Raw genomic sequence first — 57,319 nt, 5'->3', positions numbered from 1 at the left:
ACCACCCCAGCGCACCACCCGCGAGCAGGGTGGCGAGCAGCGCGATCCAGAGCGGCGCGGTCACGGTGAACACCCAGAACTGGATCTTCACCTTGTCGAGGTTGGCGAACAGGAACCACACCGCGAGCACGACGATGACGCCGATCCCGATGTACCGGGTGGGGACGCCACCGATCTCGCTGCGCCGGGTGCTGGAGGAGCCGTCTGAAATCTTGGTCACACGCGCAGTCTGCGGGCCGATCGACCGACTTGTCCGGTTACGCGCCCGGGAGTAACCCGCACGGGGCAACCCTGCCCCGTGCGGGTTTGCGCTGTGTCACCGGGAGCGGCCGGCCACCGGTGGCCGGTCGGGGCCGGTCGGGGCAGCAGAGCGCCCGGGGGGCCGCTGCCGCCCCCGGTTACCGCTCGTCCCGCCAGGACCGCCAGAGCGCCGCGTACGGACCGCCCGCGGCGACCAGCTCCGGATGGCTGCCGTACTCGCTGATCCGCCCGCCCTCGACCACGGCGATCACGTCGGCGTCGTGGGCGGTGTGCAGCCGGTGCGCGATGGCGATCACCGTCCGGCCCTCCAGCACCCGCGAGAGCGAGCGCTCCAGGTGCCGGGCGGCCCTCGGGTCCAGCAGCGAGGTGGCCTCGTCCAGGACCAGGGTGTGCGGGTCGGCCAGCACCAGTCGGGCCAGCGCGAGTTGCTGCGCCTGCGGAGCGGTCAGCGCGGTGCCGCCCGAGCCGACCTCGGTGTCCAGCCCCTGCGCCAGCGCGTCAACCCACTCCCCGGCGTCCACCGCGTCCAGCGCGGCGCGCAGCTCGGTGTCGGCGGCGTCCGGCGCCGCGAGGCGCAGGTTGTCCCGCAGGGTGCCGACGAAGACGTGGTGCTCCTGGTTGACCAGGGCCACCTCGGCCCGGACCCGCTCGGCCGGCATCCGCGAGAGCGGCGCCCCGCCCAGCGTCACGCTGCCCCGGCCGGGCGCGTAGATCCCGGCCAGCAGCCGCCCCAGGGTGGACTTGCCCGCACCGGAGGGACCGACCAGGGCGACCCGGCTGCCCGGGGCGACGTCCAGGCTGATCCCGTGCAGCACGTCGGCGCCCTCGCGGTAGCCGAACCGGACCTCGTCGGCCCGCACGTGCCGGCCGTCCGGGTGGGCGGACTCGTCGCTCTCGTGCTCGGGCACCTCGCGGACCCCGACCAGTCGCGCCAGCGAGGCCTGCCCGATCTGCAGCTCGTCGTACCAGCGCAGGATCAGGTCGACCGGGCCGGTGAGCGCCTGGGCGTAGAGCACCCCGGTGGTCAGCTGGCCGACGGTGATCCAGCCCTCCAGCGTGAACAGGCCGCCGAGCACCAGCGTCCCGAGCACGGCCAGGGTGTAGACCGCGTCGATGGTCGGGAACCAGACCGAGCGCAGCCAGAGGGTGTACCGCTCCCAGGCGAGCCACTCGCCGAGCTTGCGGTCGGTGAGCCGGACCCGGTCGTCGCCCAGGCGCAGCGTCTCGACCGTCCGCCCGGCGTCGACCGTCTCGGCCAGCACGGTGTTGACCGCGGCGTAGCCGGCCGACTCGTTGCGGTAGGACTGCGGGGCCCGCCGGAAGTACCAGCGCGAGCTGGCCAGCAGCAGCGGCAGGCCGATCAGCGAGGTGAGCGCGAGCAGTGGTGAGGTCACCACCAGGGCGCCGAGCACCAGCAGCAGCGAGACCACGGCGACGGCCAGCTCGGGCACCGCCTCGCGGACCGACTTGTCCAGCCGGTCGATGTCGGTGGTGCCCCGGGAGACGAGGTCCCCGGTGCCGGCCCGCTCCAGCACACCGGTCGGCAGCGTCACCGACCGGACCAGGAAGTCCTCCCGGAGGTCGGCCAGCACCCGCTCGCCGAGGACGCTGCCGCGCAGCCGGGACCACCAGGTGAAGGCCGACTGCACCACCAGGGCCAGCAGGTACCAGGCGACGGCCACCGCGATGGTGGACCCGGCGGTGCCGGTGGCCAGCGACTCGACCAGCGTGCCGAGCACCCAGGGCCCGACCAGGCCGGCCACGGTGGCCACCGAGTGCAGGCCCACCACGGCGCCGAAGCCGGCGCGGTGCCGCCGGGCGAGCAGCCGCAGGTAGGCGCGGACGGTGGCCGGCGAGCCGACCGGCAGGGTGGTGGCCGGTCCCTGCTCCTGATGGGCGGGGGGCTTCATGCGGTGCTCCTCGGCTGGGCGGGGCGGCGGACGGGTGCGGGGCTCATACGCCCTCCCCGACGGCGACCGGTTCCTCGTCGCGGGTGACCACGGCGCGGTAGGCGGGCTCGGTGCGCATCAGCTCGCGGTGGCGGCCGGCCGCGACGGCCCGGCCGCCCTGGAGCAGCACCACCCGGTCCGCCTGGTCGAGCAGCAGCGGGCTGGTGGCGAACACCACCGTGGTGCGCCCCTCGCGGCTCGCACGCAGCCCGGTGGCGATCCGGGACTCGGTGTGGGCGTCGACCGCGCTGGTGGGCTCGTCCAGGACGAGCACCGGCGGGTCGGCCAGCAGGGCGCGGGCCAGCGCCAGCCGCTGGCGCTGGCCGCCGGAGAGCGAGCGGCCGCGCTCGGTGATCCCGGCCCGCATGGCGTCCCCCGCGCACTCGGGCGAGCCGTCCACCAGCGCGTCCAGGACGTCCTCGGCGCGGGCGGCGGCCAGCGCCTCGGCGGGGGTGACCCGGCCCGAGGCGGGGATGTCGAAGAGCTCGGCCAGCGTGCCGGAGAGCAGCACCGGCTCCTTGTCGTGGACCAGCACCGCCGCCCGGGCCTCGGCCAGCGGCACGGCGTCCAGCTCGGTGCCGCCGAGCCGGACGGAGGGCTGCGCCCGCTCCCCCTCGCCCAGCGGGACGTGCCCGCCGAGCCGGCCGGCCAGCGCCCCGGCGAAGTCCGGGTCGCCGCAGACGACGGCGGTCAGCTCACCGGCCCGCAGCGTCAGCCCGGTCACCGGGTCGAACAGGTCGGCCCGGCCCGGCCCGGTGAGCACGGCCTCGGCGGTGCCGGTCGTCCGGCTGAGCGAGAGCACCCGGACGGCCCGCCCCGCGGAGACCCGGGCGACGCTCCAGGCGTGCGCGGCCTCGCCGAGGATGCGCAGCGGCGCGGCCAGGTAGGCGGTGGCGCCGTACACCGCGACGAGGGTGCCGATGCCGATCTCCCCGTCCGCGGCCAGCCGGGCCCCGTACCAGGTGACGCCGACCACGAAGAGGCCCGGCAGCAGGACCTGCTGGGCCTGCATCAGCGACCAGACCCGGGCCGAGCGGACGGCGGCCGCGCGGACCTTCTGGGAGGCCGCCCGGTAGCGGTCGAGGAACAGCTCCTCGCCGCCGATGCCGCGGAGCACCCGGAGCCCGGCCACGGTGTCGGCGGCCAGCTCCGTCGCCTTGCCGCCGAGCGCGCGCTGTTCGGAGTAGCGCCGCTCGAAGGGGCCGAGCAGCGGCCAGACGGAGGCGGCCAGCACCGGAACGCCGAGCAGCACGGCGAGGCCGAGCACGGGCTCGGCGACCAGCACCGCGGCGCTGACCGCCAGCCAGACCAGCACCGCGCCGCGGAGCCGGGCGACCAGCTCGACGTACCAGCCGATCTTCTCGACGTCCCCGCTGCCGACGGCGACGATCTCACCGGTGGCGATCCGCCGGGACAGCCCGGCGCCCAGGTGGGAGGCCTGACGGGAGACCAGTTGGCGGACCTGGGTGGCGGCGTGGATCCAGTTCCACACCGCCTGGCGGTGCAGCATGACGGCACCGAAGGCGGCGACGACGGCCAGGGCCAGCACGGCGGCACCGGCCCACCGGAGGCCGGCGGCGTCGCCGTCCACGGCGGCCTGGACACCGAGGCCCACCGGGAGCGGCAGGGCCGCCCGGCTGCCCATCTCCAGCAGCGACCAGCAGGTGGCGAGCACCTGCCCGCGCCGCTGGCTGCGCTGCAGCCAGCGCAGGAAGGCGAGGGGGGAGGAGAGATCCGGGTCGCCGGGATCGGCCAGCGGCAGGGTCTTGAGCGGCATGACGCTCCGTCGGGGGTGGTGCGGGCGAATGGCGACGACGTGCTCGTCGCGCGGTGGCGCCGGGAGCACGTGGTGGGGGAAGGGGAGGATGGGGCCGGTGCTGTCACGGCCGGGGGGCTGCTCAGGAGGTCATGGCAGCGAGCCTGCCAAGGCGACTGTGAGCTGCGCAACAGGTTTTCCGCGTCGCGCGCCCCCTCCCGGACCTCCTGCGCACGCCGGTACAACGCGTCAGAAAATTCTTTGCCCGGCCGGGAACAATCCGGACAACGGGCAGGTTGGTCCACACGAACCTATGGACAACCAGGAGGGCACCCCTTCCCGTGAGCACCATTCCCAGCGTCACCCTCAACAACGGCTCGCAGATCCCGCAGCTGGGCTTCGGCGTGTGGCAGGTCCCGGACGCCGAGGCCACGGCCGCCGTCCGCACCGCCGTCGAGTCGGGCTACCGCTCGATCGACACCGCGGCGATCTACGAGAACGAGGCCGGCACCGGCCGGGCGATCGGCGAGGCGATCGCGGGCGGCGGCGTCGCCCGTGCGGACCTCTACGTCACCACCAAGCTCTGGAACTCGGGCACCCGCGACTGGTCCGGCCCGCAGGGCCGGGACGCGGTGCTGCGCGAGTTCGACGCCTCGCTGGCCAAGCTCGGCCTGGAGTACCTCGACCTCTACCTGATCCACTGGCCGCGCCCGATGCACGGCACCTTCCCGAACGTCTGGAAGGCCTTCGAGCAGCTCCTGGCCGACGGCCGGGTCAAGTCGATCGGCGTCTCGAACTTCGGGGCCGAGCAGCTCACCCGCCTGCTCGACGAGGCCTCGGTCGTGCCGGCCCTGAACCAGGTCGAGCTGCACCCGTACTTCCCGCAGGACGAGCTGCGCGCCTTCCACGCCCGGCACGGCATCGCCACCGAGGCCTGGAGCCCGCTGGGCCAGGGCAAGGAGCTGCTCGCCGAGCCGGTGCTGGCGCAGATCGCCGAGAAGCACGGCCGCACGGTCGCCCAGGTGGTGCTCCGCTGGCACCTGCAGAGCGGCGTCGTCGCGATCCCGAAGTCGGTCACCCCCTCCCGGATCAAGGAGAACCTGGACGTGGCCGGCTTCGAGCTGGACGCGGCCGACCTCGCCGCGATCGCCGGCCTCGCCACCGGCGTGCGGATCGGTCCGGACCCGCAGGAGTTCGACTGGAGCTGACACCCTCGGTGAGCACGGCGCCGTCGCCGTGCTCCTGAAGGGCCGTCAACACCGAAGGCCGCCTTCCCGCATTCGGGTCGGCGGCCTTCGGTACGTTGGCGAATCGTTTTGGCTGGATTTCGAAGGCGAAGGCTAGAGCCTGGCCGCCTTGGCGATCAGCGCCATCGCCGGTTCGTGCTCGTCCTCGTCCAGCGGACCGAGCAGCAGCCGCTGGACCTCGGCGACGCCCGCGGCCGAACGGTGCAGCAGGTCCTGACCCGCCGGCGAGAGCGACAGCAGGTTGCGCCGCCCGTCCGAAGGGTCGCGCCGGCGCTGCACCAGGCCGCGCCGGACGAGCCGGCTGACCATCTCGGCCATCGTGGCCTTGTCCAGCGAGGCCAGCTCACCGACCGTGCGCTGGTCCGCGCCCGGTTCCAGTTCGAGGGCGTCGAGCACCGCGTACTGCGGCGCCGTCAGCTCCGAACCGACGTGCTCCGACCAGAGCTTGGTGTGCACCTGCTGGCTCACCCTGATCAGATAGCCGATCGCCCGCTGGGCGTCCAGCATCGGCCGCGCGTCGGTGAGGACGGCGACCGCAGCGGGTTCAAGCCTGGCTATCTTGGCCATCACCCGGACAATCTCCAGCTGCTCCTCGGCCGCGAGCGGCTCGAAGAGCGTGCGCTGCACACGGACCACTCCGCCGGTGGCCTCGCGCACCGCCTGTGCGCCGCTCTGCGAGAGAGCGAGCAGTTTGCGCCGGCCGTCGGCCGGATCGCGGCGTCGCAACACCAGGCCGCGCCGGACGAGCCGGGCGACCATCTCGGCCATCGTGGCCTTGTCCAGCGAGGCGCGCTCGCCGACCGTCCGCTGGTCAGCACCCGGTTCGAGGGCGAGGACCAGCAGAACGGCGAACTGCGGAGCCGTGAGATCGGCTCCGACGTGTTCGGACCACAGACGGGTGTGTACCTGCTGTGCAACGCGGATCAGGTGCCCGGGCGACTGCTGCAGTCGCGCGGACACGCGGGTCGTCGGGATCTCCCCCAGCACCATGTATCCGTCCCGATGTCACACCCGGTGTGTGTGGGACACCCGGGTGGGGCAGTAACGGCGAGTGGGCGTCCCGCTGTGAGGGAGGGCGCTCCAGCCGTGCAGCCGGTGGCTGCTGGCGGACACTATACAAACGGCTGGCCCTTGCTGGCAGGCGGGGGCGGATAGTAGACGCAGGTTCGGCAACATTGGCATATTTACGCGCCGTGCCGACCCGTGGGTAACCCGTTCGCAGGAGAAAGCCGACCGGCCGGTCCTTACCCTCGGTCACCTGCGCCTTCCGCCCTGGCCGCGCACCCTACTCGCCGGTAGGGTGTGGCCCACTCAGCGGTCCACCCTCCGCCGGGCGACTCCTAGGGAGCCTCCCGGCGAGATCCCAGAGAGACGAGAGCGAGCATGACCGAGCAGAGCACCGCCCCCAGGGTCGCCGTCGTCACCGGCGCCGCACGCGGCCTGGGCGCCGCCACCGCCGAGCGGCTGGCGGCCGACGGCTACGCCGTCGCCGTGCTGGACCTGGAGGAGGCGGCCGGCCAGGACGCCGTCGACCGGATCACCGCCGCCGGCGGCCGGGCGATCGCCGTCGGAGCGGACGTCGCGGACGCCGGACAGGTGCAGGCCGCCGTGGACCGGATCGCCGCCGAACTCGGCCCGCCGGTCGTCCTCGTGAACAACGCGGGCGTGCTGCGCGACAACCTGATCTTCAAGATGTCCGAGTCCGACTGGGACACGGTCATGAACGTTCACCTCCGCGGCGCCTTCCTGATGACCCGCGCGGTGCAGAAGCACATGGTGGACGCGGGCTTCGGCCGCGTGATCAACCTGTCCTCCTCCTCGGCCCAGGGCAACCGCGGCCAGGCCAACTACTCCGCCGCGAAGGCCGGTCTGCAGGGCTTCACCAAGACCCTCGCCATCGAACTCGGCCGCTTCGGCGTCACCGCCAACGCGGTCGCCCCCGGATTCATCGCCACCGACATGACGGCGGCCACCGCCGCCCGGGTCGGGATGGAGTTCGAGGAGTTCAAGAAGGCCGCCGCTTCGCAGATCCCGGTCCAGCGGGTCGGTGTGCCCGAGGACGTCGCGCACACCATCTCGTTCCTGGCGAGCGAGGGCGCCGGATTCGTCTCCGGCCAGGTCATCTACGTGGCCGGCGGTCCCCTCGACTGAGCCATCGAACCTACACAGGGTTACCACGGAGTGGGAACCGGCGTGGCCGGTCTCCCACTCCGTGTGTTTTGCCCGCCCTTGGGAATGGGCGATCGGTGTTCGCTTGAACATTCGATAGGGGAATATCGGGAAATCGGACCGGAGCGAGGGCGATCCGGTCATTCAAACGCCGCTCCGAAGAATTCCGAATTCCACCGGGAGTCACGCCGGTCCACTGGGTAGGGTCACCCGCGTGCGAGCGCCGAGTGAATTGCAGGAGAACCCGACCAGCCGCGGCAAGCGCTCCCGCCGCACCTCCGGAGAACCCGGCTGGCCCCCGCTCGGCCGACGCCGCGCGGGGCTGCTGGCCCTCACCTCGCTCGGCTACCTGATGGTGGTGGCGGGCGTCCTCCTCGACACCCCGCTGGTCGACCTCGACTGGGCGGTGCGCCTCGCCCGCCCCTACGAACGGTGGCCCGGGCCGCAGCCGCTGCTCGACAACTGGGTGGTGGCCGGGCAGCGCGGCCCGTCCGCCGTCGCGGCCTTCGCCTGGCTCGGCTGGCGCGCCCTCCGGCTGCGGCGCCTGCGCCCGCTGCTGGTGATGGGGGCGGCCCTGCTGCTGCTCAACGTCACGGTGGGCGCGGTGAAGATCGTCACCGGCCGGCTGGGCCCGCACTACGCGCACTACGTCGGCTCGCCCGAACTCTTCTCCGGCGGCACCATATTCCCCTCCGGACACACCGCCAACGCGGTGGTCACCTGGGGCGTCCTGGCCTACCTGGCGGTCCGGTGGCGGCGCGGCGGCGCGGTGCTCGCCGGCGCCACCGCCACTTCGGTCGGGCTCACCACGATCTACCTGGGCACCCACTGGGTCACCGACGTCCTGGCCGGCTGGGCCGCGGGCCTGCTGGTGCTGCTCTCGCTGCCCCTGCTGGAGCCCCTGGTGACCGCCCTCGAACAGCGGACCGCCCGGCGCCGGGGGCCGGCGCTCACCCCTCCCAGCTGCGTTCCACGACCCCGTCGCGCACCGCGAGGTTGAGCCGCCCCTCGCGGTGGTCCATGGTCATCATCGCCCCCGGCTGGAGGACCCGCACCGAGGTCCAGCCGTCCCGGTGGGCCAGCTCCCGCGCCCGCTCGACCCGCAGGCCCGCGTAGCCCTCCGCGTCCGCTTCCGGCATCGCCACTCCCCCACTCGTACCCGGACGTACGCTGGAATCGTAGACCGGATCCCGCCCGACGGGAGGTGCGCGGGTATGCGAGCCACGACGCCGCGGCGCTGGCGCAGCGGCACCGAACCCAGGACCGCCCGGAGCGACCTCAAACTGCGCTATCTGCTCTCCCTGACCTTCACCCCGCTGTTCGCCGTCGCGACGGTGGCTTTCGCGATATGGGCCGCCAACGCCCCGGCGTACGGCGCGCCCGGCCGGGGCACGCTCACCGGATTCGCGGTGGCCTGCGGGCTCCTCACCCTGTTCGCCGTGGTCGATCTCGTCATCGTCATCCGGCGCCGCCGGACCGAGCTCTGACGCGGTGTCTCCCACGGAGTGGGAAGTCGGCCCGGCCGACTTCCCACTCCGCCGCGGCCCGGCCCGCTCAGCGGTTGCCGACCGCCTGCTTCACCAGCGTCCGCCCGAAGTCCCACATCAGGCCGCTCCCGCGGTGCGCGTCGTCCATCACGTCGGTGAAGGCGTCGATGAACCGGTCCACGTCCCGGTCGGTGATGATCAGCGGCGGGATCAGCTTGATCACCTCCAGGTGGTCGCCGGAGACCTGGGTGAGGATCCGGTGCCGCTGCAGCAGCGGGACGACCACCATCTGGGCGAACAGGCCCTTGCGGGCCGCCTGCAGCGCCGTCCACCCGGTCCGCAGCTTCAGCGACTTCGGCCGGCCGAACTCGATGCCGACCATCAGGCCCCGGCCGCGGACCTCGGCCAGCAGCTCGTACCGGTCGACCAGCGCCGCCAGCCGCTCCCGGAACCTGTCCCCGACGGCGCGGGCGTTCTCCACCACCTTCTCGTCCCGCATCACCTCCAGGGTCGCCAGGCCCGCCGCCATCGCCTGCGCGTTGGAGCCGAAGCTGGCCGAGTGCACCAGCACCCGGTCCATCGAGGAGTAGACCTTCTCGAAGATCCAGCCCTTGCCGAGCGTCGCCCCGACCGGGACGTAGCCGCCGGAGAGCGCCTTGGCCGCGCAGACCAGGTCGGGCAGCACGCCCTCCTCGTGCTGGTAGGCGAAGAACTCCCCGGTCCGGCCGATGCCGGTCTGCACCTCGTCGCAGATCAGCAGCGCCTTGTGCTCGTGCAGGAGTTCCTGTGCCGCCCGCAGCCAGCCGGGTGGCGGGGCCAGCACGCCCTTGCCCTGGATCGGCTCCACGATCAGGGCCGCGACGTCGCCCTTCTTCAGCTCCTTGGCCAGTGCCCCGAGGTCGCCGAGCGGGATCGCGGTGTCCGGCAGCAGCGGATCGAAGCCCTTGCGGAACCCGCTCTCGCCGTTGACCGAGAGCGAACCGGTGGTCAGCCCGTGGAAGGCGTGGTCGGCGTAGAGCACGCGCCGGCGCCCGGTGGCGTAGCGGGCGAACTTCAGCGCCGTCTCGACCGCCTCGGTGCCGCTGTTGCCGAAGAAGACCCGATCCAGCCCCGGCGTGTACGAGAGCAGCCGCTCCGCGAGCAGGCCGGGCAGCGGCGAGCAGTCGAACCGGACCAGGTCCGGCAGGTCGAGGTCCATCACCTGCTGGACGGCGCCGCGCACCACCGGGTGGTGCCGGCCGAGCGCGAAGATGCCGAACCCGGCGAGCATGTCGAGGTACTCGTTGCCCTCGGCGTCGTAGAAGTACGGGCCCTCGGCGCGCTCGTAGTACTTGTCGAAGCCGATGGTGTGCAGCATCCGCGGCAGCTGCGGATTCAGGTGGCGGCTGTGCAGCTCGTACCGTTCGCCCCCGCGCTCGGCGAGCAGGGCGGCGAGGTCGAAGCGGGCTTCGTTGCCGGGGTCAGCCTGCATGGCGCTGGTTCGCTCCTCGGGTCGGTAGCAGGTTCTTGGCGAAGGCCGCGGTCTGCGCGGCGACCCCGGTGCCGGTCAGCCCGGTCTCCTCCAGGATCTCGCCCCGGGCGGCGTGGCCGAGGAACTCCTGCGGCAGGCCGAGCACCCGCACCGGGACGTCCACGTCGGCGTCCCGCAGCGCCTGGGCGACCGCCGCGCCGACGCCGCCGGTCCGGCCGTTGTCCTCGACCGTGACGACCAGCCGGTGCGCGGCGGCCAGCGCGGGCAGGGCCGGGTCGACCGGCTTGACCCAGCGCGGGTCGACCACCGTCGCGGTGAACCCCTCGGCCAGCAGCAGGCGCGCCGCGTCCAGCCCGGCGCCCGCCATGGTGCCCACCGCGACCAGCAGGATCTCCGGCAGCTCTCCGGTCCGCAGCAGCACGTCGACGCCGCCGATCCGCTCCACGGCCGGGACGGCCGGCCCGATGTTCCCCTTGGGGAAGCGGACCACCGTCGGCGCGTCCGTCACCTCCACCGCCTCGCGCAGCTGGGCCCGCAGCTGGTCGGCGTCGCGCGGGGCCGCCAGCCGCAGGCCGGGGACGACCTGGAGGATCGACATGTCCCACATGCCGTTGTGCGAGGCGCCGTCCGGCCCGGTCACCCCGGAGCGGTCGAGGACGAAGGTCACGCCCAGCCGGTGCAGGGCGACGTCCATCAGGACCTGGTCGAAGGCCCGGTTGAGGAAGGTCGCGTAGACCGCGACCACCGGGTGCAGCCCGCCGGTGGCCAGCCCCGCCGCACTGGTCACGGCGTGCTGCTCGGCGATCCCCACGTCGAAGGTCCGCTCCGGGTGGGCCTTGGCGAACTTGGCCAGCCCGACCGGCTGGAGCATCGCGGCGGTGATCGCGACCACGTCCGGCCGCTCGGCGCCCAGCGCGAGCATCTCCTCGCCGAACACCGACGTCCAGGAGACCCCCGCACTGGGCGCGATGGGCAGGCAGGTGTACGGGTCGATCGGGTTGACGGCGTGGAAGCGGTCCGCCTCGTCCTGCTCGGCCGGACCGTAGCCGCGGCCCTTCACGGTCAGGCAGTGGACGATGACCGGGCCGCCGAAGCCGCGAGCCTGGCGCAGCGCCTGCTCGACGGCGCCCAGGTCGTGGCCGTCGATCGGGCCGAGGTACTTGAGCCCGAGGTCCTCGAACATGCCCTGCGGGGCGAAGGCGTCCTTGAACCCCTTCTTGGCGCCGTGCAGCGCGTCGAAGATCGGCTGCCCGACCAGCGGGGTGCGCTGCAGCGCTTCCTTGCCGAGGGCGAGGAAGCGCTCGTACCCCTGGGTGGTGCGCAGCGTGGCGAGGTGGTGGGCGAGGCCGCCGATGGTCCTGGCGTAGGAGCGCTCGTTGTCGTTGACGACGATCACCAGCGGGCGGTCCCGCGCCTCGGCGATGTTGTTGAGCGCCTCCCAGGCGAGCCCGCCGGTGAGCGCGCCGTCACCGATCACCGCGACGGTCTGCCGGTCGTGCTGGCCGAGCAACTGGGCGGCCTTGGCGAGGCCGTCGGCGTAGGAGAGGGCGGTGGAGGCGTGCGAGTTCTCGACCAGGTCGTGCTCGGACTCCGCGCGCGAGGGATAGCCGGACAGGCCGCCCCTGGAACGCAGTTTCGAGAAGTCCTGCCGCCCGGTGAGCAGTTTGTGGACGTAGCTCTGATGGCCGGTGTCCCAGACGATCCGGTCGTAGGGCGAGTCGAACACCCGGTGCAGCGCGATGGTCAGCTCCACGACCCCGAGGTTCGGGCCGAGGTGGCCTCCGGTCCGGGTGACGGCATCGATCAGGAAGGCGCGGATCTCGTCGGCGAGGAGTGGGAGGTCGGCGGCCGGGATCTTTCTGAGGTCGGCCGGGGACGTGACGCCGGAGAGCAGTGGCATGTGTTCACCTCACGACTCGGAGCAGTGCTGTGGTGCCCCCCTGTGGCAGGACCGCCCGGCACGGGGGCGACCCCGTGCCGGGCGGGGCGCGGTCAGTGACCGCGGTTGGCGCCGACGGTCTCCGTGAGCGCGCGCAGCGACTCCTTGAGCGAGCCCATGGTGGCGAGGACGGCGGTCGGCTCGTAGCCGCAGTGCGCCATGCAGTTGGCGCAGCGGGCGTCCTTGCCGCGGCCGTACTTCGACCAGTCGGTCTTCTCGATCAGTTCGCGGTAGGTGGGCACGTACCCGTCGGCCATCAGGTAGCAGGGGCGTTGCCAGCCGAAGAGCGAGTAGTTGGGGATGCCCCAGGCGGTGCACTCGAAATCGACCTTGCCCTCCAGGAAGTCCAGGAAGAGCGGGCTGTGGTTGAGCCGCCAGCGGCGCCGGTTGCCGCCGGAGAAGGTCTTGCGGAAGAGCTCCCTGGTCTGCTCCACGCCGAGGAAGTGCTCCTGGTCGGGCGCCTTCTCGTAGGCGAACGCCGGGGAGATCATCATCTCGTCGACCTTGAGGTCGTCGTTGAGGTAGTCCAGTACGTCGATGATGGTCTGCGGGGTGTCGGTGTTGAAGAAGGTGCTGTTGGTGGTGACCCGGAAGCCGCGCCGCTTGGCCTCCTTGATCGCCTCCACCGCCTCGTCGAAGGTCCCCTCCTTGGCCACCGAGGCGTCGTGCCGCTCGCGCAGCCCGTCGATGTGCACGGTGAAGGTGAAGTACGGCGAGGGGGTGAACTTGTCCAGCTTCTTGCGCAGCAGCAGCGCGTTGGTGCAGAGGAAGACGTACTTGCGGCGCGCCACCAGCTGGCGGACGATCTCGTCGATCTGCGGGTGCATCAGCGGCTCGCCGCCGGCGATCGAGACCATCGGGGCGCCCGACTCCAGCACCGCGCCGACCGCCTGGGCGACCGGCATCCGCTGCTTCAGCACACCCGCCGGGTGCTGGATCTTGCCGCACCCCTCACAGGCGAGGTTGCAGGCGAAGAGCGGCTCCAGCTCGACGATCAGTGGGAACTTGTCCCGCCGCTTGAGCTTCTGCTGCATGAGGTAGGTGCCGACCCGCACGGTTTGGCGCAACGGCATGGCCATGGCTAGCTCGCCTCCTGAGGGAGCGTCGAGGGTGTGGGGTGGTTGAGGCTTGCGGACCGCGGGCCTGCCTGCCGCGGCCGGTTCTGCTGGTGCCAGTCGACCAGCGCGGGCACGGTGGCGCGCAGCGTCCGCCAGGCGCGGACGCCGGCCGGCAGGGTGCCCGGGCGCAGCAGCTCGCGCTCGGGGGTGTCGACCACCACCCGCAGGACGGCGGCGGGCAGGGCCGGGCGGATCTCCTGGAGGGCGGCGAGGACCGCCGCGGCCTCCATGTCGACGGCGAGTGCGCCCTGCAGGTGCAGGGCGCGCCGCTCCAGACCGCGCACCACGTGGTCGGCGGTGTGGTGCACGCCGGTGTGGACCGTCAGCCCACGCGTCTTCAGCGCCCGGCTGAGCTCGGGCCCGGAGTCGACCGCGAAGAGGTTCCCCTCGGCATCGCGCACGCCGTCCGCAACGATCACGTCACCGGGTGTTATTCCCGGCGCGACGGCCGCGCCGAATCCGGCCACCACGACGGCGCCGTAGCCGCCGGGCGCCGAGGTGAGCAGCCGTCTGACCGTGTGGGCGGCCCGGCGGCGACCGACACCGGTGCGGACCAGTACCGGCGGCCCGCCGGCGGCGCCGCGCCAGTCCCCTCCACGCAGGGCCCAGACCTCGGGGCCGAGTGCGCAGAGCACCAGCAGCGGAGCGGGCTTCACCGGGCCGCCCCGATCACCGGGCTGCCGCCGGCCGGGGCGCCCTTGGCGCCGGGGACGCTGTCCCGGCCGGTGGCGGGAGTGCCGTGCAGGTACCGGCCGAGCGCGGTGACCGGGAAGACCAGCCGGTAGAGGTGGTAGTTGATGGAGAAGTCCCACGGGAAGCCCGTCCCGGTGAACTGCGGCTCGTCCCAGGTGCCCTCGGGCAGCTGGGTGCGGGCCAGCCAGTCGACCCCGCGCACGACCGCCGGGTTGGCCCGGCCGTCCGGGCCCTCGCCGGCCGCGAGCAGCGCCATCAGCGCCCACGCGGTCTGCGAGGCGGTGGAGTCGCCGCGCCCGGCCCAGCGGGCCGGGTCCTCGTAGGAGCGCATGTCCTCGCCCCAGCCGCCGTCGGTGTTCTGCCGGTCCTCCAGCCAGCGGACGGCGCGGCGGATCGCCGGGTGCTCGTCCGGGACGCCGGCCGCGACCAGGGCGGGCAGCACCGAGCCGGTGCCGTAGATGTAGTTGGTGCCCCAGCGGCCGAACCAGGAGCCGTCGGCCTCCTGGTTGCGCAGCAGCCACTCCACGCCCCGGCGGGTGCGGGGGTCCTTGCCCTTGCCGACCTCGGCGAGCATCTCCACCACGTGGGCGGTGACGTCGGCGGACGGCGGGTCGACCACCTCGCCGAAGTCGCAGAACGGCAGCTTGTTGGGCAGGGTGCTGGTGTTGTCGACGTCGAAGGCGCCCCAGGCGCCGTTCTTGGACTGCATGCCGAGGTTCCAGCCGACCCCGCGGTCGACCGCGCCGGTCACCTTGGCGGGATCGGGGTGGGCCACCCGACGCAGGGCGAGCACCACCTCGGCGGTGTCGTCGATGTCGGGGTAGGTGTCGTTCTCGAATTCGAACGCCCAGCCGCCGGGGGCGAGCGAGGGCCGCTGGACGGACCAGTCGCCGCGCCGGGTGATCTCCTCGGCGAGCATCCAGTCGACGGCCGAGACCAGCGCGGGGTGATCGGCCGGCAGCCCGGCGTCGGCCAGCGCGATGGTGGCCAGGCAGGTGTCCCAGACCGGGGACTGGCAGGCCTCCAGCCAGCGCCGGCCGTCCGCGGTGTGCACGGTGAAGCGGTCGAAGGAGGAGAGCCCGGCCTGCATCACCGGATGGTCGAGTTCGTAGCCCTCCAGGTGCAGGGCGATCAGCGAGTAGACGGCGGGCGGCTGGATCCCGCCCCAGCAGCCGTCCGCCTCCTGCCGCTCGACGATCCAGCGGCAGGCCTGCGAGAGGGCGAGCCGGCGCAGTGGGCGCAGCGCCCGGCGGTGGTAGGCGTGCAGCACCTTGTCCAGGCGTTCGAAGACGCCGTCCCAGGTGGTGGCGGGGGCGAGCGGGCGCTCGGGGAAGGGGTGCTCCGGGTCGGTGTGCAACTCGGTCAGCGGGAACGGCGCGGGGCGCACCGGGCGGTGCGCCGAGACGATGGTGAGCGGCACGATGGTCTGCCGGGCCCAGCATCCGAAGGCGTAGATGTTCAGCGGGAGCCACTTGGGCAGGAAGATGATCTCCGGTGGCATCTCGGGCAGCCGCGCCCAGGGCCACCAGCCGAAGAGGGCCAGCCAGATCCGGGTGAAGACCCGGGCGGCCGCGATGCCGCCGGCGGACCGGACGTAGCGGGCGGCGGCGAGCATGTGCGGGGCGTCGGGATCGTCACCGGCGAGCTTGAGCGCGACGTAGGCCTCGACCGTGGTGGAGAGCTCCGCCGGTCCGCCGTGGAAGGTGGACCAGGTGCCGTCCTCCCGTTGCTGGGAGCGGATCCACTCGGCGGTGGCCTTGGTCTGCTCCTCCGTCCGGATCCCGAGGAACTGCCGGAGCAGTAAATCCTCGGCGTCCATGGTGACGTTGGTCTCCAGGTCGCCCTTCCACCAGCCCTCGGAGCTCTGCAGCGAGAGCAGGTGGGTGGTGGCGCGCGCCAGTGCCTCCTCGGCCGAGAGCGGACCGTCCTGCTCCTGGTCGGGCCGGTCGGCCGACCGCCCGGCGCTCAGCAGCGCCGGGGGGCGGTCGCCCACCGCGACCGGCTCGGAATCGTACTCAGGGTCGAGCCGGCCGTCCGCGGTTGCTGTCAACGTAACGTCACCTCTCTCGTACCACCACGAATTCGGCGAGTGCGACGAAGTGCTCGCGCACCACATCGGGCATGGGCACCTCGTCCAGAGCGGCGAGGGCAGTCGTGTGCTGGCGGCGGGCCTCCTCCTGGGTCCAGGCGCGGCCGCCGGCCTCCTCGATCAGCGCGGCGCGGGCGGCGAGCTCGGGCTCGCTCTCCTCGCCGCGCCCCGAGGGGTCGGCCAGCTGTTCGGCGAGCCGGCGCGAGGCCGAGCCGCCCTCGGCGAGGGCCGCGGCCACCGGCAGGGACTTCTTGCGCTGGCGGAGGTCCCCCCAGTGCGGCTTTCCGGTGACCTCGGTGGCGCCCCAGATGCCGAGCAGGTCGTCCACCGCCTGGAAGGCCAGTCCGAGGTGGTGGCCGTAGCGCTGGAGGGCGTCCGAGACCCGGTCGTCGGCGCCGGCCAGGACGGCGCCGATCGCGGAGGCGGCGGCGAGCAGGGCGGCGGTCTTGCCACCCTCCATCTCCAGGCACTCGGCGACGGTGACGCTGTCCCGCTGTTCGAAGGCGACGTCCATGGCCTGGCCGTCGATGAGCCGACGGGTGGCGGTGGTGAGGAGCCGGACGGCGCGCGCGGCGTCGGTGGGGCTCGTGCCACCGGCGGTGGCCGCGTCGAGCAGCACCTCGGTACCGAGCGTCGCCAGGGCGTCGCCCACCAGGATCGCCTGGGCCGGTCCGAAGACCGTCCAGGCGGTGGCCCGGTGCCGTCTGGTCTCGTCACCGTCCATCAGATCATCATGGAGCAGGGAGAAGTTGTGCACCAGTTCAACGGCCACCCCACCGGGCACACCGGCCTCCGCCGGGGCGCCGACGGCCTGGGCCGAGAGCAGCGCCAGGGCGGGGCGCACGGCCTTGCCGCCGTCCCCCGCGGCCGGCGTGCCGTCCCGGTCGATCCAGCCGAAGTGGTAGGCCCCGACGGTGTCCATCGGTGCGGCCAAACGGGCGACGGCGGCCCGCAACGGCGGGGTGCAGAGCGTGCGGCTGCGGGCGAGCAGCTCCGGCACCGAGACCGGTTCGGCGTGCGCCGTGCCTCCGACGGCAGTGCCGGTGCGTGACTCCACGTGCGTTCCCTCTCCCTGGTGGTGCCGGGCCGCGCGGGACGGCCGGGCGCTTGCGATGTCGATGAGACCGGTGCGGCCGGCGGTGCGGCGGCCGGATCTCGCGGGGTCGCCGGGACCGGCGGCGGGGCCCTGGGTCACCGGGGCCACCTCCCGTCGCCGCGGTCCACCGGGAGCCGGGTACCGGCGCCGGCGAGCGCCGCGTCGGCCGCGGCGTGGCCGCTGCGGACGGCGCCCTCCATGGTCGCGGGCCACCCGGTGGCCGTCCACGCGCCGGCCAGCAGCAGGCCGGGGACGTGCGTGCGGGCCGTCGGGCGGACGGCGGCCGTGCCCGGGGCCGGGTCGAAGGTGGCGGTGCGCTCGCGGGTGACGAAGAAGTCCAGCACCTCGGCCCCGCCGGCGGCGGGGAGCAGCCGGGCCAGCTCGGGCAGGTAGCGGCGGCGCAGCTCGGCCACCGGCAGGTCGATCTCGTCCTGGACGGCGGACTGGGAGAGCGCCAGGTACTGGGCCCCGGGGTGGGCCCGGCCCAGCTCGGTGGCGGCCAGCCCGGAGTGCGCGGTGCGGTCGAAGACCCACTGCACCGGCGAGCCGAGCGCGGCGAAGAACGGGCGCCGCAGCACCTTGCGGTCGTAGACCACGTGCACGTTGAGGATCGGCGCGGTGCCGAAGCCGGCCAGCCGCTGCTGGGCGTCGACGGCGTCGGGCGGCAGCAGGGCGGCAGCGGTGTCCTGGGCGCCGGCCAGCACCACCGTGTCGGCCATGAGCAGCTCGCCGCTCTCCAGCCGGACGGCGTGCTGCGGGGCGGACGGCTTGAGCTCGGTCGCCCGGGCTCGCAGCAGTACCTTCACACCGGCGCGCTCCAGCTCGGCGAGCGCCCGGTCGTGGTGGATCACGCCGAGCGGGACGGCTGCCATGCCGATGTCGGAGGCGCCCGGATCGGAGAGCAGGCCGGTCTTGAAGACCATCGCGGCCAGCGCCAGCGACACCTGGTCGGCCCGGGCGTTCAGGGTGGCCACGCCGACCAGGTCCCAGAGCGCGGCGATGGTGCGCTCGTTCTGCCCGTTGCGGCGCAGCCAGTCACCGAACGAGACCGCGTCCAGCGCCGGATCGGCGAGGTCGAGGCCCTGGAGCGCGATCGCGCCGCGGACCACCCGGGCCCGGTCGGCGGGCGCCAGGTGCGGGTAGGTGGCCAGGCTGGCGGCCAGGTGCAGCGGGACGGGCAGGCCCGCCCGGCGGAGCCGGCCGAGCGTGCGCACCGGCGCGGCCGCGGGCCCGGACACGCCGAGCACCGGGACGTCCAGCCGGTCCTGGAGGTGGACCAGCCGGCTCGCGCCGAGCCGGTCCAGCAGGCCCCGGTAGGCGGTGCAGCAGCGCAGGTAGACGTGCTGGCCGTTGTCGACGGTCAGCTCGCCGCGCTGGAACGAGAAGGCCAGGCCGCCCAGTCGGGGACGGCCCTCGACGAGGGTGACCCGGTGGTCGGCCTCGGCCAGCCGGAGCGCGGTGGTGATGCCCGCCAGGCCGCCGCCGACCACGACGGCGGCCGGGCGCGCGGCATCGGCTCGCCCGGTCATCGGCCCTCCCCCTCGCATCCGGCGCCCGACCCGGTCCGGTCCGGGGCGCTCGTGGTCAACACGGTCGTGCCCAACACGGTGGTCAACACGGCTCTACCCATAAGTGATTCCCCGCTGACACAGCGTGACAGAAGTGCGGCGAGAATCAAGAACGCCCCCCGGCGAGCCCGGAAAGCGCCACGTACGCCTTCTCCCAGCCCGGCAGCGAGACCCGGCCGCGCAGCACCGACTCCGGGTCGGCCGCGATCCGGCCGAGCAGCCGGTGGTAGATCCCGGCCATCGCCGCGGTGCAGGCGCGGCTGCGGCGGTCGAGCATCGGCAGCAGCCGCAGGCCCTCCTCGAAGGCGGCCTGGGCCCGGGCGGCCTCGAAGGCGACCAGACCGGTGAAGTCGGCGCCGGCCGGCGGCCTGGGCAGCGCGAAGCCCCGCTCGCAGCCGAACCGGACGAGGTCCTCGGCGGGCAGGTAGGTGCGGCCGTTGAGGGCGTCCTCGCGCAGGTCGCGCAGGATGTTGGTGAGCTGGAGCGCCAGGCCCAGCGTGTCGGCGTACCGGGCCCCGCGCTCGGGGTCGTCGCAGCCGTACACGCCGAGCGAGATCCGGCCGATCGCGCCGGCGACGCAGCGGCAGTAGACCTTGAGCTCCTCGTACGTCTGGTACTCGGCGCCCTTGAGGTCCATCTCGACGCCGTCGATCAGCTCGTCGAAGCCGCCGAGCGGGATCGGGAAGCGCCGGGCGGTGTCCGCCAGGGCGACCTTGATCGGGTCGGTGTCGTCCTCCGACACCGACCCCGCGCGGATCTCGTCCAGCAGCTCGCGCGTGCGCAGCAGTGCCTCGGCCTTGCGGTCCGCGGGGAGCTCGCCGTCGCCGATGTCGTCGACCCGCCGCGCCAGGGCGTACAGGGCCGACATGGCCAGCCGCTTCGGCTCCGGCAGCAGGCGGATGCCGTAGCTGAAGTTGCGGGCCTGCAGTCCGGTGACTGCCTCGCAGTACCGGTACGCCGCCATGACCTGCGCCGACGCCAGTGGTGATGCCGCCACTCGGGCGTTCACCTTCCCTTCGCGAAGATGGCCGCCGCCTTCGCTGCGAGGCGGCGCTTGTCGGGCTTCGTCTGCTGCGCGAGCACGTCGTACCCGGCGCCCTCGATGGCGGCCAGGGCCGCGTACCCGCCGGCGGTGAATCCCGCCAGGAGCAGTCGAAGCCTCCCCCGAACCGTACCTACCAACGGCGCGCCGCGGTCCAGCAGGGTGCGGGCCCGTCCGACCTCGAAGGCGACCAGCTCACGCACCGCGCCGCCGGCGGACGGGGCGGCGAGGTCGGCCTCGGTGACGCCGAAGCGGGCCAGGTCCTCGGCCGGGAGGTAGATCCGGCCGCGGGCGAGGTCCTCGGCGACGTCCTGGAGGTGCTCGACCACCTGGAGGCCGCTGCAGACGGCGTCGGAGAGCTCGATCCGCTCGGGCGTGGAGACGCCCGCGATGGCCAGCACCAGCCGGCCCACCGGGTCGGCGGAGAGCGTGCAGTAGCCGACCAGGTCCCGGTAGGTGGCGTAGCGGGCGGTGGTCTGGTCCACCCGGTTGGCCTCGATCAGACGGCGGAACGGCTCCGGGGTCAGCGCGTGCCGGTCCACCAGCGGGACGAGCGCGCGCATCAGCGGGTGGCGGGGCGCCTCGGCGGCCGCGGGGCGCAGGGCGGTCTCGAAGACCCGGTCGAGGTCCCGCTCCAGCCCGTCGAGCAGTGCGAGCCGGAAGGCGACCTCGTCCGGACCCGGCGGGGCGGGCTGGGCCGAAGGGGTGGTGACGGGGGGCCGCCCGGCCACCCCGAGCAGCCGGGCGGCGCCGGCCGGGTCGGCGAGGTCGCCGTCGCCGGCGTCGTCCACCAGCCGGGCGAAGCCGTAGACGGCCATCAGGTCGTCGCGCCAGGCGGCGGGCAGGAAGAACGGGGCGACCGGGAAGTTCTCCGCGCTCGCCTTGTCCAGGGTCACTCCCGCTGGACCGTCCGCCGTCCCGTCGCCGGGCCGGGACTCACTACTGGGCTGGGCCGAAGCCGACACTGCTGTCACTCCCCCGTTCTACACCGCTCGGTACGACCGGCCCGAGTCGGACACGCGTCCGATATCGGGGGTCACCTGCGACACACCACCCCCGCGCCTTACAGCGTGACACCACCGCCCGCGCCGGAAAAGGGCGCCCCACCCGGCGCGCGGGGCGCTCACCCGGGCAGCGGCGGGCCACCCGGGGGACGGCGGGGTTCCACCCGGGGTCGGGCGGGTCGGGGAACGACGGAGGGCCGGCGGCCGGGCTGCCCCGGTCACCGGCCCTCCGTGCGGGGCCCTGCGGTCCTACGGCCGGTCGCCGCGCTCGTAGCGGCTCACGACCTCCTCGGTCGGGCCGTCCATCACCAGCTCGCCGGCCTCGATCCAGATGGTCCGCTCGCAGACCTCGCGGATCGAGCTGTTGTCGTGGCTGACCAGGAAGACCGTACCGGCCGAGCCGCGCAGCTCGTCGATCCGCTTCTTGCTGCGCTGCTGGAACGCCTGGTCGCCGGTGGCCAGCGCCTCGTCGATCAGCAGCACGTCGTGGGTCTTCGCCGCGGCGATGGAGAACCGCAGGCGGGCGCCCATGCCGGAGGAGTAGGTGCGCATCGGCAGGGAGATGAAGTCGCCCTTGTCGTTGATGCCCGAGAACTCGACGATGTCCTGGTAGCGCTCCCGCACCTGGGCCGGGGTCATCCCCATCGCCAGGCAACCGAGGACGACGTTGCGCTCGCCGGTGAGCTCGTTCATCAGCGCCGCGTTGACGCCCAGCAGCGAGGGCTGGCCGTTGGTGTAGATGCCGCCCTTCTCGGTCGGCAGCAGGCCCGCGATGGCGGCCAGCATGGTCGACTTGCCGGAGCCGTTGGAACCGATCAGGCCGATCGCCTCGCCCTTGTACGCGGTGAAGCTGATCCCGCGCACCGCGTGCACCTCGCGCACGCCCGCGGAGCGCTTGCGGCTGATGATCCGGCTGATCGCGGAGGTGGCGCTGCCCTTGCCGGAGCCGGCGCCGTGCACCCGGTAGACGATGTGCACGTCGTCGACGACGACGGTGGGCTCGCGTGCGACGTCGCGGTCCTGCACGGTCAGGCCCTTTCGCAGGTCGGTGTCAGCCACGGCCGTACTCCTCCTCGGCCTTCCAGAAGAAGACGTATCCGATCACGAACATCCCGACCGCCCAGGCGATGCCGTACGCCCACTGGTGCGGCGGGAGCACCTGGTGCTGGGGGACGTGCTTGTTGTAGATGACCGGCGCGAACGCGTGCCGGACCAGGTCCATGTAGACCGAGGCCGGGTTCAGCTGCATCACCTTCTGCCAGAACTCCGGCCAGCTGTTGATCTTGTCCTGGATGCTGAACATCACGCCGGAGAGGAACATCCAGGCGCGCATCGCGAACGGGATCAGCTGGGAGATGTCACTGGTCTTGGAACCGATCCGCGCCATCACCAGGGCCACCCCGGTGTTGAACATCGACTGCAGGACGAGCGCCGGGGCCACCGCGAGCCAGGTCCGGCCGGGCTCGATGCCGCTGGCCAGCACCACGCCGACCAGCACCACCATCGAGATCAGCAGCTGCTGGAGCTGGATCACCGTGAAGGCGATCGGCAGCGAGGCACGCGGGAAGTGCAGGGCCCGGATCAGGCCGAGGTTGTCGGAGATCGCCCGGGTGCCGGACTGCACCGCGTTCTGGGTGAACTGGAAGACGAAGACACCGATGCAGAGCCACGCGGTGTACGTGCCGTCCGGGAACCCGTCCTTGCTGCGCAGGATCACACCGAAGACCAGGTAGAACACCGCGCAGTTCAGCAGCGGGGTCACGACCTGCCAGAGCTGGCCGAGCTTGGCGTCGGTGTACTGGGCCACCAGGCGGGCGGTGGCGAAGGCCCAGATGAAGTGCCGGCGGGCCCACAGCTGCTTGGTGTAGGCGACGAGGCCGGGTCGTCTGCCGCTGACCGCGAGACCGTACTTGTCCGCAAGCTGCTTGGGGGTCAGGCCCGCGTCCGCCCCCCTCGGGGCTGAGAGGCTGACGGGTTCACTCACTGTCGACACATTCGTCCTTCGCGCGGGATCGTCGGGGAGGCCGGTCGACGGGGGTCCGCCGGCCTTTCGCCGAGGGGGATCCACTCGGATCACGGGGGAGTCCGGCCGGTGCGTGGTCACCGGCCGCTGCGATCGGACGACCGTACGACGACTGAACCGTACGGTTCAAATCATCGCGGGGCCGCCCGACCGTACGATCAGATGACCGGCGGTCGGCCCAGCCTGGTCAGTCGCCAAACGGTACGCCATCGCATGGGCCGCCGCGTACCGCAGGGTTCGCGCCAGCCCGCCCGGAACCCGCCCCACCAGGCCTTGAGCGCCTCCGGGGAGGGGCGGCGGGCCAGGGTCAGCAGGAACCAGGTTCCCAGATAGAGAGGCACGAACAGGGCCGGAAGGTTCCGTCTCGCGAGCCACACCCTGTTGCGGGCCACGTTGTGGAAGTACGTGGCGTGCCGGGCGGGCGAGGTGGTCGGGTGGTGGAGCACCACGTCCGCCCGGTAGTCGATGGCCCAGCCGGCGTCCAGCGCGCGCCAGGCGAGGTCGGTCTCCTCGTGCGCGTAGAAGAACTCGGCGGGCAGCTGGCCGGCCTGTTCGAACACCGTGCAGCGCACGGCGCTCGCGCCGCCCAGGAAGGTGGTCACCCGGGAGGAGCGCAGCGGGTCGCTGGCGCGCAGCCGGGGGACGTGCCGGCGCTGGGTGACGCCGGTGTCGGGGTCGGCGATCCGGAAGCTGACGATCCCCAGCTCCGGGTCGGCGCTGAAGGCCTCGCGCAGCAGCCGGGCCGAGTCGGTGCCCGGGAGCCGGCCGTCGTCGTCCAGGAAGAGGACGGCGTCGACCTCCCGGCCGTCCTTGCCGAACAGCTCGATGCCGACGTTGCGGCCGCCCGGGATGCCGAGGTTCTCCGGCAGCTCGACGCTGCGCACGCCCGGCGGCAGCGGCGGCAGCGGGGCGCCGTTGGCGACCACGGCCAGTTCGACGGTCGGGCCCTCCTGGGCGCGGACCGACTCGATCAGCGCGTTCAGCTCGGCCGGGCGGTTGCCCATGGTGATGATGACCGCGCCGAGCCGGAAGGTGTCGGCGGCGGCCGGGAGGTGCTCCGTCACGGCGCTCACCGGAGCCTGCTGGAGAGGACGATGCTCAGCAGGTGCAGCACGGTCTGCAGCATCGCGATCGCGGCCAGCACGACCACCGCGAGCCGGGTGAAGAGCAGCCCGCCGTGCACGGCGTCCGCGACGCCCGCGGCGAGGATGAGCAGCGAGGCCTCGACCGCGCCCACCAGCCGGTGGAACTTGAGGAAGGAGGCCGCCCGGCGGGCCCTGGCCACGCCGGAGGAACGCGGCACCGAGGCGCTGTCCTCGACCGCCGTGAGGCCGCTGCGGGCCCGGGCCACGTCCACCAGGTCCGTTTCGGACTTGATCAGGATGGCGCCGAGCGCGGCGAGCGTGCCGAGGAAGGCCCACTCCCAGTGCGAGGCGGTGCCGCTCCGGTGGAAGAGGTCGCAGCCGCGCAGGCCGAGACCGGTCAGGAGGGCCGCCTCGGACATGTAGTGGCCGACCCGGTCCAGGTAGACGCCGGTGAGCGAGGTCTGCCGGCGCCAGCGGGCGACCTCGCCGTCCACGCAGTCCAGCAGCAGGTAGACCTGGATGAGCAGGGCGCCGAGGACCGCGCCGGTGAGGCCCGGGACGATCAGCGCGGCACCGGCCAGGATGCCGGTGAGCATCATCAGGTAGGTCAGACCGTTGGGCGTGATCGCCGTCACGGTGGAGAGCGCGCGGGTGATCCGCAGCGAGATCCGCCGCATGTAGAGGCGGCCCGCCCAGTGCTCCGCGCTGCGGCGCTGGAGCATGCCCTCCGGGTGGATCACCGCGCGCAGCTCCTCGACGGAGGGGCGGCGGGTCAGATCCACCGGGGCCGGGGGCGAGCCCTTCGTGGCGGGGTCAGCTGTTGACGGCTTGGACATAGTCGGCGTACGCGTCCCTGATCGCTGAGGGGGAGAGGTCGAGGTGCTCAAGAATGGTGAAGCGGCCCGGGCGGGTGTTCGGAGCGTAGTGCACCGCCTCGGTGAACTCCGCCTCGGTGAAGCCGATCTGAGCTGCGGTCACCGGCAGGCCGTGGCGCGACAGGCGCTCCACGATCAGACCGGTCAGCTCGCGCTCGCCCCGCAGGAAGCTGGCGAAGGCGGCCCCGAGGCCGACCTGTTCGCCGTGCTGGGCGGATCGCTTGGGATACAGCACGTCCAGGGCATGCGAGATCTCGTGGCAGGCCCCCGACGAGGGCCGGGTGCTGCCGGCGATGTTCATCGCGATGCCGGACAGTACCAGGGCTTCCGCGAGCGCTGTCAGGAGGTCCTGATCCTGAAGGTTTCCTGGGTGCCGCAGCAGGTTCTCGCCCGCCGAACGGGCCATCGCCACGGCCAGTCCGTCCACCGGCTCGCCGGTCTCGGCCTGGGACAGCTCCCAGTCCGCGCAGGCGGAGATGTTGGAGACGACGTCGCCGATGCCGGCCGCCACGAAGCGCGGCGGAGCCTGCCGGATCACGTCGAGGTCGACCACGATGCCGATCGGGCCGGGCACGCCGTAGGACCCCCGGCCGGCGTCGTTGTCGAGGGTGGAGACGGGAGAGCAGATGCCGTCGTGCGCGAGGTTGGTGGCCACCGCGACCACCGGCAGACCGACCCGCGCGGCGGCGTACTTGGCGGCATCGATGATCTTGCCGCCGCCCAGGCCGACGATCGCGTCGTAGTGGCCGCCGCGCATCGCGTCCGCCAGGCGCACCGCGCTGTCGAGGCTGCCGTCGTCGACGTTGTACCAGTCGGCGCCCGGCAGGGCCGGCTCCAGCCGCTCGCGCAGCACCGCCCCGGAGCCGTTGCTGATCGCCACCGCGATCCGGCCCGAGGTGGAGAGCCGCTGGTCGGCGAGGATCCCCCCGAGGGCGTCGAGCGCCCCCGAGCGGATCTCCACGAAGACCGGCGACGGCACCAGCCGCGTCAGTACTGGCACGCGATCTCCCGCGCCTTGGCCAGGTCGTCGTGGTTGTCGACCTCGACCCAGGAGACCTCGCCGATCGGCTGCACGTCGATCCGCAGACCGCGGTCGACCATCTCCTGGTAGCCGTCCTCGTAGTACAGCTGCGGGTCGCGCTCGTAGGTGGCGCGCAGCGCGTCGGTGAGGTCGGCGGCGGCCGACGGGTTGATCACGGTGAGGCCGATGTACTCGCCGGTCGCCTCGGCCGGCTCCATCAGCTTGGTGATGCGCCGCATGCCGGTGGCCGGGTCGACGACGACCTTCATCTCCTCGTCGGCGAGCTTCTTCACCGTGTCGAGGGCGAGCAGGATGCCGGGGGCGCGGCCCTCCTCGGTGAGGCGCCGGTTGCCCTCCAGCATGGTCCGCTGGACGGAGGCCGGGTGCACGGTGTCCCCGTTGGCCAGCAGCAGGCCCTCGCCGAAGAGCTCGCGCGCGCACCAGAGGGAGTAGGCGTTGTTCCACTCCTCGGCCTTGTCGTTCTCGACCAGGGTGAGCTTCACGCCGTACTTCTGCTCCAGGGCCGCCTTGCGGTCCTGGACCGCCTCCTTGCGGTAGCCGACGACGATCGCCGCCTCGCGCAGGCCGACCTCGGCGAAGTTGCCGAGGGTGAGGTCCAGGACGGTCCGCTCCCCGTCGACCGGCACCAGCGCCTTCGGCAGGGTGTCGGTGTACGGGCGCAGCCGGCGGCCGGCGCCGGCTGCCAGAACGAGGCCGATCATGCGGGGTCTCCTGATCCGTCGTGCTGTGCTGATCCGTCGGGCCGAACGCCGCAGCCGCCCGGCGGGCTGTGCGCTGCCGCAAGCCGCCGGACCGTGCGCCGCCGCAGGCCGTCGGGGTGGCGCGCCGATGCCGGCGAGGATGCGGGCACCGTGTCATCAGTGATGGTAGGCGACCGTGGCGACCAGCCCGAACGCGGCCGGTGGCCCGGGCGGACACCGGGTCCGGCGGCGGTGAAGGAGGGGTGCCGTCGAGGTGTCCGTTCACCGTCCGCACGCCGTCGGAATCGAACGGGCGCCGAACGCGTTCCGAACGCCTCTGCTAATCCGTCGCCCATTCCGATACCGGGAATGGTGCGGGAACGGTCATGATCCGCCCTGTTGTGTGTGGGACGCCTGCGGACCGCCACCCGTACGGCAGACTGGGGCACGACGCCACCGGTGCTCCCATTGCCCCCGAAAGAGGCCTCATGCCCCAGAGTCCGCCGACCAGCCCGACGCACTTCACCTCGGAGATCGACACCGGTCTCGACGTGGAGACCGACGTGACGGCCGACCCCCGAGCCGCGGCCGGAGCGCCCGCCGGCACCGAGATCCTGCTGGAGCTCGTCGACGACGAGGGCGTCACGATCGGCACCGCCGAGAAGCACTGGGCCCACCAGCAGCCGGGCCGGCTGCACCGGGCGTTCTCGGTGTTCCTCTTCGACCGCCAGGGACGGCTCCTGCTCCAGCGCCGGGCCCTCGGCAAGTACCACTCCCCCGGCGTCTGGTCGAACACCTGCTGCGGCCACCCGTACCCCGACGAGCCGCCGTTCGTCGCCGCGGCCCGGCGCACCGCCGAGGAGCTGGGCGTCGCCCCCGCGCTCCTCTGCGAGGCCGGCACCGTCCGGTACGACCTGCCGGACGAGGCCTCCGGCCTGATCGAGCGGGAGTGGAACCACCTGTTCGTCGGCCTGGTCACCGCCGACGTCGTGCCCGACCCGGACGAGGTGGACGACTTCGCCTTCGTGTCCGCGCAGGAGTTGCGCGAGCTCCAGGAGGAGCGGCCGTTCTCGGTGTGGTTCCGGACCGTCTTCGAGGCCGCGCTGCCCGGCATCCGCGAGATCGCCGGCCGGGACTGGTAGGACCACCCGCTACCGCGCGTCCTCCCGGGGGATGGGCAGCGAGGCCCAGACCACTTTGCCGCCCTCCCCCGTCCGCTCCACGTCGCAGACCCCGCCCGCCTGCAGGGTGACGCTCTTCACCAGCAGCAGCCCCCGCCCGCCGGTCCGCCCGGCGTCGCTCTCCAGGGCCTTCGGCCGGTACGGGTCGCCGTCCTCGACCGACACCCGGACCCAGCCCGCTCCGACCACGAGTTCGGTGGTCACCTCCGGCGACAGCTCGGCGGCGTGCGTCACGGCGTTGCCCACCAGCTCCGAGACGATCAGCAGCAGGTCGTCCACCAGCTCCTGGTAGCGCACCCCCGCCATCCCCTGGGCCAGCAGCCGGTCCCGCACCGCGTGCCTGGTCCGCGGCACCGAGGCCTCCACCGCCGGCACAGGGAACCGCCACACCCCTTCGGCCGGCCCGCTCCCGGCGCGTCCGGATGCCGGGCATCCGGACGCCACACGTCTGGGCTCGGCCTCCGCCGCCCCGCTGATCTGCTCCACGTCCAGCCGCCCTTCGTCCGCGACCCCGGGAATCAGGCGTTCCGCTCATGGCGCCCTCGGTCCACAGAGGCTAGGAGAGCCGCCCCCGGCACGGCCGCACCGTCGACAACTTGCCCGTGTCGGACCACTCCCGCCCGTTCCCGACCGCCCACCGGTCACAGTCCGACCGCTTCCCGCCCCTGAACCACCGCTTCGCTCAGTCCTGCGACCCATCCCCGCCACCCCGGTGGTCCCCACCCGGGGAAACGCAGGTGAGAAGCACTCCAGAACCCTGGTAATGTTCTCTCTGTCGCCGAGGGGGCGAGCAGAAAGTCCCCGAAGCACACACCCTGTCCGGGTGGCGGAATGGCAGACGCGCTAGCTTGAGGTGCTAGTGCCCTTTATCGGGCGTGGGGGTTCAAGTCCCCCCTCGGACACCAGAACAATTCCCCGCAGGAACTCCAAAGAGTTCCTGCGGGGAATTTCTTTTTGCCCGGACGGGTCGACGGGAGCCTGCACCGGTGGCTCTGCGGAAATGGGGCGGCACGGGCGCCGCGGGGTGCACCGGGGCACAGGGGCACTCAGGGGCACTCAGGGGCACTGCGGATCAAGGCTGCCGGGGGTCCGTACGTGTCCGATCGTCGGACACGAGATGGCAACAATCGGATGATCTGAGCTTAATCTGAGGTTTTCGTCCCATTTCGCACCATAGTCTGCTGTGCGTTTGTCCGGAACCCCAGGAGACAGAGGACCGATACGTTGAGCGCGCCTGAGTCGACGACGGCTTCCCATCAGCACTACCGCCGTTCGCTCGGCACCATCAGCCTCACCGCCGTGGGCCTCGGCTCGATCATCGGCTCCGGCTGGCTCTTCGGTGCCGAGCGGGCCGCCCGGCTCGCCGGACCGGCCTCGATCGTCGCCTGGGTGATCGGCGCCGCGGTCGCACTCACCATCGCGCTGACCTACAGCGAGCTCGGGTCGATGTTCCCCAAGGCCGGCGGGATGGTGCGGTACGGGCAGTACTCGCACGGCTCGCTCGCCGGGTACCTGGCGGCCTGGGCCAACTGGATCGCCATCGTCTCGGTGATCCCCGGCGAGGCCACCGCCTCGGTGCAGTACATGAGCTCCTGGCACTTCGGCTGGGCGAAGGGCCTGTTCGACGGCGAGGAGCTCTCGGTCAGCGGGGTCGCCGTGGCGAGCGTGCTGCTGGTCGGCTACTTCGCGCTGAACTGGTTCGCGATCACGCTGTTCGCCAAGACCAACACCGCGATCACCGTGTTCAAGGTGGTCGTGCCGACGCTGACCGCGGGCGCCCTGCTGCTGGCGCACTTCGACACCGCCCACTTCACGGACCACGGCGGCTTCGCGCCGAACGGCTGGAGCGCGGTGTTCACGGCGGTCGCCGTCTCCGGCATCGTCTGGGCCTTCAACGGGTTCCAGTCCCCGCTGAACCTGGCCGGCGAGGCCCGCGACCCCGGTAAGTCGCTGCCCAAGGCCGTGATCGGCTCGATCCTGATCGCCCTGGTGATCTACGTCGCGCTGCAGGTGGCCTTCCTCGGCGCCGTCCCGACGGCGGACCTGAGCAACGGCTGGAGCGGGCTCGGCTACACCTCGCCGCTGGCCGACCTGTCGATCGCCTGGGGCCTCAACTGGCTCGCGCTGCTGCTGTACGCGGACGCCTTCGTCTCCCCCAGCGGCACCGGCATGATCTACGCCGCCACCACCTCGCGCATGATCCACGGCGTGCAGGAGAACGGCCACCTGCCCAGGATCTTCGGCCGGGTCGACCCCAGGACCGGCATCCCGCGCCCGGCCCTGCTGCTCAACCTGCTGATCGCCTTCCTCTTCCTGGCGGTCTTCCGCGGCTGGGGCTCGCTCGCCGAGATCGTCTCGGTCGCCACCGTGATCTCGTACGTCACCGGCCCGGTCGCGGTGATGGCGCTGCGCCGCCTCGCCCCCGAGCTGCCGCGACCGGTCCGGCTGCGCGCGATGCCGGTGATCGCCCCGGTGGCGATGGTCTTCGGCTCGCTGGTGCTCTACTGGGCCCGCTGGCCGCTGACCGGCAAGGTCATCCTGCTGATGGCCGCCGGCCTGCCGATCTGGGCCTGGTACGAGCTGCGCAAGCCGTGGGCCGAGCTCAAGCCGCACCTCAAGGCCGGCGCCTGGATGATCGCCTACCTGTTCGTGATGGCCGCCGTCTCCTGGGCCGGCAGCGCCGACTTCGGCGGCCGGGGCTACCTCCCCGAGGGCTGGGACCTGCTGATCGTCGCCCTGATCGGGCTCGCCTTCTACCGCTGGGGCGTGGCCAGCGCCTGGGCCAACCCCTCGCTGGCCGCCGTCAAGCGGGAACTGGCCGAGACGGCCGCCGCCGATGCCGCCGGCCCCGCGGCCACCCTGCCCCGCCAGACCGGCGAGGCCTCCCGGGTCTGACCGACCCGCCGCACCACGCCGAAGGGGCGTGCCGACCCGCCGGCACGCCCCTTCGGCGTGGTGCGGACGCGTGCGCCGGGGTGGTCAGCCGCGGCGGGCGCGGCGGATGGCGGCGGTGAGGACCGGGGGGAGGAGGTCGCCCGCGACGCGTTTGGCGACGTTGGCGGGGCGGCGGCGTTCGGCGGCGCGGGCGCGGCGGACGGCGAGGTCGACGTCGGCCTCCTGCCGGGCGCGCAGGGCCTCCGCCTCCGCCCGTTCCGCCTCCCGGCGGGCGGCCTCGGCGGCCAGCCGGTCGTGGTGGCGCGAGGGGCGGAACGGGGCGATGCCGTGGGAGCTGCCGCCGACCCGGACCACCCGCTGGCCGTTCAGGTGCTCGACGGCGAGCTGGACGCCCTCGGCCAGCCCGGTCCGGTCCAGCAGGGCGCGCCGGGCGGGCTCCGGATCGCCCCAGGTGCCGTAGAACTTGCTCTCGCTCAGCACGATCGGGGTGAGGCCCCCGTTGAACACCGCCTCCCAGGTGGCGGCGGCGACGCCCGGGGTGTGCGCGGAGCGGTAGTCGTCCAGGACCACCACGCCCTCCGGCTGGAGCGCCGCCCGGGCCACCCGGAGGTCGTCCACCACGTGCTCGTAGAGGTGCGAGGCGTCGATGTGGACGAAGCGGAACGCGCCGGCCGGGAGGCGGCCGTCGGCCAGTGCCGAGGTGGGCGCCTGGATGATCTCCGGCAGTGCGTCGTGGAAGGACAGGTAGTTGGACTCGAACGCCTTCCGGGTGAGCGACTTCCGGTAGGACATGGACATCTCGGCGGCGTTCTCGTCGTCCGGGGCGTCCGAGTCGAAGAGGTCGCAGACCGTGAAGGTCTCGGTGGGCTGCCGGTGGTCGCCGATCACGATCGCGCTGCGCCCCAGGTAGGCGCCCATCTCCAGCAGGTCCCCGGTGACGCCCGCCTTCTCCTGGCGGTCGAGGAACCACTCGAAGAGGTGGCGGTCGTGGTCCCAGAACCAGCCGGGGACGTCATCGAGCCGGCCCGGCTCGGTGGGCCGGTACTGCTCGGCGCTCAGCGCGGCGTCGGTCACGAAGTTGCTCCTCACACGGTGCGGACGACCACTGGGAACGACCTCCGGCGCGGACCCGCCCGCCGCACGGGTACGCGGGCCGGCGACGGACGTCACCGCCCGGCCTTCCGGAGCAGCCTGCGGACCGGCGTGGGCGGACGCCGTTCGAACCCGCTGCCCACGGTAGTGACGCACACCGGAGTGCGCCGCAATCTACCGTCCGCTGTCCGGAGTTGAGGAGATGTCGCACGGACGTTTTCGTCCGGTGCGCGTTTGTGAGCACTCGGCGGGACGGCGGCCCGGGAGGACCGGTTCGTCCATACTGCCGCTCGCGTGCCCGTTTTGTCACCATCCCCGGGGCGGTAGGGGCCGGAGAGGTAGGAGGCCGGGCAGTAGGGGGTCCGGCTCTTGCGCCGGGCTGCCCGGGCGGCCTTGACTGGCCCTTTGGCCAGCGACCCCCGAGCGACCCCCGAGCGACCTCCGAGCGACCTCCGGCGGCCCCCAGCGGCGGCCCCGCGCGGCTCCTCGGGCGGACGATCCGATGAGAGGACCACCCGGTGCAGCAGGACGCGGAGCAGGGCACCCAGTACGGCGACCAGTACATCGACGGCGAATGGCGGCCCTCGCTGGACGCCGGGTCGATCACGGTACTGAACCCGGCGACCGAACAGGTGCTCGCCACCGTCCCCGCCGGCGGCACGGCCGACGTCGCCGCTGCCGTGGCCGCCGCCCGCCGGGCGGCCCGGAGTTGGGCCGCCACCTCCCGCGAGGAGCGGCTGGCGCTGCTCACCCGGCTGCGGGACGGCCTGGCCGGGTGCCAGGAGGAGATAGCCGACACGGTGGTCGCGGAGCTGGGCGCGCCGGTCGGCTTCGCGACCGCCGTGCACGCCGGCCTGCCGCTGGCCGTGGCCGGTTCCTACCTCGCGCTGCTCGCCGAGTACCCCTTCGAGGAGCGGATCGGGAACTCGGTGGTGCTCGCCGAGCCGGCCGGGGTGGTCGCGGCGATCACCCCGTGGAACTACCCGCTGCACCAGATCGTGGCCAAGGTCGTGCCGGCCCTGGCGGCCGGCTGCCCGGTGGTGCTCAAGCCCGCCGAGGACGCCCCGCTGGTCGCCCGGCTGTTCGCGCGGCTGGTCCACGAAGCGGGCTTCCCCGCCGGGGTGTTCAACCTGGTCACCGGCACCGGCCCGGTGGCGGGCGCGGCCCTGGTCGGGCACCCGGAGGTGGACGTGGTCTCGTTCACCGGCTCCACCGCCGTGGGCCGGACCGTCGCCGAGACCGCCGGGCGGGGCATCAAGCGGGTCGCGCTGGAGCTGGGCGGGAAGTCGGCCAACGTGGTGCTGCCCGGCGCCGACCTGGCCCGGGCGGTCAACGTCAACGTCGCCAACGTGTTCGCCAACTCCGGTCAGACGTGCAGCGCCTGGACCAGGCTGCTGGTGCACCAGGACCAGTACGAGGAGGCGGTCGGACTCGCCGCGAAGGCCGCCGCCAAGTACCTCCCGGGCGATCCGGCCGATCCGCGGACCCGGATCGGCCCGGTGGTCAGCGCCCGGCAGCGTGAGCGGGTGCGCGGCTACATCACCGGCGCGCTCGCCGAGGGCGCCCGGCTGGTCGTCGGCGGGGCGGACGCCCCGGCCGGTCTGGACACCGGCTTCTACGTCCGGCCGACCGTCCTCGCCGACGTCACCAATGACATGACGGTCGCCCAGGAGGAGGTCTTCGGCCCGGTGCTGGCCGTCCTCGCCTACCGCGACGAGGACCACGCCGCCGAACTCGCCAACGGCACCCAGTACGGCCTGGCCGGCGGCGTCTGGGCGGCGGACACCGACACCGCCGCCGCCTTCGCCCGCCGCCTCGACACCGGCCAGGTCGACCTCAACGGCGGCCGCTTCAACCCGCTCGCCCCGTTCGGCGGCTACAAGAACTCGGGCCTCGGCCGCGAGCTGGGCCGCCCCGGCCTGGAGGAGTTCCTGCAGCTCAAGTCGCTGCAGTACTGAGCACGCCGGCACGCGGCCCGGTCCCCGCGGGGGCCGGGCCGCGCGGGTCTCAGACCAGGTCGACGCCCGGGTAGAGGGGGAAGCCCGCCAGCAGGTCGGCGGCGCGCTTGGCGACGCCCTCGCGGACCGCGTCGTCCAGGGTGTACTGGGCCTTGGACGGCGCGCCGGCGGAGGTCGCGACGGGAGCGGTGGCGCGCAGGACGGTGTCGATCAGGGCGGCGATCTCGTCCATCTCGGCGGTGCCCAGGCCCCGGGTGGTCAGCGCGGGGGTGCCGAGCCGGACGCCGGAGGTGTACCAGGCGCCGTTGCGGTCCTGCGGGACGGAGTTGCGGTTGGTGACGATGCCGGAGTCCAGCAGCGCCGCCTCGGCCTGCCGGCCGGTCAGGCCGTAGCCGGAGACGTCGGCGAGCACCAGGTGGTTGTCCGTGCCGCCGGTGACCAGCGTGCCGCCCCGGCGCAGCAGGCCCTCGGCGAGGGCCCGCGCGTTGTCGACGACGCCGCGGGCGTACGTGCGGAACTCGGGGCGGAGGGCCTCGGCGAAGGCGACCGCCTTGGCGGCCATCACGTGCGAGAGCGGGCCGCCGAGGACCAGCGGGCAGCCGCGGTCGACGTGCTCGGCCAGCTCGGCGGTGCAGAGCACCATGCCGCCGCGCGGACCGCGCAGCGACTTGTGGGTGGTGGTGGTGACGATGTGGGCGTGCGGGACGGGATCGTGGTCGCCGGTGAGCACCTTGCCCGCGACCAGGCCGGCGAAGTGCGCCATGTCGACCATCAGGGTCGCGCCGACCTCGTCGGCGATCTCGCGCATGACGCGGAAGTTCACGAGTCGCGGGTAGGCGGAGTAGCCGGCCACCAGGATCAGCGGGCGGAACTCGCGGGCGGTGGCCCGCAGCGCGTCGTAGTCGATCAGGCCGGTGACCGGGTCGGTGCCGTAGCTGCGCTGCTCGAACATCTTGCCGGAGATGTTCGGCCGGAAGCCGTGCGTGAGGTGGCCGCCGGTGTCCAGGGACATGCCGAGCATCCGCTGGTTGCCCAGCTCGTGGCGCAGCTCGGCCCAGTCCTGCTCGGTGAGGTCGTTGACGTTGCGGACCCCGGCGCGCTCCAGGGCGGGGCTCTCGACGCGCTGGGAGAGGACGGCCCAGAAGGCGGTCAGGTTGGCGTCGATGCCGGAGTGCGGCTGGACGTAGGCGTGGTCCGCGCCGAAGAGCGCGCGGGCGTGCTCGGCGGCGATCGTCTCGACCGTGTCGACGTTGCGGCAGCCGGCGTAGAAGCGGCGGCCGGCGGTGCCCTCGGCGTACTTGTCGCTGAGCCAGTTGCCCATGGCGAGCAGGACGGCCGGGGAGGCGTAGTTCTCGCTGGCGATCAGCTTGAGCGAGGCGCGCTGGTCGTCGATCTCCCGGCCGATGGCGGCGGCGATCCTCGGCTCCACCTCGCGGACGACGTCGAGGGCACTGCGGAAGGCGGTGTTGGCGGTGGCACTCGCGGCGGTGTGCGGTGCGGCGGCGTCGGGCGCGGCAGGGCTGACGGGGGTGGCCAAGGCGGTCTCCTCGTGACGGGTGGACGAGTACGGACGGCCCAGGCGCTCGGCAACTTGGCGTGCGGGTGCACGGAGCCGCTTCCCGATGGTCGGTTCCATCCGTGCGCGCCAGTCGCGGCTCACCGGGATCGTACCAATGCCCCGGCCGCTGTGGCGGAGATCTCAGAATGCGGGACAGGCCGCCTCCTTTGCCCTGGTATGACCGTTCTTCTGCAACGACAGTATTGCGGCGGAATGAAGCCGTCACAATTCCCGAAACATTGCACCCGAACTCCGCCGGGAATGATTTGCGGAAATCCGGCGGAGTCCGATCTGATGGCGTTCGGCAGGCCGCCGGGAAACCCCCACAGGCCGGCCGTCACACGCACACCAGCGCACCCTCACCCACGGGGCGGCGGAGAATTCGGGGAGTACGCCTCTCATGGCAGTGGTCGAGACAGTCGCAGAGCCGTCCGCCGGGACGGCGCCCGCCGCCGCGCGGGCCCCGCAGGGCCTGCTGCGCCGGATCCGCCGCGAGCCGGTCGCGGCCACCGCGCTCGCGGTCGTCGTGGTCTTCCTGCTGCTCGCGCTCGCCGCCCCGCTGATCGCCGCCCTCTACGGCAGGAACCCGGTCGAGCACTACGGCCAGAACACTCCCGGCCTGCTCAGCGACGGCGGACTGCCGATGGCGCCGAACGGCGGCATCTCGGCCGACTTCTGGTTCGGCCTGGAGCCCGGGCTCGGCCGCGACGTCCTCACCCAGCTGCTCTACGGCATCCGCACCTCACTGCTGATCGCCTTCGCCTCGGCCGCCGTCACCACCACGCTCGGGGTGCTGGCCGGCGTCGCGGTGGGCTACCTCGGCGGGATCACGGACCGGCTCTTCGGTTTCCTCTCCAACGTGCTGCTGGCCTTTCCGACCCTGCTCCTGCTGCTCGCGCTCAGCCCCGTCATCCAGTCCCGGCTGGTCGACCCGGACACCGCCGAACCCGAGTGGATGCAGTTCCTGGTGCTGATCCTGGTCTTCTCCGCGTTCGGCTGGATTCCGCTCGCGCTTTCCCTCCGGGCCGCCGTCCGGTCACTTCGGGAAAGGGATTTCGTGCAGTCCGCCCGGGCGCTCGGGGCGAGCGGATTCCATATCGTGTTCCGCGAACTCCTGCCGAATGTCCGGGCGCAGCTCCTGGTGCACGCCACGATGGCGGTGCCGACGTTCGTCGCCTCCGAGGCGGTGCTGTCCTTCCTCGGCGTGGGCATCAACGAGCCCGTCCCGGACTGGGGCCGGATGATCGCGCGGGGCTCCGAGGTCTTCCAGGCCGACCCCACCTACATGTTCTTCCCCGGCGTGGCACTGCTGCTCTTCGTGCTCGCCTTCAACCTGCTCGGCGACGCCGTCCGGGACGCGCTCGACCCGCGCGCCGCGCGCTGAGCGCCGCCTTCCCCTCCTCCCTCCCTCCCCCTCCCTTTTCACCCGACCGCCCCGTCTCCGGGGCAAGGAGAGTTCCGCCATGCGCTGGATCAAACCGTCCCTCGCCGTCGTCGCCACCGCGGTGCTGGCGACCTCCTGCTCGGCCGGCGCGGGCTCCACCCCGGGTACCGGCGCCGGGGCCACCGCCCGGGAGTCCTCGCCGCTGACCGCCGCGCTCGGCACCGAGAAGGAGAGCGCCGGCCCGGCCCCCGCCGTCCCCGGCGCCCGCCCGGGCGGCACCGTGAACGTCTACAACACCACCGACTTCCGCCACCTCGACCCGCAGAAGGTCTACGCCGGCGCCGCGTACAACACCTCGCTGCTCTGGGGCCGCCAGCTGACCCAGTACCAGGTGGTGGACGGCAAGGCCAGGCTGGTCGGCGACCTCGCCACCGACACCGGGACCCCGGCCGACGGCGGCCGCACCTGGACGTACCGGCTGAAGGAGGGCGTGGCCTGGGAGGACGGGCAGCCGATCACCTCCCAGCAGGTCAAGTACGGCATCGAGCGCTCCTTCGGCAAGGGCTACGAGGTCGGCCCGCCGTACTGGCCGCAGTGGCTCACCGGCGAGGCCAGCTACGACGACGCGCGCAAGAAGTACGCCGGCCCGCAGGACGGCGACCTCGCCGCGATCGAGACCCCGGACGACCGCACCCTCGTCCTGCACTTCCCGCAGCCGCAGGCCGACGTGCCGTACATGGCCGCGCAGTCCTCCTCCTCGCCGGTGCGCAGGGACAAGGACACCGGCACGGACTACGACCGGCTGCCGTTCGCCAGCGGCCCGTACCGGATCGCCGAGCACGTCCAGAACACCCGGCTGGTGCTGGAGCGCAATCCGCACTGGAAGGCGGAGACCGACCCGATCCGCTCGCAGTACCCGGAGAGGTTCGTCTTCACCTTCGGCAAGGAGGCGCTCAACATCAACCAGGAGATCCTCTCCGGCCGGGACGGCGGCGCCGACGCCACCACGGTGGCGACCCAGCTCTCCCCCGAGCTCTACCAGAACGTGGACACCGACCCGAAGGCCAAGGAGCTGGTGGTCTCCGGCCGCCAGGGCGCCTTCGTCACCCAGCTCGTGATCAACAACGAGCGGGTGCCGGACGTCGAGGTCCGCAAGGCCCTGCACCTGGCCTACCCGCGCCAGCAGGCGCGCCAGGTCCAGGGCGGCTCCCGGGTCGGCGAGCTGGCCACCACGCTCAGCTCCCCCGCCCTGGTCGACTGGCAGAAGTACGACCTGTACCCGGCCAAGCCGGAGGGCGACCCGGAGGCCGCCAAGCAGGCGCTCGCCCGGGCCAAGCAGCCGCCGGCCGCGCTGACCTACGCCTACGCCTCCACCCCGAACGGGCAGCGGGTCGCCCAGGTGCTGGTGGAGGGCTTCGCCAAGGCCGGCATCACCATCGTGCCGAAGCCGGTCGACCCCAAGGCGCTGCTGGACGAAGCGCACCGCGCCGACTCCCCGTACGACCTGTTCGAGGAGACCAGCTCGGTCGACTGGCCGACCCCCTCCACGCTGGTCCCGTTCTCCTTCGACGGCCGGGCCAACGGCGACCTCAACTCCGCCCGCTACCGCAACGCCGAGGTGGACAAGGAGATCGACCGGATCAACCAGATCGGCGAGCCGCGCGCCAAGGCCAAGGAGCTGTACGCGCTGGAGCAGACGGTGATGAAGGACGTACCGGTGCTGCCCTTCGCCTACCCGGCCGTGAACCAGCTGCGCGGCAGCAACGTCGGCGGGGCGTTCGTCCACCCGATCTACGGCTCGGTCGGGCTGGCCTGGCTCTACCTCAAGTCCTGACCCGCCCGGCCCCGACCGCCCCGGGGGCCCGGCCCGCGCCACGGGCCGGGCTGCCCGGCCCCGACCGCCCCCGCCGTGCCCCTCGACCCCGTGCCCCTCGACCCCGTCCCCCCTCGACCCCGGACCGGCCATGCTCTCCTTCGCCCTGCGGCGGACCCTCCAGGCCCTCGCCGTCCTGGTCGCGGTCTCCGCCGCCGCCTTCGCCCTCTTCTACGCCGCCCCCGCCGACCCGGCCCGCGCGGCCTGCGGCCCGCGCTGCGACTCCGGCCAGGTCGCGGCCGTCCGCCAGAGCATGGGCCTGGACCAGCCGCTGCTCACCCAGTACACCGACTACCTCGCCGGAGTCGTGGCCGGACGGGACATCGCGGACGTCGACGGCTCGGTCATCCACTGCGACGCACCCTGCCTCGGTTACTCCTACCGGCTCCACCAGCCCGTCACCGAGGCCCTGGTCGACCACCTGCCGGTGACCTTCTCGCTCACCGCCGGCGCGCTCGCCGTCCTGGTGCTGTTCGGGCTCGGCACCGGCTTCGTCTCCGCCCTGCGCCACGGGACCAGGACGGACCGGCTGCTCTCCGGCTTCACCCTGGTCGGCGCCAGCGTGCAGATCTACTTCCTCGGGTACGTCGCCCAGTGGGCGCTGGTCTACTCGACCGGCCTGCTGCCGCTGCCCTCCTACACCCCGCCGGCCGAGGACCCGGCCGCCTGGGCGGGCGGCATGCTGCTGCCCTGGCTCGTCCTCGGCTTCGTCAACTCGGCCGTCTTCGCCCGGCTCTCGCGCTCCCAGCTGCTGGAGACGATGAACGAGGAGTACGTCCGCACCGCGCGCGGCAAGGGCCTCGGCCGGGTGCGCACCCACCTCAAGTACACCTCGCGCGGCGCCGCCGGTCCGCTGGTGCAGCTGCTCGGGCTGGAGGCCGGCGCGCTGCTCGGCGGCGCGGTGATCACCGAGACGGTGTTCGGGCTGAACGGCGTGGGCACCTTCGCCGCCGAGGCCGTCTCCGGGCAGGACCTGCCGGCCGTGGTCGGCGCCGTCCTGCTCGCCGCCTGCTTCGTGGTGCTGTTCGTCGCCCTGGCCGACCTCGCGGTGGCCTGGCTCGATCCCCGCATCCGTCTCAGCTGACCCCTCTGGAGTACCGATGACCCCCTCCACCGAAGCGGTGCTGAGCGTCCGCGACCTCTCCGTCGCCTTCGCCGACCCGCGCGGCGGCGCTCCCGTGCACGCCGTCCGCGGCCTCTCCTTCGACCTCGCCCGGGGTGAAGTCCTCGGCCTGGTCGGCGAGTCCGGCTCCGGCAAGTCCGCGACCGGCCTGGCCGTGCTCGGCCTGCACGACCCGCGCACCACCACCGTCACCGGCTCGATCCGGCTCGCCGGCCGGGAGCTGGTCGGCGCCGGTGAGTCCGTGCTGCGCGAGGTGCGCGGCGGCCGGGTCGCCCTGGTCTTCCAGGACGCGCTCACCTCGCTCAGCCCGTTCCACGGCGTGGGTGCGCAGCTGGCCGAGATGTACCGGCTGCACCACCCGGGCGCCGGGCGTGCCGAGACCCGGCGGCGGGCCGTCGCCATGCTGGACCGGGTCGGCATCCCGGCCGCCCGGGCCGGCGACCACCCGCACCGGTTCTCGGGCGGCATGCGCCAGCGGGTGATGATCGCCATGGCCCTGATGAACGACCCCGACGTGCTGATCGCCGACGAGCCGACCACCGCGCTGGACGCCCGCGTCCAGCGGCAGGTCCTCGACCTGCTGGGCGAGTTGCAGCGCGAGCACGGCACCGCGGTGCTGCTGGTCAGCCACGACCTCGGCGTGGTGGCCGGGACGACCGACCGCACACTGGTGCTGCGCGACGGCCGGCAGGTCGAGTCCGCGCCGACCGCCGAGCTGCTGGCGGCGCCGCGACAGCCCTACACCCGGGCCCTGGTGGGCGCGGCGCTGACCGCGGACACCGTGCCGGGCACACCGCTGGCCACCGTCGACGAACCGTCGCCGTCCTTCACCTTCGCGCCACGGGCGGGCGCCGCCCCCGACCGCCCGCTGGTGGAGGTCGAGGAGCTCGCCGTGCACTTCCCCGGGCGGCGGCGCCCCGCCGGCCGGCGCGGCGAACCCGTCCGCGCGGTGGAGGGCGTGAGCCTGCGGATCGCGCCCGGTGAGACGCTCGGGCTGGTCGGCGAGTCCGGCTCCGGAAAGTCCACCACCTCACGCGTGCTGGCCGGCCTGCAGCCGGTGACCGCCGGCCGGGTGCGCTACGACGGGATCGACGTCACCGCCCCCGACCGGGCGCTGCGCCGCCGGCTCGCCCGCGAGGTCCAGCTGGTCTTCCAGGATCCGTACGCCTCGCTCAACCCGCGCCGCACCGTCGCCCAGACCCTGGACACGCCGCTGCGCCTGCACACCGCCCTCGGCCCCGCCGAACGGCGCGAGCGGTCCGCCGAGTTGCTGGAGCAGGTCGGGCTGGCGGCCGGCCACCTGGACCGCTATCCGCACGAGTTCTCCGGCGGCCAGCGCCAGCGGATCGGCATCGCCCGGGCACTCGCCCCCGAACCGCGCCTGATCATCGCCGACGAACCGGTCTCCGCGCTGGACGTCTCGGTCCGCGCCCAGGTGCTCAACCTGCTGATGGAGCTGCGCGAACGCCTGGACGTCGCCTTCCTCTTCGTCTCGCACGACCTCGCCGTGGTGCGGCACTTCTGCGACCGCGTCGCGGTGATGCACGGCGGCCGGCTGGTCGAATCGGCCGACCGCGACCGGCTGTTCGCCGCCCCGCACACCGACTACACCCGGGAGCTGCTCGCCGCCGCGCACTGAGGGTGTGTCGGCGGCCGCCTGGCGGCACGATCCGCATACGATCGGCTACCGGCAGCGACCCCCGTCACCCCGGAAGGGGTTCCCGATGACCCTCGTCAGCCAATCCGCCACCCTGCTCCAGCTGTTGGGCCGGCTCCACCCCGAGGCCCTGGACGGCATCCGCCCGCACCTGCCCGTCCTGGGGCCCACCCGCCACGTCCACCTGGCCGCGCACGGCGGCGGGCAGGCCGGGCTCAACCCCCAGCCGCTTCCGCCCGGCGCCACCGAGCTGCGGCTGGCCGTCGCCGGGACGGTCAACGCGGTGGCCAACGCGGCCATCACCGCCCGGCTGTCCGGCGCAGACGCGGGCGGCATCCTCACCGAGGTGGGGGACGACTGGTGCCCGACCCCGCCGGACCGGCGGCTGCCGTGGCCGCGGCACTGGCCGCTCCCCTGGCCGCCCGGCGAGCCGTTCCCGATCGACCCGGGCTACGCCACGCCGGCCGTCCAGGCCCAGGCGGCGCTCGCCTTCCAGGCCTACGCGAGCGGGATCGCGGACGAGGAACTGGGCGCCGCCTTCGGCGAACTGGCGGAGCGGCTCTGCGAGGCCGCGCTGGGGAACGCCGGCTGAGCCGGCCCGGTGCACGGGGCCCCCGACCGTCCCGTGCACCGAGACCCGCCCCACCACAGCGACTCTGCGTAGTCGCGGCGATGCTCCGCCCGGGGCCGTACCGTGCGCACCCACGGTCACCCGACCCCCATCAGGCCCACCATCCGGCGGAAATCCCGGAGCGGGACAGGTAGCGTGGGGACGTCAGTATCCGGTGGGGGGATCCCGCGAGCGTCACGGTGCGTCACAGCGTGTCGACGCGCTCCGTACGGCCACCGCACGGGTGCCGACTGCCGCATCCGCCCGGGTGCGGTACGGACGCTCCGAGGACGCCGCGACATGCCTACCCCGACCACCGCGTACGTCGGCCGACCGGCCGTGGTCGCGGGCCCCCACCTCGTCCGCGCCGAACGGATACGCGACGACATCCTCGCCCGCAATCCCGGCTACTCGCCCCGGCAGGCCCAGACGGTACGGATGGCCCTGAGCAACCTGCCCGGCACCCGCCGGTACTTCCAGCCGTACGAGGTCGTCACCTCGCCCGACCGCACCGCCGCCGAGCGCAAGACCACCACCATGGCCGACCTGCTGGCCGCCGCCGAGAGCGCCGCCCGCGAGGCGCTGGCGAACGCGGGGGCGGGCACCGCGGACGTCGACTGCGTCGTCGTCAGCAGTGCCACCGGTGACGGGGTGCCGGGGCTGGACATCCTGCTCCAGCAGCGGCTCGGGCTCCGCCCGGACATCAGCCGCCGGCCGATGACGCAGCTGGCCTGCGCGGGCGGCGCGCACGTCCTGATCGCGGCCCAGGAGTACCTGGCCGGAAACCCGGGCGGCGTCGTCCTGGTGGTCGCGGGCGAGTCGCTCTCCTCGCTCTACCAGGACAGCCGGACGTCGATCGAGGACCAGATCTACAAGGGGCTCTGGGGGGACCTCGTCGGCGCGGCCGTCGTCACGGGCGAGCGGCGCACGCCCGGGCTGCGCCTCGGCCACCGCTTCGAGTACACCGTGCCGGGGTCCACCGACCGGTACCGCAAGCTGACCGACGACCGCGGCGACCACTTCGCCTCCACCCGGGCCTCGCTCCGCTCGGTCACCGACCTGGGGCCGGCCCTGCTCGACTGGCTGGACCGCAACGACGCCCGGGAGCTCGACTTCGGTGTGCTGCACCCGGGCGGCCCCGCGATCCTCGACCGGCTCGGTGCCCTGCTCGGCGTGGACGAGGACTTCCTCCGGCACTCCAAGGCGGTGCTCGCCGAGGAGGGCAACCTGGGCGGGGCGACGGTCTTCTCCGTCCTGGCCCGGACCCACCGGACGCCCCCGGCCACCGGTGCGCGCGGCCTGGTCTTCGGCCTCGGGCCGGGGGTCGCCCTCAGCGCCCTGCTCGTCACCTGGGCCGACGGCCCCGCCGACTGAGCGGGCGGCGGCGGGGCGCCGCCGCCACCCCTTGGCGTCGACAGGAGGTCGCCAGCAGGTCGCCAGGAGTGCGAGCAGCGACGGGACGCCGAGCGGCGGCCCGCCCGCTCCCGCTAGGCGCTCGGCACGATCCGCTCGACCATCGTCCCGACCAGCGCGGCGAGGCCGTCGGCGCCCAGCACCTCGGGAAGGGTGAGGTGTTCGACCAGCAGCCCGGTCATCGCGAGGTAGAGGACGACGACCGTCTCACGGTCGCCGGGGAGGCCCTCGCCCACGTGGTAGGCGATGTTCGCCTCCAGTTGCTCGCGGATCGTGCCGGTGAGCTCGGCGCGCAGGCCCGGCCGACGGGTGGCCTCCAGCCGCAGTTCGAGCAGCGCCAGGTACCCGGCCCGCTCGGCGGTGATCCGGCCCAGCAGGTCGTGCATCAGGGCGGTGACCAGGGCGCGGTCGCGCGGGGCCCGCAGCAGCTCGGCGATGACGGCCGGGTCCGGGGTGAGCCGGTGGTGGATGTGACGGGCGGTCTGGTGGAGCAGGTCGTCGCGGTTGGCGAAGTAGTTGGACGCGGTGCCGGCGGGGACGCCCGTCTGTACGTCGACCGCGCGGAAGGTGAGTCCCCGGGCGCCCTCGCGGGCGAGGACGTCGATCGCGGCGTCGGTGAGGGCGGTACGGCGAGCGGGGTTCTGGACCACGGCCCTGATCCTCCTTCAGAAACATCTGGACAACCACTACAGACTGAGTACTATAGCCGGAGTGGTTGAGGGCGCAGGGCCTTCGACCGGGTCTCCAAGGACGTGAATGCGCAAGCTCACCTACTACGTCGCCGCCACCCTCGACGGCTACATCGCCGCCCCGGACGGCGATTTCGGGTTCTTCGACCCCTACATCCCCGGGGCCCTCCCCTTCCTGACCGGCGAGATGGGCGACGCACTGCCGACCCCCGCCCGCGCCGCGTTCGGCCTGGCGGACGCGCCCAACGAGCGCTTCGACACCGTCCTGATGGGCCGCGCCAGCTACGAGCCGGGCCTGGCCGCGGGCCTCTCCAGCCCCTACGCCCACCTGCGCCAGATCGTGGTCTCCCGCTCGCTCACCAGCAGCCCGGACCCGGCCGTCGAGGTCACCGCGGAGGAGCCGCTCGACCTGGTGCGCCGGCTGAAGCAGGAGGAGGGCCTCGGCATCTACCTCTGCGGCGGCGGCGACCTCGCCGGTCAACTGCTGCCCGAGATCGACGAGTTGATCGTCAAGCTCAACCCCGTCGCGGTCGGCTCCGGCACCCCGCTCTTCCGGGCCGGGTTCTCGCCGAACGCCTTCACCCTGGTCGACACCCGGGTGCTGGCCAACGGCGTGCTCGTCCTCACCTACGCGAAGGCGACCGGGGCGCCCGCGCCGGCAGCCGGCTGACGCTGACCACCAGACAGACACCGACCAGCACGATCGCCCCACCCACCAGGGTGGGGCCGGTCAGCGGTTCGGCCAGCACCAGCGAGCCGAGCAGCACGGCCACCACCGGGTTCACGTACGCGTACGTGGCGACGAGGGTCAGCGGCGCGGACTGCAGCAGCCAGGCGTAGGCGGTGAAGCCGACCAGCGAACCGACCACCACCAGGTAGCCGAGCGCCAGCCAGGACCGGGTGGAGAAGGCGCCGACGTCCAGCCCGTGCCGCTCCCCTCGGGCCAGTCCGATCACCACGTTGCCCAGCCCGCCCACGATCATCTGGTACGCGCTCCCCGCGAAGACGTTGCCCGGCATCGGGATCCGCTTGGCGGCGAACGAGCCGGCCGCCCAGGTCAGCGTGGCGCAGATGACCGCGATCACGCCGGCCGGTGCGATGTCCCCGCCGATCGCGGGCGCGGAGAGCACCGCGAGCCCGGCCAGCCCGAGCAGCACCCCGGACAGTTCCACGGGCTCGGGCCGGTCACCGGTGGCCGCCGTGAGCAGCACCATCCAGAGCGGGACGGCCGCCACCAGCAGCGCCGTCAACCCCGACGGGATGGAGTTCTCGCCGAGCACCACCAGCCCGTTGCCGCCGGTCAGCAGCAACAGGCCGACCAGCGCGGAGGAGCCGAACTGCCGCCGGTCCAGCCGGAGCCCGGCCCGCCCCTCGCGGAACAGCACGAAGCCGCCCAGCAGCAGCCCGGCGACGAGGAAGCGCGCCCCGGCGGAGAGGAAGGAGGGCATCGTCTCCAGGGCGATCCGGATCGCCAGATACGTCGAGCCCCACACCACGTACACCACGGCGAGCGCCAGCCAGACCGCCTTTCCCAGGCCGGCCGGACCGGGGACGGCGTCGGCGGGTCTGCCGGCCGGGGCCTTGGCGGGCGTGCGTGAGACGGGCGCTGTCATGGGTGTCCCCCTAGGACGGTACTGGCGGTCAACCGCCATGACAGCGCATCACCGCACCCGCGCGCCAGTGGGTATCACCAGACGGTCGCCGCCGCCCCGGGGGCGCGCGCGGCGCGGGCGCTACGGTGGGCGCTCCCCCGGCCGGGGGAGCACGCACCGGGAGGCCCCTTGTCCGACGCACCGACAGCCAACGGGCCGACAGCCGACGGGCCGACAGCCGGCCCGCCGGGCGCCCTGCCGTTCTTCGTCTACGGCACGCTCCGCACCGGCGGCCGCAACCACGCCGTGCACCTCGCCGGGCGCTGCGCGGACATCCGGCCGGCCGTACTGGAGGGCGCCGCGCTGCACGACGGCCCGGGTTTCCCGTACGTGGTGCCGGACGGCACACCGGGCCGGCGGATCCTCGGCGAGCTGATCACCGTGCGCCCCGGCGGGTACGCCGCCGCGCTCGCGGCGCTCGACCGGCTGGAGGACTGCCGGGCCGACGGGACGGGAGAGTACGTGCGCGAGCGGCTGGCCGTCCGGACGGCGGCCGGGTCCACCGAGGACGCCTGGGTCTACCTGGCCGGCCCCGCCGTCGCCGCCCGTCTGCGGGTCCACCCGGCGCTGATCCCCTCCGGGGACTGGACCCGCCGCACCGAACGCTGAACGGGGCAGGCCTGGCTCGGGACCGGATCGCACGCGGGGGCGCGGGACACCGCAGCGTCCCGCGCCCCCGCCGACGGCCCGCTCAGGGCCTGCCCACCCCGGAGGCGGGCGCTCCGTCGAACGGCATGGCCTGGACGTACAGCGTCCAGGACGGTGGTCGCCGCCCTCGACGGCCTCCCAGAGGTCCTGCCGCTGGAGGTCCGGATCCGATCCGGCCAGCCGTGAGCGCGTGCTCGTCGCTCGGCACCCGGGTCCCGGTGTGGTCGGTGGTGTGCGGAACCGCTGACTCGGACACGGTGCCCTCCGTCGCGCGCTGAACCGCCCCCGGACGACACTGACCGCGGCAACCGGGGCGTGCACCCTGACCGGGTGGTGGCCGTGTACCGCCAGGTAGGCTGCCCCGGCCACGCCTTCGTCGGCCGAGCGGCGCCGACGGCAGGCCGACCGACCGGCTGTGGAACACGGACCGCAGACCCGCAGACCCGCACGACACTGACCGAACGAGGAGCCCCCGGTGCCCGAGCTGCCACCGCCGATCACCGTCGTCGGGATCGGCGCCGACGGCTGGCCCGGCCTCGCCACCACCTCCCGGGCGGCGCTGCGGACGGCCGAGGTGGTGATCGGCGGCCCGCGCCAGCTGGCCCTGCTCCCCGCCGCCGAGGTGGCCGCCGAACGGGTGCCGTGGCCGTCCCCGCTGCGCCCGGCCGTCCCCGGGCTGCTCGCCGAGCACGCCGGCCGCCGGGTGGCCGTGCTCGCCAGCGGCGACCCGATGTTCTTCGGCATCGGCCGCACCCTCGCCGAGACCGTCGGCGCCGAACGGCTGCGCGTCCTGCCGCACCCCTCCTCCGTCTCCTACGCCTGCGCCCGGCTCGGCTGGCCGCTGGAGGGCACCGAGGTGGTCAGCCTGGTCGGCCGCCCCCTGGACACCCTGACGCTCGCCCTGCACGCCGGCCGCCGGCTGCTCGTCCTCGGCGCCGACGCCCGGACGCCCGCCGCCGTCGCCGCGCTGCTCACCGCACGCGGCTTCGGCACCGCCCGGCTGCACGTGCTGGAACAGCTCGGCTCCCCCGGCGAGCGGCGGCTGGACGGCCCGGCCGACGGCTGGCCGCACCCCGCGGGCGACCCGCTGAACGTCATCGCCGTCGAGCTGGCGGACGGCCCCCGGACCTCGCTGGTGCCCGGCCTGCCCGACCACGCCTACGAGAGCGACGGCCAGCTGACCAAGCGGCACGTGCGCGCCGCGACCCTGGCCACCCTCGCGCCCGCCCCCGGCGAGCTGCTCTGGGACGTCGGCGGCGGCTCCGGCTCGATCGCGATCGAGTGGCTGCGCGCCCACCGGGACAACCGGGCGGTGACCGTCGAGCGGAGCGCCGTCCGGGCCGAGCGGATCGGCCGCAACGCCGCCGCGCTGGGCGTGCCCCGGCTGCGGGTGGTCGCCGGCGCGGCGCCGGACGCGCTCGCCGGGCTGCCCGCCCCCGACGCCGTGTTCATCGGCGGCGGCCTCACCGCGCCCGGCCTGCTGGACGCCTGCTGGGCGGCGCTGCCGCCGGGCGGCCGGCTGGTCGCCAACACCGTGACGCTGGAGTCCGAGGCCCTGCTGACCAGCTGGTACCGGCGGCACGGCGGCGAGCTGCTGCGCCTCGCCGTGGCACACGCCGTGCCCGTGGGCGGCTTCACCGGCTGGCGGCAGGCGATGCCGGTCACCCAGTGGTCCGCCGTCAAACCTTCGACCGATCCAGGAGCGAGCTCGTGACCGTCTACTTCATCGGGGCCGGCCCGGGCGCCGCCGACCTGATCACCCTGCGCGGTGCGCGCATCCTGGCCCGCGCCGAGGTCTGCCTGTACGCCGGCAGCCTGGTGCCGCGCGAGCTGCTGGACGAGTGCCCGGCCGGTGCCCGGCTGGTCGACACGGCCCAGCTCGACCTGGACCGGATCGTCGCCGAGCTGGTCGCCGCCCACGAGGCCGGGCAGGACGTGGCCCGGCTGCACTCCGGCGACCCGTCCGTGTTCAGCGCCGTCGCCGAGCAGATGCGCCGGCTCGACGCGGCCGGCGTGCCCTACGAGATCGTGCCCGGCGTGCCCGCCTTCGCCGCCGCGGCGGCCGCGCTCAAGCGCGAACTGACGGTGCCGACCGTCGGCCAGACCGTCATCCTCACCCGGATCGCCAAGCGGGCCACCCCGATGCCCGAGGGCGAGGACCTCGCCACGCTCGGCCGCAGCGGCGCGCTGCTGGTGCTGCACCTCGCCGCCGGGTACATCGACGACGTGGTCGAGCAGGTGCTGCCGCACTACGGCGCCGACTGCCCGGTCGCCGTCGTGGCGATGGCGAGCCGCCCGGACGAGCTGGTGCTGCGGGGCACCGTCGCCAGCATCGCCGAGCAGGTGAAGGCGGCGGGCGTGGTGCGCACCGCCGTCATCCTGATCGGCCGCACGCTGACCGCCGAGCAGTTCCGGGACAGTCACCTCTACTCGGCGGACCGCGAGCGCCCGCACGAGCCCTGCGGCGCGTGAGGGCCCACCTGCTCGTCCTCGGCGGCACGACCGAGGCGCGGGCCCTCGCCGCCGCCCTGGCCTCCGACCCGGCGCCGGAGGGCCCCGGGCCGAGGGTCACCAGCTCGCTCGCCGGGCGGGTCGCCGCACCGCGGCTGCCCGCGGGCGAGGTCCGGATCGGCGGCTTCGGCGGACCGGACGGGCTCGCCGCCTGGCTGCGCGCGGAGCGGGTGGACGCGGTGGTCGACGCCACCCACCCGTTCGCGGCCGTCATGTCGCGCAACGCCGCGCTGGCCGCCGCGGCCACCGGCGTCCCGCTGCTGGCGCTGCGCCGGCCCGGCTGGTCGCCGGTGGACGGCGACCGCTGGCATCCGGTGGAGTCGCTGGACGCCGCCGCCGCCGTGCTGCCCGGGCTGGGCCGGCGGGTCTTCCTCACCACCGGCCGCCAGGGCATCGGCGCCTTCGCCCACCTCGACGGCCTGCGCTTCCTGGCCCGCTCGGTCGACCCGCCCGAGCCGCCGGTGCCCGCCGCCCTCGACGTGCTGCTCGACCGCGGCCCGTTCACCCTGGACGGCGAGCGGGCCCTGCTGCGCGAGCACCGGATCGACGTCGTGGTCACCAAGGACAGCGGCGGCGCCGCCACCGCCCCCAAGCTCACCGCGGCGCGCGAACTCGGCCTGCCGGTGGTGGTCGTGGAGCGGCCGGCGCCGCCGGCCGGGGTGCCGGTCGCCGCATCGGTGCCGGCCGCCCTGGACTGGCTCGCGGCGCGCGGTCTCGCTCCCCGGTAAACCGGGCGACGGCCGGCGGCGGCCCTGCCAGGATGGGCCGATGAGAGCCGAAGAGCGCACCCCGACCGAACAGACCGCCGACGAACGCGCCACCCTGGTCAGCTTCCTGGACTTCCAGCGGGACACGCTGGCGATGAAGTGCGCCGGGCTGAGCACCGAGCAGCTCCGCGCGCGCGTCCTGCGGCCGTCCGCGCTCTCGCTGCTCGGCCTGGTCCGCCACCTCGCCGAGGTGGAGCGCGGCTGGTTCCGCAACACCTTCGCCGACGAGGCCAGGCCCGGCTTCTGGAAGCACCCCGACGGCAGCTTCGCCGAGTTCGACGTCGACACGGCCGACCCCGCGGAGGCCTTCGCCGTCTGGCGCGGCGAGTGCGACCACGCCCGGGAACTGGTCGCCGCCGCCGAGTCGTTGGACTCCCTCGGACACCACGGCGAGGAGGCCTTCTCGCTCCGCTGGATCCTCACCCACATGATCGAGGAGTACGCCCGCCACAACGGCCACGCCGACCTGCTGCGCGAGCACCTGGACGGCGCGACCGGCGAGTAGCCGGGCCACGAGCAGCGACGGAGAACCGATGCGGACCCACCGGAAGGACCACGACACCGCCGGGCTGGAGGTCGCCGGCCTGCTGGCCGGCCTCGACGGGTGAGGCCGGCCGGCGGGCGGTCCGTCAGATGTCGCGGAAGGTCTCGATCTGGGCGCCGATCGAGTTGAGGCGCTCGGCGAGGTCCTCGTAGCCGCGGTTGATGACGTACACGTTGCGCAGCACCGAGGTGCCCTTCGCGGCGAGCATCGCGAGCAGGATCACCACGGCCGGGCGCAGCGCGGGCGGGCAGACCATCTCGGCGGCGCGCCAGCGGGTCGGGCCCTGGACGAGCACCCGGTGCGGGTCGAGCAGCTTGATGTCCGCGCCGAGCCGGGTGAGTTCGGTCAGGTAGATGGCGCGGTTGTCGTACACCCAGTCGTGGATCATCGTGGTGCCGTTGGCGGCCGCGGCGATCGCGGCGAAGAACGGCACGTTGTCGATGTTGATGCCGGGGAACGGCATCGGGTGGATGGTGTCGACCGGCGCGGTCAGCTTGGAGGGGCGCACGGTGAGGTCGACCAGCCGGGTGTAGCCGTTGTGGGCCCGGTACTCGGAGGTGCGGTCGTAGTCGAGGCCCATCCCCTCCAGCACCGCGAGCTCGATCTCCAGGAACTCGATCGGCACCCGGCGGATCGTCAGCTCGGAGGAGGTGACCACCGCGGCGGCGAGCAGGCTCATCGCCTCCACCGGGTCCTCGGCCGGGGTGTAGTCGACGTCGCGGGTGATCTCGGGGACGCCGTGCACGGTGAGGGTGGTGGTGCCGATGCCCTCGATCTTCACGCCCAGCCGCTCCAGGAAGAAGCAGAGGTCCTGGACCATGTAGTTGGGGGAGGCGTTGCGGATGACGCTGACGCCGTCGTGCCGGGCGGCGGCGAGCAGGGCGTTCTCGGTGACGGTGTCGCCGCGCTCGGTCAGCACGATCGGCCGGTCCATCGGCGCGCCGGGCTGGACGGAGGCGTGGTAGGCGCCGGAGGTGGTGGCGACCTCCAGGCCGAAGCGGCGCAGCGCGGTCAGGTGCGGCTGGACGGTGCGGGTGCCGAGGTCGCAGCCGCCCGCGTAAGGGATGGCGAAGCGGTCGGCGCGGTGCATCAGCGGGCCGAGGAACATCAGCACGCTGCGGGTGCGGCGGGCGGCCTCGACGTCCATCGCCGCGAGGTCGAGCTCGGCGGGCGGGGTGAGTTCGAGGTCGCGGCCCTCGTTGGTCCAGCGGCTCTTGACGCCGATGCTGGTGAGCACTTCGAGGATCCGGTACACCTCCTCGATCCGGGCGACCTGGCGGATCGTGGTGCGGCCGGTGGTCAGCAGCGAGGCGCAGAGGATCGCGACGCAGGCGTTCTTGCTGCTGCGGACGTCGATCGCGCCGGAGAGCTGGGTGCCGCCGGCGACCCGAAGGTGCATCGGGCCGGCGTAGCCGAGGGAGACGATCTCGCTGTCGAGGGCTTCGCCGATGCGGGCGATCATCTCAAGACTGACGTTCTGCTTGCCCTGTTCGATGCGGTTGACCGCGCTCTGGCTGGTGCCGAGGGCCTCGCCGAGCTGGGCCTGGGACCAACCACGGTGCTGACGCGCGGTGCGGATGAGGGTGCCGATACGGGTGAGGTAGTCGCCTGTCACTCGCCAGACCATATCTCATGCTTGAGATAGCAACAGGGTCGGGGGCGGGCAATGCATCACCTTTGTCCATTTCTGCTCCGGATTGACGAGGCATCGGCACACCACCGCCACACTCCTGTTACGGATCCGGCGCCCCGCGACCTCGTGGGCCGAGCGGTTCCGCCCGGCCCACGATCGTGCCGGCCCGGTCGATGCAGATGACGTCCACCGCGACCGGCGAGCCGACCAGCACCCCGAGCGCGGTGGCCCGGGCCGCCTCGGCGACGAGATCACCGAGCGGAACGCCGGCCGCGCGGCAGAGCTGGACCGCCTCCAGGGCCGTGTTGGCGGCCGCGACCGCCGCGACCAGCTCGGGCCCGGCGCCGCCGGTGCGGGCCAGGCCCGCCAGGTAGCCCTGGTCGACCTGGGAGCGGGCCGAGTGCAGGTCCAGATGACCGGCGGCCAGCTTGGAGAGCTTGGCGAAGCCGCCCGCGACCGTCAGCCGCGGCACCGGGTGGCGCTTCAGGTACTTGAGCACCGCCCCGGCGAAGTCGCCCATGTCGAGCAGCGCGTCCTCGGGCAGGCCGTGCACGGTGGCGGCCACCTTCTCCGAGGTCGAACCGGTGCAGCCCGCGACATGGGTGCGCCCGGCGGCCCGGGCCACGTCCACCCCGCGCCGGATGGAGTCGATCCAGGCGGAGCAGGAGTAGGGGACGACGATCCCGGTCGTGCCGAGGATCGAGAGCCCGCCGAGGATGCCCAGGCGCGGGTTCCAGGTGGAGCGGGCGATCTCCTCGCCGTGGTCCACCGAGACCTCCACCACGACGTCCCCGCCGCCGCCGAACTCGGCCGCCACCTCGGCGACCGCGTCCCGGATCATCTGCCGGGGCACCGGGTTGACGGCCGGCTCGCCGACGGCCAGCGGCAGTCCGGCCTTGGTGACCGTCCCGACGCCGGGACCGGCCCGGAACACCACCCCGCTGCCCGGCTCCCCCGCCCACACCGTCGAGCGGATCAGCGCACCGTGCGTCACGTCCGGATCGTCCCCGGCGTCCTTCACCACCGCGGCCATCGCCCGGTCGGCCGCCCGCTCCTCCGCCGCCAGCGCGAAGCCGGGCCGCTGCCCCTTCGGCAGGGTGATCACCACCGGATCCGGGAAGGCCCCGGTCAGCAGCGCCTGGTAGGCCGCCTTGGTCGCCGCCGTCGCACAGGCGCCCGTCGTCCACCCGGGCCGAAGCCCGCTGCTCCTCAGCTGCCCGGCCCGTCCACCGACCTCCGCCACGCCGCCCGCTCCTCACCTCGCGCGGACCTTCGAACCGGCCCGCCGGCCTCCATCGTCCCCGGCCGCCCTCCTCCCCGCCGCGGGCGGGGAGGAGGGCGGGGCTCACGCCTCCGGGTAGCGGCGGGGCGTCCAGACCACCTGGGTGCCGTTGCCGCGCCGGACGGCCCGGGTCTGGGAGGAGCCGATCAGCAGGATGGTGCGCATGTCGACCTCGGCGGGGTCGAGGTCGCCGAGGCGGACGGTGCGCACGCGCTCGGTCGGGCCGCCGACGTCGCGGGCCATCACCACCGGCGTCCCGGGGTCGCGGTACTCCAGCAGCAGGTCCCGGGTCAGGCCGACCTGGGTGGTGCGGGACTGCGAACCGGGGTTGTACAGGGCCAGCACCAGGTCGGCCTCGGCCGCCGCGCGCAGCCGCTTGGCGACCACCTCCCAGGGCTTGAGGCGGTCGGAGAGCGAGACCACCGCGTAGTCGTGGCCGAGCGGGGCGCCGGCCCGGGAGGCGGCGGCGTGGGCGGCCGTCATCCCCGGCACGATCCGGACCGGGACGTCGCCGTAGGCGTCCTCGCAGGCGACCTCCAGGACGGCGGTGGCCATCGCGAAGACGCCCGGGTCGCCGGAGGAGACCACCGCGACGTGGTGCCCGCGCCGGGCGAGGTCCAGTGCGAACTCGGCCCGCTCGGACTCCACCTTGTTGTCGGAGCCGTGGCGCTGCTGGCCGGGGCGCTCGGGCACCCGGTCCAGGTAGGTGGTGTAGCCGACCAGGTCGGTGGCGGCGGCGAGGGCGCCGCGCGCCTCGGGGGTGAGCCAGAGCGGGCCGGCCGGGCCGGTGCCGATGACCGTCACGCTGCCGGGGCCCGCGGCCGGCGGGCCCGGCCGCTCCAGCGGCGCGACCTTGCTGGGCAGCACGGCGACCGAGAAGTAGGGGACGCTCTCGGGGTCGACGTCGGCCAGCGGGCCGGTGCGCTCGCCCGCCATGAAGGCCCGCTCGACGTACTGGGCGTCGGCCAGCCGGCCGGCCCGCTCCAGGGCGCGGCGGACGGCGGGGAAGGTGCGGCCCAGCTTCATGATGACGGCGGAGTCGGCGGAGGCGATCCGCGCGGTCAGCTCCTCCTCGGGCAGCGTGCCCGGGATGACGGTGAGCGTCTCCTCCGCCTCGGTGAGCGGCGCCCCGAGCCGGGCGGCGGCGGCGCTGACCGAGGTCACGCCGGGGACCACCTCGGTGGGGTAGCGGTGCGCGAGGCGCTTGTGCATGTGCTGGTAGGAGCCGTAGAAGAGCGGGTCCCCCTCGGCGAGCACCACCACGCTGCGGCCGGCGTCGAGGTGGGCGGCCAGCCGGTCGGCGGCCTCCTGGTAGAAGTCGTCCAGCGCGCCCCGGTAGCCGCCCGGGTGGTCGGTGGTCTCGACGGTGAGCGGGTAGACCAGCTTCTCCTCGATCTGACCGCCCGTCAGGTAGCGCTCGGCGATGGACCGGGCGATCGACCGGCCGTGCCGGGCGCTGTGGTACGCCACCACGTCGGCCTTGCCGATGAGTTCGGCGGCGCGGACGGTGACCAGCGAAGGGTCTCCCGGGCCGAGCCCGACCCCGTACAGCCGGCCGGTCTGCTGAGCGTCCGTCACTCTTCCTCACTCGCAATCGCGTTGATGGCCGCCGCGGCCATGGCACTGCCGCCCCGCCGGCCGCGCACCACCAGGTGCTCCAGGCCGGACGGGTGCGCCGCCAGGGCCTCCTTGGACTCGGCGGCGCCGATGAAGCCCACCGGGACGCCGATCACCGCGGCCGGGCGCGGCGCGCCCGCCTCGATCAGCTCCAGCAGCCGGAACAGCGAGGTCGGCGCGTTGCCGACGGCGACCACCGCGCCCTCCAGCCGGGGCAGCCACAGCTCCATCGCGGCGGCGCTGCGGGTGTTGCCCATCCGCCGGGCCAGCTCGGGCACCGACGGGTCGGTGAGGGTGCAGATGACCTCGTTGCCGGCGGGCAGCCGCTTGCGGGTGACACCGCTGGCGACCATGTTCACGTCGCAGAGGATCGGCGCCCCGGCGCGCAGCGCGGCGCGGGCGGAGGCGACCGCGCCCGGCGAGTACACCAGGTCCTCGACCAGGTCGGTCATGCCGCAGGCATGGATCATCCGCACCGCGACCTGGGCCACGTCGGCGGGCAGGGCGGCGAGGTCGGCCTCGGCCCGGATGGTGGCAAAGGACTGGCGGTAGATGGACGCGCCGTCCTTCTCGTACTCGATCACTTCGTGGTCCTCCTGGCCTCGGCGACCGCCTCGGCCGTCTCCTCGTTCGTCACGTCCACGGCCGCCCCGGCGGCTGCCGGACCGTTCACCGTCACCCGGTAGCCCTGCCCGGTGGCGAGCACGTCCACCCACCGCCCGGCCGGGTGGCCGCAGCGCCGTTCACAGCCCGACCAGTGCACGGGCAGGCCCCCCGTCCCGGCCGCCTCCAGGGCGCGCGCGGCGTCGGCCCGGACGTCGGCCCTGGACGACCCGCAACCGGGCAGCCCGGTACAGGCGGTGGCCCGCTCCCAGGCGGCTCCGGGCGCGGTCCGGAAGCCGGCCGCCGCCAGGCCGGCGAGCCGCCCGGGGGCGGCGCCGGGCAGCACCGCACCGCGCCACGGGGTGAGCCGCAGCTCCCCCTCGGCGGCGTCGACCAGCGCCCGCCACTGCGCGCCGGAGGCGGAGCCGAACCGCAGGGCGACCGAGAGGCCGCCGGGCACCGCGCCGAGCGGCGGCGGCGTACCGGCGAACGCCGGCAGCTTCACCGAACCCGGCGGCACCAGGTCGGGTACGTCCCGCAGGTGCCACGCCTCGCGGCCGGTGGCGCGCAGCACGGCCACGAAGTCCCGGGCGACCGCCAGCGCCGTGTCGACGGCCCGCTCGGCGGGGACGGGCCGGGCGGTGTCCGCGCGGGCGAGGCGCAGCAGCGCGCTGCCGTCCGGGCCTGCGATCAACGTCACATCGGCGTTCAGGGCGGCCACGTCGCCGCGTCCGTCGTCCAGGGCGAACAGGAACTTGCCGGAGAGGGCGGCCGCCCAGGGGCTCGCGCACAGCTTCGCGTCCAGTTCGCGCGCCCAGGCCCGGACGTCGGCGAAGCCGCCGGCCGGGCCCGGCGAGGCGACGATGTTGCGGACCCGCTCATGGGTGTCGGAGGGCAGCAGCCCGACCGCCCGCAGCCGCCCGCCGAGTTCGGCGCCGCACTCCGAAGCCAGGCCCCGCAGCTGGACGTTGCCGCGCGAGGTGATCTCCAGGTGGCCGTCGCCCAGCGACTCGGCGGCCCCGGCCAGGGCCAGCGCCTGATCCTCCGTCAGCAGTCCGCCGGGCAGCCGGACCCGGGCCAGGGCGCCGTCGGCAGCGGTGTGCAGACGAAGCGCCCCCGGGCAGGCGTCCTCGCGGCCCCGGCCGGTCACGGCGGGGGCCGGCGCGGTCGCGTCGGGTGTGGGTGGCATGGCCGCGAGCATACAGATGATCCGATCGCTTGCCGCTGTCCCGCGGGTCACACTCTCGGCCGCTCTCCCCCTGGTCAGCCGCACCCCGTACGATGCTGCCGGGCGGCCCCGCGGGGCCGTCCGCACGCCAGCGACGGCGCAGGGGAGGAAGCCGGTGCAAACCCGGTGCGGTCCCGCCACTGTGACCACGGTTCAACCGTGGGAGCCAGGAACTCCTGCCGTCCTCCACCGGCCCGGGGCGCGGACCCCGAGGAAGGCTTGACGCCATGCGCCGCCGCATGCCCGCGACCCCGCCGTCGCACGTGCCTCCACGGGCGACCCCGTCGTCGCCCGTGACCTTGCCCTTGCCCGCCATCGAGGCCGGGAGGGCCTTCGCATGATCCTGCTGCTGTCGACGTCAGACACCGACCTGCTCAGTGCCCGGGCCGCCGAGGGCCCCGTCCCGTACCGCCTCGGCAACCCGGCCCGGCTCTCGCCCGAGGAGCTGCCCGCCCTGCTGGAGGGCGTCGAACTGGTCGTGGTGCGCCTGCTCGGCGGGCGCCGCGCCTGGCAGGAGGGCCTGGACGCGCTGCTGGCCGGCCCCCGCCCGGTGATCGTGCTCACCGGCGAGCAGGCGCCGGACGCCCAGCTGATGGAGCTGTCGACCGTCCCGGCCGGCATCGCGGCCGAGGCGCACGCCTACCTCGCCCACGGCGGCGCCGCCAACCTGGCCGAGCTGGGCGCCTTCCTCTCCGACACGGTGCTGCTCACCGGCCACGGCTTCGCCCCGCCCGCCTCCGCCCCCGCCTGGGGACCGCTGGAGCGCGAGGCCCGGACGACCGAGGGCCCGATCGTCGCGGTGCTCTA

Annotated in this window: 50 protein-coding genes, 1 tRNA gene and 2 riboswitches (2 of these 53 only partly in view); of the genes, 21 read left to right on the top strand and 30 right to left on the bottom strand. The window is 73.8% G+C overall.

The window, feature by feature from the left end; genetic code table 11:
- The 3 genes from ACZ34W_RS16525 to ACZ34W_RS16515 form a co-directional block, all read right to left on the bottom strand.
- A protein-coding gene (locus ACZ34W_RS16525) for a LapA family protein (protein WP_329490736.1) crosses the window boundary here: on the bottom strand, positions 1–220 show its 5' portion. Its footprint begins 26 nt before the window's first position; only the first 220 of its 246 coding nucleotides appear in the window; the start codon lies at positions 218–220; the stop codon falls past the left edge of the window.
- Positions 221–398: 178 nt separating this feature from the next.
- Complete coding sequence (locus tag ACZ34W_RS16520) at positions 399–2,171, bottom strand: ABC transporter ATP-binding protein (RefSeq protein WP_465604616.1); 1,773 nt, start codon at positions 2,169–2,171, stop codon at positions 399–401.
- A gap of 43 nt (positions 2,172–2,214) precedes the next feature.
- Positions 2,215–3,987 carry an ABC transporter transmembrane domain-containing protein gene (locus ACZ34W_RS16515; RefSeq protein WP_465604613.1) on the bottom strand — a complete coding sequence of 591 codons (1,773 nt, stop codon included), beginning with the start codon at positions 3,985–3,987 and terminating at the stop codon, positions 2,215–2,217.
- A 320-nt stretch (positions 3,988–4,307) separates the two neighbouring features.
- Here ACZ34W_RS16515 and ACZ34W_RS16510 point away from each other — a divergent pair, with 320 nt between their 5' ends.
- Positions 4,308–5,174: an aldo/keto reductase gene (locus tag ACZ34W_RS16510; RefSeq protein WP_465604610.1), complete on the top strand. Its 867-nt coding sequence runs from the start codon at positions 4,308–4,310 to the stop codon at positions 5,172–5,174.
- 132 nt (positions 5,175–5,306) lie between these two features.
- On the opposite strand, the gene ACZ34W_RS16505 is transcribed toward ACZ34W_RS16510, so the two are convergent.
- Positions 5,307–6,173, bottom strand: coding sequence for a MarR family winged helix-turn-helix transcriptional regulator (locus ACZ34W_RS16505; RefSeq protein WP_465604607.1), 867 nt, complete (start codon positions 6,171–6,173; stop codon positions 5,307–5,309).
- 423 nt (positions 6,174–6,596) lie between these two features.
- On the opposite strand from ACZ34W_RS16505, the gene fabG reads away from it, so the two are divergent.
- Both fabG and ACZ34W_RS16495 read left to right on the top strand, forming a co-directional pair.
- Positions 6,597–7,364, top strand: a complete 768-nt coding sequence (gene fabG / locus ACZ34W_RS16500; RefSeq protein WP_465604604.1) for a 3-oxoacyl-ACP reductase FabG — start codon at positions 6,597–6,599, stop codon at positions 7,362–7,364.
- A gap of 232 nt (positions 7,365–7,596) precedes the next feature.
- Positions 7,597–8,382, top strand: coding sequence for a phosphatase PAP2 family protein (locus tag ACZ34W_RS16495; RefSeq protein WP_465604601.1), 786 nt, complete (start codon positions 7,597–7,599; stop codon positions 8,380–8,382).
- Here ACZ34W_RS16495 and ACZ34W_RS16490 read toward each other — a convergent pair.
- The gene (locus tag ACZ34W_RS16490; RefSeq protein WP_329490729.1) at positions 8,333–8,521 is read right to left on the bottom strand and encodes an I78 family peptidase inhibitor; all 189 of its coding nucleotides are present in this window, start codon (positions 8,519–8,521) and stop codon (positions 8,333–8,335) included. The two genes, ACZ34W_RS16495 and ACZ34W_RS16490, sit on opposite strands and share 50 nt — an antisense overlap.
- A gap of 75 nt (positions 8,522–8,596) precedes the next feature.
- Between ACZ34W_RS16490 and ACZ34W_RS16485 the strand changes: the two genes are divergently transcribed.
- Positions 8,597–8,869, top strand: coding sequence for a DUF6343 family protein (locus ACZ34W_RS16485; protein WP_465604597.1), 273 nt, complete (start codon positions 8,597–8,599; stop codon positions 8,867–8,869).
- Positions 8,870–8,936: 67 nt separating this feature from the next.
- Here ACZ34W_RS16485 and ACZ34W_RS16480 read toward each other — a convergent pair whose 3' ends face one another.
- From ACZ34W_RS16480 to ACZ34W_RS16410, 15 genes are all read right to left on the bottom strand, one after another.
- Complete coding sequence (locus ACZ34W_RS16480) at positions 8,937–10,340, bottom strand: aspartate aminotransferase family protein (RefSeq protein ID WP_465604594.1); 1,404 nt, start codon at positions 10,338–10,340, stop codon at positions 8,937–8,939.
- Entirely contained in the window at positions 10,330–12,240 is a 1,911-nt protein-coding gene (dxs, locus tag ACZ34W_RS16475) for a 1-deoxy-D-xylulose-5-phosphate synthase (protein WP_465604591.1), read from the bottom strand. Before dxs ends, ACZ34W_RS16480 begins: the two co-directional genes overlap by 11 nt.
- A gap of 92 nt (positions 12,241–12,332) precedes the next feature.
- Positions 12,333–13,358 carry an adenosyl-hopene transferase HpnH gene (hpnH, locus tag ACZ34W_RS16470; RefSeq protein WP_329490725.1) on the bottom strand — a complete coding sequence of 342 codons (1,026 nt, stop codon included), beginning with the start codon at positions 13,356–13,358 and terminating at the stop codon, positions 12,333–12,335.
- Positions 13,359–13,360: 2 nt separating this feature from the next.
- Entirely contained in the window at positions 13,361–14,053 is a 693-nt protein-coding gene (locus tag ACZ34W_RS16465) for a 5'-methylthioadenosine/S-adenosylhomocysteine nucleosidase family protein (protein WP_465604587.1), read from the bottom strand.
- Complete coding sequence (shc, locus tag ACZ34W_RS16460) at positions 14,050–16,140, bottom strand: squalene--hopene cyclase (RefSeq protein WP_465604584.1); 2,091 nt, start codon at positions 16,138–16,140, stop codon at positions 14,050–14,052. Before shc ends, ACZ34W_RS16465 begins: the two co-directional genes overlap by 4 nt.
- Positions 16,141–16,147: 7 nt before the next feature.
- Positions 16,148–17,236, bottom strand: a complete 1,089-nt coding sequence (locus tag ACZ34W_RS16455) for a polyprenyl synthetase family protein (protein WP_442906885.1) — start codon at positions 17,234–17,236, stop codon at positions 16,148–16,150.
- Between the two features lie 134 nt (positions 17,237–17,370).
- Positions 17,371–18,804, bottom strand: coding sequence for a hydroxysqualene dehydroxylase HpnE (gene hpnE, locus ACZ34W_RS16450; protein ID WP_329490723.1), 1,434 nt, complete (start codon positions 18,802–18,804; stop codon positions 17,371–17,373).
- A gap of 145 nt (positions 18,805–18,949) precedes the next feature.
- The gene (gene hpnD / locus ACZ34W_RS16445; protein WP_329492348.1) at positions 18,950–19,807 is read right to left on the bottom strand and encodes a presqualene diphosphate synthase HpnD; all 858 of its coding nucleotides are present in this window, start codon (positions 19,805–19,807) and stop codon (positions 18,950–18,952) included.
- A 41-nt stretch (positions 19,808–19,848) separates the two neighbouring features.
- A complete protein-coding gene (gene hpnC, locus ACZ34W_RS16440; protein WP_465604579.1) occupies positions 19,849–20,781 on the bottom strand; it encodes a squalene synthase HpnC in 933 nt (310 codons plus the stop codon).
- 357 nt (positions 20,782–21,138) lie between these two features.
- Positions 21,139–21,948, bottom strand: a complete 810-nt coding sequence (locus ACZ34W_RS16435; protein WP_465604576.1) for an ABC transporter ATP-binding protein — start codon at positions 21,946–21,948, stop codon at positions 21,139–21,141.
- Entirely contained in the window at positions 21,941–22,882 is a 942-nt protein-coding gene (locus ACZ34W_RS16430; protein ID WP_465604573.1) for an ABC transporter permease, read from the bottom strand. The genes ACZ34W_RS16435 and ACZ34W_RS16430 overlap by 8 nt, the downstream gene beginning before the upstream one ends.
- A 188-nt stretch (positions 22,883–23,070) precedes the next feature.
- Positions 23,071–23,916, bottom strand: coding sequence for a glycosyltransferase family 2 protein (locus ACZ34W_RS16425; RefSeq protein ID WP_329492347.1), 846 nt, complete (start codon positions 23,914–23,916; stop codon positions 23,071–23,073).
- Between the two features lie 65 nt (positions 23,917–23,981).
- Positions 23,982–24,719: a CDP-alcohol phosphatidyltransferase family protein gene (locus ACZ34W_RS16420; RefSeq protein ID WP_465604712.1), complete on the bottom strand. Its 738-nt coding sequence runs from the start codon at positions 24,717–24,719 to the stop codon at positions 23,982–23,984.
- A gap of 91 nt (positions 24,720–24,810) precedes the next feature.
- Positions 24,811–25,872, bottom strand: a complete 1,062-nt coding sequence (locus tag ACZ34W_RS16415; protein WP_329490719.1) for an iron-containing alcohol dehydrogenase family protein — start codon at positions 25,870–25,872, stop codon at positions 24,811–24,813.
- Positions 25,860–26,615 carry a phosphocholine cytidylyltransferase family protein gene (locus ACZ34W_RS16410; RefSeq protein ID WP_329490718.1) on the bottom strand — a complete coding sequence of 252 codons (756 nt, stop codon included), beginning with the start codon at positions 26,613–26,615 and terminating at the stop codon, positions 25,860–25,862. The genes ACZ34W_RS16415 and ACZ34W_RS16410 overlap by 13 nt, the downstream gene beginning before the upstream one ends.
- 467 nt (positions 26,616–27,082) lie before the next feature.
- Here ACZ34W_RS16410 and idi point away from each other — a divergent pair, with 467 nt between their 5' ends.
- Positions 27,083–27,736, top strand: coding sequence for an isopentenyl-diphosphate Delta-isomerase (gene idi, locus ACZ34W_RS16405; RefSeq protein ID WP_359806928.1), 654 nt, complete (start codon positions 27,083–27,085; stop codon positions 27,734–27,736).
- 9 nt (positions 27,737–27,745) lie between these two features.
- On the opposite strand, the gene ACZ34W_RS16400 is transcribed toward idi, so the two are convergent.
- Positions 27,746–28,219 (bottom strand): ATP-binding protein, encoded by a 474-nt coding sequence (locus ACZ34W_RS16400; RefSeq protein WP_329492345.1) that lies wholly within the window; start codon positions 28,217–28,219, stop codon positions 27,746–27,748.
- A gap of 373 nt (positions 28,220–28,592) precedes the next feature.
- Here ACZ34W_RS16400 and ACZ34W_RS16395 point away from each other — a divergent pair.
- Both ACZ34W_RS16395 and ACZ34W_RS16390 read left to right on the top strand, forming a co-directional pair.
- A tRNA-Leu gene (locus ACZ34W_RS16395) sits at positions 28,593–28,680 on the top strand.
- A gap of 319 nt (positions 28,681–28,999) precedes the next feature.
- Positions 29,000–30,670, top strand: a complete 1,671-nt coding sequence (locus ACZ34W_RS16390) for an APC family permease (RefSeq protein WP_396488265.1) — start codon at positions 29,000–29,002, stop codon at positions 30,668–30,670.
- 84 nt (positions 30,671–30,754) lie between these two features.
- Here the strand turns inward: ACZ34W_RS16390 and ACZ34W_RS16385 are convergent, their stop codons facing one another.
- Positions 30,755–31,744 (bottom strand): class I SAM-dependent methyltransferase, encoded by a 990-nt coding sequence (locus ACZ34W_RS16385; protein ID WP_465604567.1) that lies wholly within the window; start codon positions 31,742–31,744, stop codon positions 30,755–30,757.
- Positions 31,745–32,280: 536 nt separating this feature from the next.
- On the opposite strand from ACZ34W_RS16385, the gene ACZ34W_RS16380 reads away from it, so the two are divergent.
- A complete protein-coding gene (locus ACZ34W_RS16380) occupies positions 32,281–33,720 on the top strand; it encodes an aldehyde dehydrogenase family protein (RefSeq protein WP_465604564.1) in 1,440 nt (479 codons plus the stop codon).
- A gap of 49 nt (positions 33,721–33,769) precedes the next feature.
- Here ACZ34W_RS16380 and ACZ34W_RS16375 read toward each other — a convergent pair whose 3' ends face one another.
- Positions 33,770–35,257 (bottom strand): glycine hydroxymethyltransferase, encoded by a 1,488-nt coding sequence (locus ACZ34W_RS16375; RefSeq protein ID WP_465604561.1) that lies wholly within the window; start codon positions 35,255–35,257, stop codon positions 33,770–33,772.
- Between the two features lie 29 nt (positions 35,258–35,286).
- Positions 35,287–35,383: riboswitch (ZMP/ZTP riboswitch) on the bottom strand.
- Positions 35,384–35,678: 295 nt separating this feature from the next.
- On the opposite strand from ACZ34W_RS16375, the gene ACZ34W_RS16370 reads away from it, so the two are divergent.
- The 6 genes from ACZ34W_RS16370 to ACZ34W_RS16345 all read left to right on the top strand — a co-directional run bounded on the left by ACZ34W_RS16370 (position 35,679) and on the right by ACZ34W_RS16345 (position 43,299).
- Positions 35,679–36,662 (top strand): ABC transporter permease, encoded by a 984-nt coding sequence (locus ACZ34W_RS16370; protein WP_465604558.1) that lies wholly within the window; start codon positions 35,679–35,681, stop codon positions 36,660–36,662.
- Positions 36,663–36,741: 79 nt separating this feature from the next.
- Complete coding sequence (locus ACZ34W_RS16365) at positions 36,742–38,496, top strand: ABC transporter substrate-binding protein (RefSeq protein WP_396488270.1); 1,755 nt, start codon at positions 36,742–36,744, stop codon at positions 38,494–38,496.
- A 130-nt stretch (positions 38,497–38,626) separates the two neighbouring features.
- A complete protein-coding gene (locus tag ACZ34W_RS16360; RefSeq protein ID WP_329490711.1) occupies positions 38,627–39,619 on the top strand; it encodes an ABC transporter permease in 993 nt (330 codons plus the stop codon).
- A 16-nt stretch (positions 39,620–39,635) separates the two neighbouring features.
- Positions 39,636–41,297, top strand: a complete 1,662-nt coding sequence (locus tag ACZ34W_RS16355; protein ID WP_465604553.1) for a dipeptide ABC transporter ATP-binding protein — start codon at positions 39,636–39,638, stop codon at positions 41,295–41,297.
- An 85-nt stretch (positions 41,298–41,382) separates the two neighbouring features.
- Positions 41,383–41,907: a hypothetical protein gene (locus ACZ34W_RS16350; protein ID WP_465604550.1), complete on the top strand. Its 525-nt coding sequence runs from the start codon at positions 41,383–41,385 to the stop codon at positions 41,905–41,907.
- Positions 41,908–42,225: 318 nt separating this feature from the next.
- Complete coding sequence (locus tag ACZ34W_RS16345; RefSeq protein WP_465604547.1) at positions 42,226–43,299, top strand: PhlD; 1,074 nt, start codon at positions 42,226–42,228, stop codon at positions 43,297–43,299.
- Between the two features lie 113 nt (positions 43,300–43,412).
- On the opposite strand, the gene ACZ34W_RS16340 is transcribed toward ACZ34W_RS16345, so the two are convergent.
- A complete protein-coding gene (locus ACZ34W_RS16340; RefSeq protein ID WP_465604544.1) occupies positions 43,413–43,988 on the bottom strand; it encodes a TetR/AcrR family transcriptional regulator in 576 nt (191 codons plus the stop codon).
- A gap of 106 nt (positions 43,989–44,094) precedes the next feature.
- Between ACZ34W_RS16340 and ACZ34W_RS16335 the strand changes: the two genes are divergently transcribed.
- Complete coding sequence (locus ACZ34W_RS16335; protein ID WP_465604541.1) at positions 44,095–44,697, top strand: dihydrofolate reductase family protein; 603 nt, start codon at positions 44,095–44,097, stop codon at positions 44,695–44,697.
- On the opposite strand, the gene ACZ34W_RS16330 is transcribed toward ACZ34W_RS16335, so the two are convergent.
- Complete coding sequence (locus ACZ34W_RS16330) at positions 44,651–45,640, bottom strand: EamA family transporter (RefSeq protein ID WP_465604538.1); 990 nt, start codon at positions 45,638–45,640, stop codon at positions 44,651–44,653. The genes ACZ34W_RS16335 and ACZ34W_RS16330 overlap by 47 nt on opposite strands.
- Before the next feature lie 168 nt (positions 45,641–45,808).
- On the opposite strand from ACZ34W_RS16330, the gene ACZ34W_RS16325 reads away from it, so the two are divergent.
- The 5 genes from ACZ34W_RS16325 (at position 45,809) to ACZ34W_RS16305 (ending at position 50,110) form a co-directional block, all read left to right on the top strand.
- Entirely contained in the window at positions 45,809–46,288 is a 480-nt protein-coding gene (locus ACZ34W_RS16325) for a gamma-glutamylcyclotransferase family protein (RefSeq protein WP_465604535.1), read from the top strand.
- Positions 46,289–46,802: 514 nt separating this feature from the next.
- On the top strand, positions 46,803–48,041 hold the full coding sequence (cbiE, locus tag ACZ34W_RS16320; protein ID WP_329490703.1) for a precorrin-6y C5,15-methyltransferase (decarboxylating) subunit CbiE: 1,239 nt from the start codon (positions 46,803–46,805) through the stop codon (positions 48,039–48,041).
- Entirely contained in the window at positions 48,038–48,799 is a 762-nt protein-coding gene (gene cobM, locus ACZ34W_RS16315) for a precorrin-4 C(11)-methyltransferase (protein WP_329490702.1), read from the top strand. Before cbiE ends, cobM begins: the two co-directional genes overlap by 4 nt.
- Positions 48,796–49,566 (top strand): cobalt-precorrin-6A reductase, encoded by a 771-nt coding sequence (locus ACZ34W_RS16310; protein WP_465604530.1) that lies wholly within the window; start codon positions 48,796–48,798, stop codon positions 49,564–49,566. Before cobM ends, ACZ34W_RS16310 begins: the two co-directional genes overlap by 4 nt.
- Positions 49,567–49,606: 40 nt before the next feature.
- Positions 49,607–50,110: a DinB family protein gene (locus tag ACZ34W_RS16305; protein ID WP_329490700.1), complete on the top strand. Its 504-nt coding sequence runs from the start codon at positions 49,607–49,609 to the stop codon at positions 50,108–50,110.
- A 124-nt stretch (positions 50,111–50,234) separates the two neighbouring features.
- On the opposite strand, the gene ACZ34W_RS16300 is transcribed toward ACZ34W_RS16305, so the two are convergent.
- The 5 genes from ACZ34W_RS16300 to ACZ34W_RS16280 form a co-directional block, all read right to left on the bottom strand.
- A complete protein-coding gene (locus ACZ34W_RS16300; RefSeq protein WP_465604525.1) occupies positions 50,235–51,764 on the bottom strand; it encodes a UDP-N-acetylglucosamine 1-carboxyvinyltransferase in 1,530 nt (509 codons plus the stop codon).
- Between the two features lie 118 nt (positions 51,765–51,882).
- Positions 51,883–53,025, bottom strand: a complete 1,143-nt coding sequence (locus tag ACZ34W_RS16295; protein ID WP_465604522.1) for a cobalt-precorrin-5B (C(1))-methyltransferase — start codon at positions 53,023–53,025, stop codon at positions 51,883–51,885.
- Between the two features lie 102 nt (positions 53,026–53,127).
- Positions 53,128–54,642, bottom strand: a complete 1,515-nt coding sequence (locus ACZ34W_RS16290) for a precorrin-2 C(20)-methyltransferase (RefSeq protein WP_329490697.1) — start codon at positions 54,640–54,642, stop codon at positions 53,128–53,130.
- Entirely contained in the window at positions 54,639–55,265 is a 627-nt protein-coding gene (locus ACZ34W_RS16285; protein WP_329490696.1) for a precorrin-8X methylmutase, read from the bottom strand. The genes ACZ34W_RS16290 and ACZ34W_RS16285 overlap by 4 nt, the downstream gene beginning before the upstream one ends.
- Positions 55,262–56,473 carry a hypothetical protein gene (locus ACZ34W_RS16280; protein ID WP_465604517.1) on the bottom strand — a complete coding sequence of 404 codons (1,212 nt, stop codon included), beginning with the start codon at positions 56,471–56,473 and terminating at the stop codon, positions 55,262–55,264. The genes ACZ34W_RS16285 and ACZ34W_RS16280 overlap by 4 nt, the downstream gene beginning before the upstream one ends.
- A 144-nt stretch (positions 56,474–56,617) precedes the next feature.
- A riboswitch (cobalamin riboswitch) is annotated at positions 56,618–56,688 on the top strand.
- Positions 56,689–56,849: 161 nt separating this feature from the next.
- Between ACZ34W_RS16280 and cobN the strand changes: the two genes are divergently transcribed.
- Positions 56,850–57,319: the beginning of a cobaltochelatase subunit CobN gene (gene cobN / locus ACZ34W_RS16275; protein ID WP_465604514.1), read on the top strand. 3,145 nt of this gene lie beyond the right edge of the window; the window shows 470 of its 3,615 coding nt (coding positions 1–470); its start codon is at positions 56,850–56,852; its stop codon lies off the right edge, out of view.

It is taken from the genome of Kitasatospora sp. NPDC022856, from assembly GCF_055561235.1.
This window is presented reverse-complemented; position numbering and strand designations above follow the sequence as displayed.

Bases quoted from the DNA above. Each gene is read 5' to 3' on its own strand.
- ACZ34W_RS16520 (WP_465604616.1), bottom strand. From the start codon at position 2,171: ATGAAGCCCCCCGCCCATCAGGAGCAGGGACCGGCCACCACCCTGCCG.
- ACZ34W_RS16515 (WP_465604613.1), bottom strand. From the start codon at position 3,987: ATGCCGCTCAAGACCCTGCCGCTGGCCGATCCCGGCGACCCGGATCTC.
- fabG (WP_465604604.1), top strand. From the start codon at position 6,597: ATGACCGAGCAGAGCACCGCCCCCAGGGTCGCCGTCGTCACCGGCGCC.
- ACZ34W_RS16490 (WP_329490729.1), bottom strand. From the start codon at position 8,521: ATGCCGGAAGCGGACGCGGAGGGCTACGCGGGCCTGCGGGTCGAGCGG.
- ACZ34W_RS16485 (WP_465604597.1), top strand. From the start codon at position 8,597: ATGCGAGCCACGACGCCGCGGCGCTGGCGCAGCGGCACCGAACCCAGG.
- ACZ34W_RS16480 (WP_465604594.1), bottom strand. From the start codon at position 10,340: ATGCAGGCTGACCCCGGCAACGAAGCCCGCTTCGACCTCGCCGCCCTG.
- dxs (WP_465604591.1), bottom strand. From the start codon at position 12,240: ATGCCACTGCTCTCCGGCGTCACGTCCCCGGCCGACCTCAGAAAGATC.
- hpnH (WP_329490725.1), bottom strand. From the start codon at position 13,358: ATGGCCATGCCGTTGCGCCAAACCGTGCGGGTCGGCACCTACCTCATG.
- hpnE (WP_329490723.1), bottom strand. From the start codon at position 18,804: ATGACCGGGCGAGCCGATGCCGCGCGCCCGGCCGCCGTCGTGGTCGGC.
- hpnD (WP_329492348.1), bottom strand. From the start codon at position 19,807: ATGGCGGCGTACCGGTACTGCGAGGCAGTCACCGGACTGCAGGCCCGC.
- ACZ34W_RS16425 (WP_329492347.1), bottom strand. From the start codon at position 23,916: ATGGGCAACCGCCCGGCCGAGCTGAACGCGCTGATCGAGTCGGTCCGC.
- ACZ34W_RS16420 (WP_465604712.1), bottom strand. From the start codon at position 24,719: ATGCTCCAGCGCCGCAGCGCGGAGCACTGGGCGGGCCGCCTCTACATG.
- ACZ34W_RS16410 (WP_329490718.1), bottom strand. From the start codon at position 26,615: ATGATCGGCCTCGTTCTGGCAGCCGGCGCCGGCCGCCGGCTGCGCCCG.
- idi (WP_359806928.1), top strand. From the start codon at position 27,083: ATGCCCCAGAGTCCGCCGACCAGCCCGACGCACTTCACCTCGGAGATC.
- ACZ34W_RS16370 (WP_465604558.1), top strand. From the start codon at position 35,679: ATGGCAGTGGTCGAGACAGTCGCAGAGCCGTCCGCCGGGACGGCGCCC.
- ACZ34W_RS16365 (WP_396488270.1), top strand. From the start codon at position 36,742: ATGCGCTGGATCAAACCGTCCCTCGCCGTCGTCGCCACCGCGGTGCTG.
- ACZ34W_RS16360 (WP_329490711.1), top strand. From the start codon at position 38,627: ATGCTCTCCTTCGCCCTGCGGCGGACCCTCCAGGCCCTCGCCGTCCTG.
- ACZ34W_RS16355 (WP_465604553.1), top strand. From the start codon at position 39,636: ATGACCCCCTCCACCGAAGCGGTGCTGAGCGTCCGCGACCTCTCCGTC.
- ACZ34W_RS16350 (WP_465604550.1), top strand. From the start codon at position 41,383: ATGACCCTCGTCAGCCAATCCGCCACCCTGCTCCAGCTGTTGGGCCGG.
- ACZ34W_RS16345 (WP_465604547.1), top strand. From the start codon at position 42,226: ATGCCTACCCCGACCACCGCGTACGTCGGCCGACCGGCCGTGGTCGCG.
- ACZ34W_RS16335 (WP_465604541.1), top strand. From the start codon at position 44,095: ATGCGCAAGCTCACCTACTACGTCGCCGCCACCCTCGACGGCTACATC.
- ACZ34W_RS16330 (WP_465604538.1), bottom strand. From the start codon at position 45,640: ATGACAGCGCCCGTCTCACGCACGCCCGCCAAGGCCCCGGCCGGCAGA.
- ACZ34W_RS16305 (WP_329490700.1), top strand. From the start codon at position 49,607: ATGAGAGCCGAAGAGCGCACCCCGACCGAACAGACCGCCGACGAACGC.
- ACZ34W_RS16280 (WP_465604517.1), bottom strand. From the start codon at position 56,473: ATGCCACCCACACCCGACGCGACCGCGCCGGCCCCCGCCGTGACCGGC.